Here is a 57,671-nt window from a genome sequence, read left to right as displayed (position 1 = left end):
ACCAAGTAGATCCTTCTAAAACCGGAGAACAAAATATTATCAACAGTGAATTCCGTACGTACAATTTTGATGTAATTGACGGGGTCACATATGAATACAATCTTACACAACCAGCTAAATATGACTACTCTGGTAAGACGATTAATGAAAAAGCAAGCCGTGTAGTAAACCTACAATATAACGGCAAGCCAATCGACCCGCAACAAAAATTCCTTGTAGCAACTAACAACTACCGTGCAAGCGGAAGCTTCCCTGGGGTACGTAATGCTTCAGAAGCAATTGATTACGCTTACGAAAACCGTCAAGCAATCATCGACTACATGATCGAGGTTGGAAAAATTGATCCGTCTGCTGATGGTAACTGGAAGTTCACAAAAACAGATGCCAACCTAATTTTTGAAACATCTGCAAAAGCAAAAGACTTTGTCGGTACAGGCAGCGGCATTAAATATCTAGCACCAACAGAAAACAGCTTCGCAAAATATTCATTCACACCATAAGAAAAGCGTAAGTGCCTATCCTGCCCCGACAAGCAAATGGAGGACGACGAGGAGGTACTCGGCCACCGCAGTCGGGCTACATTTGACCTCGAGGGGCAAGGCGCTGAAGCTGGACACCCAAGAAAAGCGTAAGCGCCTGTACTGCCCCGACAAACAAATGTAGGACGACGAGGAGGCACTCAGCCACCGCAGTCGGACTACATTTGACCTGGCTAGATAATATAAAAGAGGAGAAGGGCTCATGCCCTCCTCCTCTCTTTTATATGATGAATACCTCATATCCGCAATAGACTGTCAGTAAAGAAAGAGCTGCAAATACAATATCCTCTCCCTTACTCCCTGTCCTAATTGTCAACGGCAATCTAACTCTGATACTGATTGGAAAAAACAACTTAATTCCATTCTTCGTACCCATATCCAAAAGCAAGTGGCTTGCCATGCCAGCTATCAAACCGTAGATAATCGCCTCATGTGAAACAAATGCTTGCAGCAATGCCCCTATAATCATTAGAAACAACAGACTATGTGTCAAAGAACGATGCCCAAAGATCACTTGAACTATTTTGGACAAAATGGGTAGTCTTTTACCAATCCAGCTTCCCCCATGACATATATCTGGTATCAATGCACCTAACACTCCCGCACCCATCAACAAAACCGGCTCCAAACTCGTGAACTGCGCAGTCGCAAGCCCAGCTACTAGCCCACCAATAACATGCGTATTTCCAGTCATTTCTATCTCCTCTTTCCTCTAGAAACTTTACCTTATCAACGGTCTGGAATGAATAGGTTATTATACATGTTTCTAGAATAGACTTTTAGTTACCATAAACTTCTATAATGTGGATGTAGGTAAATTAGAGGTTCTTCACCATAACTTGGGGTTGATTTCCGTTTTGGCTGGACGCTTTCCTGGGGGCGCGGCTCCAACTAAATTGTTTCGGATGCTTCCGAAACAATTGGATTTTCCGCACGCGCTTATCCCCTAGGAGTCGCCAGCCGACACTTCAATCAACTTTTTCTTATATGTCATCCTACCACTTTTCAAGAAAATAGGTTTAAATTTAACTGAGACTTATTATAGGCTTTATATAAATTTATTATTTTGAAGTTACATATAAAGGGTTCGGGGAACATTATTGAAAGCTCAATGATACATTGTATGATAGCTTTTATTGACCATATCCAGCTGATTTTAACATCGTACCGCGAAAGTGCCCTAGTGGATAACCCACTACGATTTTTTTGAAGTAAGTACATTTTTCTAAAAAATAAAATAGTCCATACTATCTCGTTTGATTTTATTACAAATAATTATATGTCGGTACTTCTTTATACAACTAAGGAAGCTTAAAAGATATTTAACTATAGCAGAGAACCTGCTATGAAAATGCAGGAAAGCACTTATGATTTATAAAATCATAAGTGCTCACCAATTGTTTTGATTCATCCTTTTTACATTTCCACATCATCTGCAAACATATCTTTTTTCTTTTTCACTTCTGCAATTATACTTAAAACCAGCACAACTACAGCTAGAGTTAGAAGCGTGCCTGTTATAGGACGAGCTAATAATGAAAGGAAGTCTCCTTGAACAATCGTTAACGATTGCATCAGTGCATCTTCCATTAGCTGCCCCAGTACGAATGTTAATACAAGAGGAGCTAGAGGAATATCTGTTTTTTTAAATAGATATCCTATTATCCCGAATACCAGCATCACCCCAACATCGAACAAGCTATTTCGCAACGTGTATGTTCCAGTAATTAAAATCAGTAAGATGATTGGGAACAATAATTTAAAAGGAATTCTTGTAATATTTGCCCACAGACCCGCTAAAGGTAGATTCATAATAAGTAGTAGAAGGTTACCAATAAACATACTAGCTATTACTGCCCATACAAAGTCTGGACTTTCACTAAATAGAGTCGGTCCTGGTGTCAGACCATGCATAATAAATGCCCCAAGGAGAATCGCTATAGTTGGGGAGCTAGGAATACCTAATGTAAATAAAGGAATTAGAGCTGCTCCAGAATAAGCGTTGTTTGCCGTTTCAGGTCCCGCTACTCCCTCAATTGCACCCTTCCCAAAACGAGAAGGATCCTTTGCAAATCTTTTCTCCACCGCGTAAGAGATTAATGGAGGAATTACAGCATTTGTACCAGGAATCAGTCCAATTCCAAAGCCGATACCTGTCCCTCTCGTTATTGCAAGCATCGTAGGCTTCCACTCTTCTCTCTTAGGAAATAATCCTTGTAACTTGGGAGGCTTTTCTGCCTTCAAGCGCTGCTCTGCACTTAAAAGTATTTCCGATAATCCAAATAACCCCATCGCTATTGTTACAAAGTCAAAACCCTCCATTAAATTTATTTGACCAAATGAAAATCGTACCATCCCAGTAATCGGATCCATCCCAATAGTAGCCAGTGTAAGTCCAATAACCGCTGCAATTGCTCCTCTTAACAAGGATTTCCCCATGAGACCAATTACCATCGTCATTCCAAATAGCATTAAAGCAAAATATTCTGGCGGACCAAACTTCAAAGCAAAGTTCGCTAAAATTGGTCCAACCAACACTAGCCCTATTACCGCCACAATTCCACCTACAAAGGATCCTATTGCAGCAGTACCTAATGCTGCACCTGCTCGTCCCTGCTTAGCCATTGGATAGCCATCAAACGCAGTGACGACTGAGGCTGCTTCTCCTGGTGTATTAATTAAAACAGAGGTAATTGTCCCTCCATACATAGCTCCGTAATAGATACCCGCTAGCATAACGATAGCCGAAATTGGCTCCATCCCAAAAGTTAATGGAATCAATATAGCGGTACCTGCACTTGGACCTAAGCCAGGCAGTACCCCAACTAACATTCCCACTGTCACACCTATTAAACAGTAGAATAAGTTCCATCCTGTAGCTGCAGTCGCAAATCCTGAAATTAAATATTCAATTGTACCCATGTTTTCCCCCCTACCATCCGAATACATTCACAGGCAGCGGAACGCCTAATAATGTTTTAAAGGTTAAAAATACTGCTAATGTAGTAACTATTGAAATTCCTACTGCTGAATACCATTTCATTTCTCCTAAAAATAATAAACAGAGCACCAAAATACCCGTTACTGTAAAGCCGATATATGGAGAAAGTAAAATAAATAACACAACTGCTATTAAAATTCTGCCAACCTGCCACATTCTTTTTCCAGTAGGAAAAGCATCCTTAAAGTAAATTTTATTTTTAGTGAGAGAACTCACAATGTAAGATATAGCAAGTATTGCAAGCAATCCACTTAATATCATTGGAAATAATCCTGGTCCTGGGCCTATATCGCTATATATCTTATAAGTTGTTGATTGCCAGAAAATTAAAGCTGAAAACAGGAAAATAATAATTCCTATCCATACACCCAAGTTTTTCAATTCATCACTTCCCCTTCCTTACATAATTCCATTTAATATTATTCAGAAATATGTTAACATTCATTCTAAAAAGATAATTATAGAAGGAGCTATTATTATGAGAAATACTCTCTTATTACCATCTTTTTGGTTGGAAAATACACCATATAATTGGGATAGCCTCGAACTAGAAGGAATTATGACACAATACAAGAAAGGTGAAATTCTCTTTCTAGAAGGTGATACTATGCAAACTGTGTATCTTATTAAGCAAGGAAAAGTAAAGTTATCTATTACCAATAAGGATGGCAATGAAAAAACTGTTGGTTATCTGGGAAATAACAGTATCGTCGGGACCTCTTCCTTGTTTAATGATGCACAGTATATGTTCAATGCTACGGTAATTTCTAAAAGTAATCTCTTCAAGTTTGATCGTGATCAATTTATCCAAAAAGTATTAAAAAATGACGTACTCACTCAACAAATTTTAAAAATCATGAGCATGCGAATCAGAATGCTCACAGCTCATGTGCTTGACCTGTCCTTTCATCATTCATTTCATAGACTTGCAAAAGTCCTGATAGAAGTCAGCGATACATACGGTAAACCTTTGCCTGACGGCTCGATATTTATTGATTTCAAAATAACACAAAGAGAATTCTCTGAGATTATTGGAACCACTTTAGTTACTGTATCTAATCACTTAAAAAAGCTGATTGAGCTAGGAATAATCCAAAAACAGCAGCAACATTACATAATCTTAGATATGCCGGCACTTATTGAAATCACAAAAACGAAAAACATTTAGCTATAAAAATTTAAAATCACAGCCCTCATCAGCCTGAAGAACATTCTCTACATACATCTTTGTATAGCCCCTAGAAATAATATTCTTCAGCTTAGGAGTGGCTTGTTTTCTTAATTCCAGTTCATCTTCTGAGACATGTAGATGCAGTATACGATTATGTAAATTAAATTCAATCATGTCCCCGTCTCTTACTAAATCTAATGGTCCTCCTATGGCAGCCTCGGGAGTAACATGTAAAATTACCGTTCCAAAAGCTGTTCCACTCATTCTTCCATCAGATATCCTTACCATGTCCTTAACACCCTGCTCTAATAATTTTTTAGGGATTGGAATATATCCTGCTTCTGGCATCCCAGGTCCACCTACAGGTCCGATGTTTTTCAAAATTAATACAGTATCCTTATCTACTTCTAGATTAGAATCATCTATCCGCTTATCCATATCTTCTACATTTTGAAAAACCAGTGCCCTTCCGAGATGCTCAGTAATAGATGCACTTGAATGTTTTATAATAGCCCCTCTTGGTGCCAAGTTGCCCCTTAAGACTGCTAATCCTCCGCTTTTTGACAAGGCATCCTCTTTGTTTCGAATAATATCCTTGTATACTTCGTATTTATTTACATCGATTAAATTTTCTCGTAATGTTTTTCCTGTCACAGTTTGCTCGTCTAAAAACAAATAATCCTTTAGTTCCTTTAACAGGACCGGAACTCCACCTGCCTTATGAAAATCCTCCATTTGATATGTACCCGCTGGCCTGATATTTGCAAGTAGCGGAGTATTTTTACTGATTTCATCAAAATCGTCTAAAGAGATAGAAAACCCAAGTCTTCTAGAAATTGCAATAAGGTGAATTATTGTGTTTGTGGAGCCACCAATAGCCATTAATGCTGTAATCGCATTTCGGAGAGATTTTTCAGAAATAATATCACTAACTTTCCTTCCTTCTTCCACAAGCTTAACTATTCTCTTTCCAGATTCCAGACTATGACTTAGACGCTCATTATGTGAAGCTGGAATGGAAGCTCCTCCAGGAAGCATGATACCCATCGTTTCAGCACATACAGCAATGGAGCTGGCACTTCCCATCACCATACAATGGCCAGCTGTCGGAGCTAATTGAGCATTTATTTTCCCAAGCTCCTCTTCGTCAATTTTACTTGCACGATACTCTTGCCAAAAGAAACGACAATCCGAGCAAGCCCCTAGAGTTCTTCCCTTATACTCACCATTATTCATAGGACCACCAGTGACTAAAATCGATGGGATATTTGCACTCGCAGCACCCATTAACAAAGCAGGTGCCATTTTATCGCAGCCACCAATTAAGACCACTCCATCAATTGGCTGTGCTTGTATCATTTCTTCTGTATCCATTGCAGCTAGATTTCTATACAGCATGGTCGTTGGAAACGTATTAATCTCTCCTAATGAAATAATAGGAAATTCTAAAGGAATACCGCCTGCCATGAGCACGCCCTTTTTGATAGCCTCTACTATTGGCTTTAAGTGAGAATGACATCGGTTAATTTCACTATAGGTATTACAAATACCGATGATTGGTTTACTTTGATCCTCCAACGAAAACCCAAGATGCCTATTAAACGCTTTGCGTATAAATTTACTAAAACCAATGTCACCATAAGATGTTAGTTTATTGTTATACATATGGCTAATCCTCCCTTAACTTTTTATAAATTTACTCTTAAGGAGATTTAGCGCATCTTCATGCCCTGAATGAAACACACTTATCGCCATCTGTGAGGAAACATAATCTAAGGACTGCTTTAAGGTCATCGTCTGTGATTCCTTCACTACTCGTTTCGTCATTTGAATTACTTCCTGTGATTTTGATTGTAAGCTTCTACAAAACTCTTTTGTGTACACTTCTATTTCACTTGGTGGCACTAGATGCGTCACTAACCCTAATTGGTAAGCTTCTTCAGCATTCAATACCTTTCCAGTCCAAAATAATTCTAACGCTCGATCCATGCCTATGATTCTTGGAAGATAATATCCTCCGCCATCTCCTGGAACGATACCAGCATTAATATAGGTTTCTCCCATTTTAGCTTCTGTAGAAGCGATTCGAATATCACACATCAACGCCATATCCAAACCTGCTCCCATCGCATGCCCATTGATCAATGCAATCATTGGTTTATCAATGTCCTCCATAAGGAGCGGAATACGTTGTATATTTCTCCATAGACTATCTTTAACTGCCAGGGGAGTACTCCTGAAATCGGTTGGCCTATTGGATGATTGAGCTAAAAAGCCCTCTTTATTAATCATTGCCTTTACATCACCACCAGCACAAAAAGCGCGACCATTCCCAGTTAAAACACCACAATAAATAGAGGAATTATCTCTTATTTCCTGTAAAGCATCTATCCATAGATCTATCATTTCCTTACTAAAAGCGTTCATTTTATCAGGTCGATTAAGAGTAATATACGCCACATGATCTTCTACCTTAAACAGTAAGTCTGTCATAGGATTGAACAACTCCTTCCTCTACCATTAAATCTATTTGAGATTGACTAAAGCCTAATCTTTCTAGAATTTCAATAGAATGCTCTCCCAATAGATTAGAGTGTGCCTGAACCTTAACAACAGAACGTGAGAAATGAATTGGCACCTTAATTACCGGTACCTTACCTAGCAAGGGATGATTCGTTTCTTCAATTATTTTATGTTCTTTTATGATGTCAGAGTTAACAAGCTCTTTTATTCCCCAAACAGGTCCGTGTAGAATATTCTTCTCTTCAAAAATGTCGCACCATTCTTGTGTAGTTTTTTGAAGAAAAGTTTCATCAAGTGTCTCTCTTAAAGCCTCTCGGTGTACAACTCTTTTATGATTTGTATCAAATTTTTGTCTTAATAAATCAAGTCTATCTATGGCGTTACAGAATGGCTCCCATGCATGATCTGCCTGAGCACCAGCCATAATCCACCCGTCCTTTGTAGGGAAAGCTTGATACGGAACGACTTGGGAATGCTGATTTCCCATTGGAACAGGATTCTCTCCAGTGGCAATATATTGGCCGAATCTTGTAGACAAGTTTAGAACCATCATATCTAGGAGATTTAACTCGATTTTTTGTCCCTCTCCACTTTTTTCTCTTTCATACAATGCCGCCGCTATTGCCCCAAATCCAATAAAAGCTGTTGTATTGTCGGCAATAGGGACCCCAGGCAAAATGGGAGGTGAATTTTCGTCATTTGCAGTCATGCTCATTACTGCGCCCATTCCTTGGATAATTGGGTCCATACCTGGTCGATGCTTATATTTACCTTCTTCACCAAAGGCTGAAATACTTAAATAAATTATTCGAGGGTTTAACTCTCTTGCTTGCTCATAACCTATCCCCAGTTTTTCCATTACTCCAGGTCGATAGTTTTCAATGATTACATCTGACTCTTTTATTAATTGCTTAACCGCCTTTAAACCAGATTCGTTTTTTAAATCAATTGACAACCCTTTCTTCCCATGGTTGTAGGCTATATATAAATAACTCTCTCCCTTTTCAAAATAAGAACCTGTCTTTCTTACTTGGTCACCAGATGTAGGTTCTATCTTAATAACATCAGCTCCTAAGTCTGAAAGTATATTTCCACAATATGGAGCAGAAAGCCAATGAGTAAACTCTAAAACTTGTAATCCACTAAAAACTCCTTTATTCAAAGAAAACCTCTCCTTTAGTATCCCAATAAATCACTTAGACTTTTAACGTCTTCCTCGTCTTTCTGCATCATTTCTTTATACTCAGATGGACTTAAGTAATGAACCTGTAATCCTTGATTATTCATTTGTTCAATATGTTCTGCTTTTTCCATTGCATTCTTTAATGCATTACTCAAAATCTCCAACTTTTCTTCAGATAATCCAGAAGGTGCTGCAATACCTCTTGCAGAACTAAAAATTAAGTCCTCATAGCCTAACTCAACAGTTGTTGGAACCTCTTTTAAAAATGGAGATCTCTCTTCTGAGAAAACTGCTATCGCCTCAAGCTGCTGGTTCTCATGCAATTTAACTGCCTCACCAGTTTTTGCTACAAACAGATCTACATGTCCTCCTAATACTTGGGTAGATCCTTCAGCTGCACCTTTTGTATGAACAGGGGTAATATTTGTTCCATAATATTCATTCATTTTTAATATAGCCATGTGATCATTACTTCCATTGCCCGATGTTGTAGCTGTTAAATGATTTTTCTTTGCATATTCAATCATTTCATCGAAATTTGTAAAACGAGTTTCTCCTTTCTTAATTGCCACCACACCCGGGTCTAACACATGATTAGCGATAAATTGAAAATTAGTTAAGTCTTCTTTTCTATTATTCTGTGGATCTAAATAGCCAGTAATAATATTCGGGGAGTTTATATAACCAATTGTGTAACCATCCGGATCTGAATAAGCTAAGTCAGACCATGCAACCCACCCTGCACCGCCAGGTTTATTTTCAACATTCACAGTCACACCCAACTCTTCCTCTAAATACTTTTGTAAGATTCTAGCACCTGTATCTGTTCCTCCACCAGCTGCATACGCCACAAGTAACGTTATCGGCTTGTCCGGAAAATCTGCTGCACTATCCTCTCCAGAAACAGTATTGTTACATCCACTCACCAGAATTACCCCTAATAATAATAGTAATAGCTTTTTCATCATTCCATCCTCCTTTGAAAGTAAACGCTTTCATTCATGTGGAGAATTATACAGCGAGAAATAAATAAAAAATATAAAATATTTTATATTTTCAGTATTTATCCATAAAAATTTTAGAACGTATTGAAAAATTTTTCATTCAGGGAAAGATAGTAGTCTTTAGGGTAAAATTATTTTTAGTTCCACTAGTGAGACGGAGGAATCAGTTAGTGAACTAAATAGATAGAAACTAACACAAAAAACCACACCTTTAACAGGAACATTCATGACTGACTGTCATAACTCCTAGGTAAGGTGTGGTCTCTATTTATAATGCGCTTGGTCTTAAGTCTTTCGGTAGGGGATTTCGATAGGTATCTCCTACTTGCTTCTTTAATTCCTCTTTTGCTTGCTCAATTAATGATGGTTGCTCAAATAATTCTACCGCAGATGCTGCGATTACTTTACCTGCATACAGCATTCCTTTATGTGCAAGGGAAGTTTTACCTTGGGAGACAAGCTGCCATGTGTGAAGTGGGGTTCCTGCTACAAAGCAAGTGGTAAAGAATTGTGCCGTTGGTATAATCCAGCTGACGTCCCCTACATCGGTCGACCCTTGCATCACTTCTCTGTTTTTCATGTATGGAATAATTTCCTGGAAGAAAGGCTCTCCTTCTACATGAAAATTCTTCGAAACAGTATAGGCGGAGAGCTTTTCAGCATCGATTACAGCTGCTTCTACCTCTTCTGGTGTAATCGTTTTGGCCATCCTTGTAGCATATGCCTTTTCTTCTTCTGTATAGGTTGGCAAGCCATACTGATGAAGCTTCGCATCCACTACCTCATTCAATGTATGGTTCGGAATATAGTTAGAGCATGCTTTGTCAAAACGGATAGACATCTTTGTTCCTGTCATTAAGGCAGCGCCCTTTGCTATATCGATTACACGTTGATAGATAGACTCAACATCTGCTAGCTGTGGGGCGCGAATTAAATAAAGGACCTCTGCATCAGACTGAACCACGTTTGGAGATGCTCCCCCAGTATTGGTGATAGCATAGTGAACCTTCGCCTCTGAGATAATATGCTCACGCAGGTAATTTACCCCTACATTCATTAATTCCACTGCATCTAGCGCGCTTCGTCCAAGATGTGGGGAGTTCGCTGCATGAGCCGCCTTCCCCTCGAAAGAGAAATAGACTTGATAGTTGGCAAGCGAAGAAAAAGAGAAAATACCAGTATAAGAATTCGGATGCCAAGTGAGTGCCACATCGACTCCTTCAAATACACCATCACGGACCATATATGTTTTTCCGGAGCCGCCCTCTTCCCCTGGACAGCCGAAATACTTGATGGTCCCTTTCACTTTACCTTGCTCCATTAATTCTTTTATTGCCAGTACAGCCGCAATACCTGCTGTTCCAAGTAAATTATGTCCGCAGCCATGGCCGTTACCATTCTCTACGAGTGGTTCGCGTACATCACTTGCCGGACGCTGGCTTAAACCGGAAAGCGCATCAAATTCACCTAGTATTCCTATAACAGGCTTCCCACTTCCAAAGGTAGCAGTAAAGGCTGTTTCGATATTGCCAACTCCTGTTTCAACTGTAAATCCTTTTTCCTTCAGGAAATCACTTAATAACTTCGCAGATTCATATTCTTGAAAGCGTGTTTCTGGAATCTCCCAGATTCGGTCGCTTAAAGCGATTACTTCTGCTTCATACTTCTCTAGATAACTGTCGATTAGGTCCATTTTGCTCATCCCTCCAAATTTCTTCTAATGTTGCAAGCCATGTATGTAGAGTGATAGATAAAACGTCTTCATCAATATCGAATTCCTCATGATGGTGTCCGGCAGCAAGCGTTGTGCCAAAGACAGCATAAGTTGCAAGTCCGCCTTGTCTTTGCACCTGCTCCATCATAAAGGTTGCATCCTCGGAACCAGCAGCGAATTTTGCTTCGAGCTGCATTTCTTTCACAGTCGACACTTTTTTCCCTGCTTCATATACGATTCTTTTTAATTCATCAGAAGAAGAGCAGGTTCTTGCTTCTCCAACAACCTCGTACTCTAATGAAATACCATGCATAGAAGCAGCACCTTCTAAAATCTGGATTGCCTGCTGATGCATATATGCATGCACCTCTGCCGTTTCTCCACGAGTCTCTAGTTGAAGTGATGCATGTGCTGGGATAATATTTCTTCCATCACCCGCAACACAGGTACCTACATTTACTCTGGATGCTCCCCCACTATGACGTGGGATCGAGTGCAACCCTAAAATAGCGGATGCTGCGGCTAGCAGAGCGTTATTCCCTTGCTCCGGCTCTGCTCCTGCATGGGCGGCTTTACCTTTAAATCGTGCGTTGATTTTAGAGGTTGCAAGGAAACCATCCGTTCCTGCAATTACCGTACCAAGCGGAACGCCTGTCCCAACATGACAGCTCAAAAAGTAATCTACATCATCTACTACTCCTGCTTCCACCATAGATTTAGCGCCTCGAACACCTTCCTCGGCTGGTTGAAAGATGATTTTGATGGTTCCTTTTAGCCTGTCTTTATTGGCTGAAAGCACCGTTGCAAGTCCAAGACCTATTGCACAATGAGCATCATGTCCGCAAGCATGCATTTCTCCTTCATGCAAGGAGCCAAAGCCTTCTACGACTGGAACGTGCGAATCAATATTCGTCTCTAAAATATCCAATGCATCCATATCAAAGCGAAACGCAATGGTTGGACCAGGCTGTTCGCCTACAATCGTCCCTACGACGCCTGTATATCCACCATTCATCCGCTCCATAAATTCTATTACTCCGCCATGTTCCTTTGCTCGCTGATACGCCTTCTCCAAGCGTTCCTCACTTGGGACACCCATTCTATTTTCGGACAATACTTCCTTCCCTACTTTCACTGAAAAGCCTAGCTTTCTTAGCTCCCCAGCAAGGAGAGAGGCTGTACGGAACTCAGTCCAGCCAACCTCTGGGTGTTGATGTAGATCTCTTCTCCATTTAATCAATTGTTGATTCAACTCGACCGGCATCGTAAACATAGTCAAAGTTCTCACCTCTTACTTCCAGTATAGTCCAACTCCAGGTCCAATCGGGATTCCGAAAAACGCGAATACAAGCATTAATAGTGTCCATACGACCAACATAACAATTGTGTACGGAATCATAAGTGACATAAGTGTTCCAATTCCTGCTTTTTTATCGTAAATCTGCATGAACGCTAAAATAATCGCAAAATACGGATTTAACGGCGTCACCATATTCGTCGAGGATTCTCCGATTCGATAAGCCATCTGGATAAATGCTGGATGATACCCTAGAGCCATGAAAATAGGAATAAAAACTGGTGCAACCAACGACCAAAGAGCAGAACCACTGATGATAAAGAGACTTAAGAAGGCAGTTAATAAAACAAATAAAACAATAACAAAAATATTCGTCAAACCTATATCTCTTAATAAATCTGCAGCATGTACAGCCAACCAAATAGCGATGTTGGACCAGTTAAAGAAAGCAACAAACTGGGCGATCATGAATATGAGAACGATATATCCAGAAAAGCTTCCAATCGCCTCGGTCATAATTTTTGGTACATCAGCGGAAGTTTTGATCTTTTTCACACTAACCCCATAAACAATTCCTAGCGTTAAGAAGAATAAGAAAATAATAGGTACAATCCCTGAAAGGAATGGGGAACGTAGGATAGTACCATCTTCATTTAATAATGGCGAATTAGGAATAAGTAATCCAGTTACAACGATTGCAATAAAAACAAGCGCTGCAATTAACGTATTTCGTAAACCTTTTTTCTCTAAAGGTGTAATACCACTATTGAATTCGGGCATTTCTCCAGTATATTTTCCAAGACGTGGTTCCACATATTTTTCTGTTAGAATGGTTCCGACAAAAGCCAATATGAAGGTAGATACACTCATGAAATACCAGTTATCTAATGGTGTGACCACCGCATCTGCACTAAACCCCTTTGCTACCTCCGTAGATATTCCAGAAAGAAGAGCATCTGTCCCCGCAATCATTATATTCGCAGAAAAACCAATTCCCGTACTCGCTAGTCCGACAGCAAGTCCCGCTAATGGATGGCGTCCAACAGACAGAAACACAAGCGCTGCTAATGGCGGGATAACAACAAAGGCTGCATCCGATGCGATATTTCCTAAAATACCAATAAAGAATACAGTAAACGTAATTATTTTCTTTGGTGTATTAATAATCGCCCGTTTCATGAGCATTTCCAATAGTCCGACTTTTTCGGCTAATCCAATCCCTAACATGATAGTAAGCACTAAACCTAGGGGCGCAAAGCTAGTAAAGTTTGTAAGTGTATTGGCTAGTATGTATTGAATCCCTTCACCGGATATGATGCTTTTTACAGCTACCGTTTCTTGGGTATTTGGATGAACTACCTTCGCATTAAACAAGCTCAAAATCCACGAAACTAGCACTAACGCAATCGTTAAGTAGAAAAATAGAATGAAAGGATGAGGTAGCTTGTTACCTACTCTTTCAACAAAAGCTAGGAATCGATCCATCTTTCCAAGCTTCACAGCTCCCGTATTGTTTGACTGGCTAATAAAAATCCCTCCCTTAATTATTTAAAGACTCCTTTTTTACATGTCTTTAAACAAAGGTTAAACTATTAAATAACAGATATCAATAATTTTTTGAAAAAGGAGAAAAATATAAAAATGACAAGAGTTATCGTTTTTACGACAAAAAATTCCCTGAAATGGGCGAAAGAGGTTGATTCCCTGCCAATTGAACCATGTGAATTTATCTTTACTGTCTATGACTCTCTAATGCATCTTCAGGAAATATTTTTGGATAAAATTAAGCAGGTTGATGGGATTTTATTCAGTGGGCAGATTCCTCATTTTTTTGTTAAAAAAACGTTTCCACAGGTCGACTTACCAATGTTCCATTTTGATGTAACAAACACGGACTTCTATAGAGTGCTCTCCGAATATATGTATAAGCATCCTGGCTTTCAAATGAGTCGTTGTCTCATTGATTTTCTTTATGAGGAAAACAATTACTTAGAAATTAAGGACTGGACCAAGCCAGAAGACTTCCCCTATATCTATAGCTCTGGTATGGAAGCCTATGCTGATTTAGATATATACGACAAAATGAAAGAACTTCATCAGGAGCTTTGGAAGAAAAAAAAAGTAGACATAACGATGACACGGCTAAGTAATTTACCTGAGCTATTAGAGCCTTTTGGGGTAAACGTCATTTTGGTTGTTCCCTCTAGAAGAAGTATGCTCGAGAAAGTGGAAGAGCTTCTAAAAGAAATACGGTTGGCACGTTTAACACAAAACCAAGTAGTAATCGCCCATTTAGAATTATCTCTTACACGTGACAGCTTGAGGGAACTAGACTATCGAAAGATGTCCTTACATAAGGCAATTATGGATTTTGGAAAAAGAAATAAGATGAATTTTATTATCCACCAAAGCTCCTTATATTTCGAACTTATAACAAGCTATGCGGATTTTATTACCATCACAAATAACGCTACTAGCTGCTCCCTTGTTTCTTTCCTATCAAAGGAGCTTCCTTTTTCTGTACGGATTGGCTGGGGAGTCGGGCATACGATCCAAGGAGCCCAATTAAATGCGGAGAAAGCTGCTTCTATGGGTACAACCTCTGAATCTCAAGCCTATGTGTTAGATGACGGGGAGATGATAGGTCCGCTCGGGGATGAGCATGCTATCCAGATTAGCACAGCATTTGACAATACAATTGAGCAATTAAGTGAGAAACTGCATACCTCTCCACTTCAGATAAGGAAGATAATGGCCGTTATGAGCAAACTTCAGACAAATCTCCTATCCTCAGAGGACCTAAGTACCCATTTAGGAATTACAGAGAGGGCAGCAACGAGAATCTTAAAAAAATTAGAGGAGCATCATGCTGCGAAGGTCTCTTTCCAGCAGCAAAAGAAGCTTAGGGGAAGACCGAAAAAAGTGTATGAGATCTCATTCGAAGAGTTCTAAAGAGTATCCTCCTTATGTCTCCGGAGAAGTTCCGTCTGTTTTATTCAGACGGAACTTTTGAGCGAGATAAATAGGTATACCACAATGGATTGTCATTCCCATTGTCTATGTAAGTCATTTCCCAATTACTAAAATGGTCACTTGTTAAGCCATCATGTTTTTCCATCGGAATATAAGTAACTAGTTCTACATTAAAGTAGGAGAATTGTGCTAATAGCTTTGAAATAAAAGCTTCTTCCAGCCCTTTTAAACGCCATTCTTCATGAATATGGAGGGATTGTATCATAGCAATAAATCCATTTATCTCCTCTATCTCACAGAACCGTTCCAGTTGATTCACTGCTTGAGATAAATGGCAGGATAATATTGCTGCCTCTCCACATATATCTTCGTAAGAGCTCTTCTTCAGATTGATCAGATATATGTCAGCTTCTCCAATAACTAACGCATCGTCCAAATCAGGAACATAAATAGAGCATGTAGTGTGAGATTTAAATAGGGAGGTTCCTTCCTCCATCGTGATATGAAAATCTACATAGACATTCCAATCTTTCATCATTTATCCCTCGCATAAGCAAATTTGTATAAAATTCATTCTTAAATATCACCTTTTATCTATTATATTAGATAAATTGTACGATAAAAAGTTAAAATTTAAATATTTATTTGACAACTTTATACATATAGAATTAAAAAAAGCCTCCTACACATCAAAAATGTAGTTAGCTTTAAATATTCAAGAAATTATATACCATTACTTTCTCTATCAAAATGCATAGGATGAGAGACATTTAATAACGTATGAAGTCTTTGCTGCTGATTTATTAAAATATGCTTAGTTGAGGAAACTTGATAGGACATGCCATTGGAGAATGTAATTCTACACGTTTCCCGGTTAACCTCTTCTACATGAAACAAGTGCCCAAATATCCACACACACTCTAAATGCTTGTAGGATTTAGTAGGAAAAGCACCGAGTTGTCCAGGAGCTATAACGATAGGTGACTTATTAGAAAAACCTAGCCTTTTCTTTGTCGCTTGAATCCTTCCTTCTAGTGTAGATGCATAACGGATACAAGCTAACTCCAATAACTCTCTAACTGTCTTCGTAGAAAAATATTCACCATGGGTAGTAATAATTTTAGACCTATACCCATTTGTAAAAACAGCTTCTACCATTAAAGCTTGCTTATTTAATAAAAATGATTCACAAGATATCAAATTACAATCCTCCCCCTCTATTTTATATTTAAATTATACCTATTTTACCAGATACTTACTAGTATTGTTTTACTGAATATACAAAAATATTAGTTTTTATTTCCTATATTTTATTGATGACCTTAAATGTAATTGTCTCCAGAGAGGCGCTGTACTGGTATAAACTCTTTTCTCTAGTGGACAATAAAAATAAATAGTGGCTTTTTTCATTTTCTATAGTGAATTCTTTAAAATCCTTTAAAGCAAATCTCTTTTTTGCTCGATAATTATAGAAATTGACTCAGTCGCTTTCCTTTAGGCTATCTACTATCCTATTGATACCTAGGAATACAGAGAGTATGCATACTTTGTCAGGAAGAGCAAAATGAAATTAGAGGAAGCAATCGTACAGTTCGATCCCATGATCTCCGCCTGCATGAGAAAACTTCGTATCTATAAAAATCATGATAGCTTTCGACAAGCAGGGCTGATTGGTTTATGGATGGCATTAGAAAAGTATGACGACAGTAAAGGCGAGCTTCACTCCTATGCTTACAGGCTAATTTATGGGGCCATGTTAGATGTGCTCAAGAAGGAAACGTCAAAAGAAAGTCTCTGGGAAACACATACACTTACAAGCCTTATTGATAGTAATCAAAGGTTAACCTATCACAATGAAAAACTATGTACCGCCTTTGAGCAGCTTAAACCACATGAACAATTGCTAATAGCTTTGTTATACAAAGAGAGATACTCATTTGAAGAGATATCGAAGCAGCTGAATATAACCATTTCAGGTGCAAAAAAGCGACGAGAACGAATACTTCGTAAGTTAAGGGAAAGATTAGAACAAGATAGGATAAATTCTGATGATGTTTCATGAAGATTTATGGTGGGTATTATAATAAAAAAGAAGAGGGAGTGACTAATGATGCTAAAAAAACGAGCAATGGTTTTAGGTGGAATCGCCACCGCCGCCTTTATGTACTTATATAAGCAGGAAAACAGAGAGACAGCAAAAGTAACATTAAAAAATACGAAGACAAAGTTATCTTCTTTATTAGAAACTAAAAAAAATCCACCAACTCAAATGACAAAAGCAGGGTACTCGGATCCTGGTGACCCAGATGATAACCGAATGGTCGAAGAGGGTGCCATGACCAGTGTGATGTATTACAACGAACGCGTACAGGATAATAACAACAAAACTGATTTTCCAAAATCACAGAAGAAAACCAAGGCGCCTATAACAGAAGAATCCTTAGAAGAAGATAATAATGACTCACCAGCAAAACAGGAAAACACCAAACGAATGAATCCAGGTGAGTAATTAGATTAAAGGGTGACCCGTAAGTAGTAAACTTATGGGGCGCCCTTCTTTTTGGACAATCATCTACTGGGTAGCATTGCTCGTTTGATGATCTTCTTGAACCCCAATATTCGCTTCATTTTATAGCTCAATCACGCCAAAAATATCAATCCCATTGAGAGCTTGACCAGCGAGACGATCTGCCTCCATATTTTTTTTCCTAGAAACAAGCTCATATTCTGCTTCTATCCCAAGTTCCTCCAGCTTTCTATCTATCCGATCCGCCCAACGAGCAAGTGTATTTTCGACAACTGGCCATTCCTCTGTCATATGATTGATGACCACCTGTGAATCCCCTATAAACCGAACCGGGATGTGATGTACGTTCAAAAGCTGCAGCTCGACAATTGCCATATAGAGCGCAGCAAATTCCGCTTCATTATTGGAAACTAAATCAGAGGAAGGTGCATTCTTACGCAATCGATAGGACTTCCCGCTCTGCTCATAATAAATAGCACAGCCAAGACCAGCAGATTTACTTTGAATATCAAAGCCACCATCAAAAAACACTGTTATATTATGCGGCTCTGTTTCTATTCCCTTCACATAGCCCTTTAGCTCTTTCATTGTCCAAGAACTATCATGCTTATCGATTAACTCTAAGCGCTTGACTCTCCCAGTCTTTTCAATATCCTCTGCTATCAGCAATGCTTGAGCTGCAGGCATTTCCTCCGAGCGAAAAAACACCTCTGCTCCCTTGGGCGTCTTATAATGCCATTCCATTCGAATCTTCATTGGAAAACCTCCTTTACTAGCTAATCTTTATGTTTCCCACCCCCATCTATTTAAAACAATCATCGCAGAAAAGAAATAATTTACAAGTCCTGAATGAAAGGAGGGTTGAAATTATATCAGATCTTGCGATTTTAGTTACTTATTTTGCAGTTAACCCTGTGAAGCTTGTGATTACGCAGGAGCGGACCTGGAAATGGAAAGTCGTAAAAACTTGGGGGGAAGTCGTAAAAAAGCAGGCCAAAGTCGTAAAAATGGAATCAGGAGCGGACCTGGAAATGGAAAGTCGTAAAAAAGCAGGCCAAAGTCGTAATTAAGCTTATCCATCTTGTGGTTCTGGCGTTCTGGCCGATCTTGCGATTACGCTTATCTATCCTGCGATTATCAAAGAAAACTAAAAGAGCCGATTAATGAACCGGCTCTTTCTCTTGCAGCATATATCTACTGTATTCTTCTTCAAAGCACATAAATGAATAGCCCATCTTGTCTTTTGGGCAAAATGCTCTTCTAATTTCTAGTAAACCAGTTTGTGTAAAGAAGTAAGCATCTACACGTTTTACTTTTAACTCACTATCCTCATAACTGTACACCATAAGGACATGGGACATTTGGGTACGATTTCTTTCCATAATTAATTCGTTCAATTCTTCTATTTCATTTGGATGGGATATAGACTGGATACCTATTACATTATAAGGACAGTACTCCTTCTCCGTCTGGGAAAAAAGCTTATCAATAGTATCTATTTTCTTTGTTGACAACGACTCTCGTTCTAAATGAAGCGCTAAATAGTCATAGTGCTCCACACTTTCTCGTTGGTCATACTTCCACCAAGAAAGATCCATCGGCCGCTTTCTTCCTCTTATCTCGTCCTTTCTTCATATTTGATTTCTCTATTTGTATGCATCGTCAAATTGTGATCGGAAGAAAGATTAAAGCGTCGATAGTTTCTTACATACCCCTCGAAAAAAGGAATAAGATTTAAATGTTTTTTGCCCATGTACTTGCCTACTTTCTATTCATATAGAAACATTATACATAAACTATTTAGTGAAATTTGTCATTTTAAGTCAAGTATTGAAATATGCACTATAAGTATATTTGATTCACTAATTTTCTTTCAAATTACCTATTTTCCTTACAACCATGCGAAACTTGTTGAACGATTTTTGTATCTAAACTCCTACCTTTATTTTAAAATGAAAGCATCTATTAACAGGAATAAACTTAGGAGGATCTTATCATTGAAAGATGCACGTCAAATAGCCAAAGTAATAAGCCTTGTTTTCTTTTCAGCTTTTGCAGCCACCAACCTAATTCGATTTGTAGCAGATTTATCTTTCCTCCCTATTTTTTTAAGTCTTTCTTTCGTGATCGGCGTCGTTTTCTTTATTGGAAATAAAAGGCTACTAAATACTGGTTGGAGCTTTGCGGTCGCTGCTGAAATTGTTATTCTGCTGCATATCTATTTCGAAAAACTTTCCACTGTAGCTGGAATCACTTACTTTATCGTATTATTTTTTATGAATATGCTTTTATTAAAGCTTCAAAGGTATGCGTTGGGTGCTTCTCTTTTAAATAGTTACACAGCATTCACTATAAGTTCTACTATACTCGTACTAACGAAGGGAACAGATGATTTACTTCTTGCAGAGCTACTAGTACCAGTTGCTTGTTCAATCTTCTATATAGTTTGGAGTGGGAGATTTAGCTATGGGTTACCTATTTTAATTTCCAATACCATCATAGGTCTTACCCTATACTACGGATATACGTACTTTATAGGAGGAGAAGCTACCTTCGCTGTACTATCCCTTAGTTTTGCGTCTATCTTATGTATATCTTTTTCCTTCAATGAAAGAAATATAACGTCCTTTAAGTTTGGCTACCAACGCTTTCAACAAGAACTTGCTGGAATCAAGCAGGACATACAACGCTTGAATTGGAACATTGCGAACGAAAAACAATGTCAAAACGAAGAGCTCCTTCAAGTATGGAATCAACTTAAAGAAGTAAAAAAGGAAAATCCAGTGGACGAGCTACTAGGAAGAACTGTTCACAGATATGATTTATCTGCAAAAGAAAAACTAATGAATACCTATACTATCCTTATCACTGCCAGTTCCAGCTGTCTATATATCTCAAGTGCAATTTATATGTACTCAATCACAAAGCTATCTCCTGCCCTTTTAATAGGTAGCTTTTTACTTTACACCCTCATTATGTTTTATTTGAGTAAATTGATGATGAAAACCTGGCTTCTCCAATATATTAATCGACAAATCATCATGCCCTATAACTTAATGGTTTTTGAGAGACAAGAATTAGTTTATGCATTTCAAGCACTTCTGGAAGACAGAGGTTTACCGACTGGAACACAACGTGATTTGGAAAAGGTATACACGCCAAGAGAAAATACACTTTCGGAGCAACTAGATTTACCTTTATTTCTTACGGACCGACCTATAATGGAATAGTATAGGAAAAAGCAGAGACATTGTATATTCAACGTCTCTGCTTTCTTATTGCTAATTAATATTTGATGATGCAATATAGCCAACACGCTTTTTGCCATTTACAATCGTTTCCACTGGATACCAAACAAAATGGTTATCGGATGAGCTCTCTAGTGTATAAACAGGAGAACCTAAGATTGTCATTTTGATTCCAGCAGGAGTTGCAGTAAGCTTGGATAACGTGGTTGGCTGCTCACGAAGCCCTTTTCCTTTATGAGAAATCACGGCACCAGTTTTTAGCACCTCAGCAGAAGGTGTCGTGGTAGACAAAGCAAAGCTTTTTTTATTAAAGAGGATTGAATAATTGGTCTCCTCCCCGTATGTAAAGTCTTCCTTCGTCATCACGATTTTATCAATATTGGTTGAACGCAAGCCATTCTCCACTATCTTTTGGTATACCTTTTCTTGGTAAGCAGTTGGGTTTCTTAATCCTGTCGCTTGAAAAACCGGACTATTTACAGCCTTTGTCCCATTGTAGGCCATAACAGCAAAGTACCAGCTTTCCAGTTGCGTAGCATCATGAGCTCCTACCTTCGGTAAATCGCTTCGCTTAAAGTTTTTCGCAAGCATGTCAATACCAGTTTGTATATTGTAAACGACGTCATATTTCAGTTTCTCTACGTCATAGCCCTCTGTATTCGTGATTTGCATAATACCAATTCCACCATCACTGCTGATAATTGGTTCGCCATTTGGTTGGAAATGCGTCCACCCATTCTCTACAGCTGCCACACCTTTAACGATTTCCGGTGGGACACCAGCCTTTAACGCTTCCGTAGTAAGGAGGCAATTAACCGCTTGGCTTGTAGGATTTGTTTTAGAGCTATTATCATAGCCACAAGCATGTGCTTCCACTTTTAAGTCATCATTTAGCGCTCTCGCTAAGAAACCAGCAAAGTGAATACGAGTTACATAGTTTTGAGGACCGAATTCTTTTTCTGTATAACCCTTCGCTATACCCGCGGCAGTTACTTTTCGAATATCCGTATAAGCAGACGAGCCAACCTTCACATCCTGGAACGGTTGAGCTTCCTCTTGAAGTTTAAATGCTCTAGCTAAAAAGCTTGCCATTTGCGCTCTTGTAATATTGTCACCAGGGCGGAACGTATTGTCCTCTGGATAGCCTTTGATGATCCCTGCCTCTACAGCAGATTGAATGGCACCAGATCCATCAGTTGATTTTTTTACATCCTTGAACGATGTATCTCGAGGCGTCGTATCTAGTTTAAGCGCTTTAGCAATCATTTGAGCTGCTTGTTTGCGAGTGATATACTTCTCAGACCCGTACGTGCCGTCTCCCATTCCACTCATAATTTTATTGTCATAAAGATAGTTAACATGCTCATAGAACTGATTGCTCTTAGGAACATCCTTGAAAACCTGTGTCTCTGCCTGAGCCGGCGAAATACTAAAGCTTCCTAATAAAAGAGAAAGCCCTAACACAAAAGAAATTTTCTTCATCAATTTCCCCCTCCTTATCTATCACTCTACCATATAAAATAGGGAATTTGTAGAATATTGGTTCAGGCGGATGGGAAATATGGAGTTCTTTAGAGGAACTTTATTTCCAGTAGGCTTGGCTTTTCTGGTTTTGCTACAATGACTGCGGTTTTTGCTACAATCAACAGGCTTTTTGCTACAATGGACCTCATTTTTGCTACAATCAACTTTTCGGAGGCTTCACTCTTCTATTTTTACAACAAGCAATTCTCCGAAGGCTCATCTATAATCCAATCTCCCAGCTTTCTTCCATTATTTCCTCGGAAATAATATGATAGGATTCGCTATTTTACTGCACAGAAAAGCACCCGAGCTGAATAAACTCGAGTGCTCACTATTATTCAAAGCGTAAAGCTTTGCTTGGATTCATTCTCGCTGCCTTGAGTGCTGGATAAATACCAAATAGTGCGCCAATCCCTATAGAAGTGTATAGAGTGAGCTTAATTGCCCAAAGCGGTAGCACTAGCGAAAACAAATCTATTTGATTGTTCCATAATTCAATAAAGCCATATCCTAATCCAATCCCTATAACTCCCCCAACGATACAAAGGAGGAAGGTTTCAAAGAAAAACTGCAGCATGATTTCAAAGGTAGTAGCTCCTAAAGCCTTACGAATCCCTATTTCCCTCGTTCTTTCTCGAACAGACATCACCATGACATTCATAATGCCGGTTCCACTAATAAATAAAGCAGTAGCAGTTATTCCTAAAAGCATCACCTGTAGAATAGATGTTACCTTGCTAAGGGCACCGAGCATTTGCTCCTGCTTAATCACACTAAAATCTATTTCGGAGTGATTTTCTTTTATTGCACTAAAAACCGCCGCATCGACTTCATCTATTGTTTCTACACTATCTGCCTCTACCACTATTTTCGTGAGGTTCTTCATATCGGTCACTTCAAGTGCTGTTCCTATCGGTATAATGATATTATTGTCGGTGCTGGAGCCAAGTGCCGCATTCGGTGCTAGTACACCAATCACTTCATACTCTTCCTCATTAATCAGCACCTTTTGTCCAACTATACTGTTGGCAGCAGAAGCATTCTCTCCTAGTAGCCTCTGCAATAATCGCTCCCAAAATGGTACTGGCTTTGTTTCTCCACCGCTTCCTTCCATATCCTCAGAAGGCACATCCGTTATGCCAAGCAAAGTCTCTTGAATATTATTCCCTAGAACTACCACTCTAGCATTAGCGTCCTGCTCCTCCTCCGAAAAGAAGCGTCCCTCTGCTAACTCAGCATGCTGAATTTGCGCATAGAGGTTGGTCGTTCCCACTAAAGAAGATTGCACCCTCTTATCCTCGTACTCTACCCAGTTTATTGTCTCCAGCTGAGGCGTGACAGACTTTACATGAGGAACTGCTTCAACTGCCTCTGCATCCTCATAGGTGAGAGTGCTTGGTACACTCGTTAATCCACTTAAGAGATCCTTTTGCCCATTCGCAGTATCTAGTAACCTTCCTGGTATCACAAGAATCTGCTCCGCGCCAAGACTACCCATCTGTTTCATGAGTGTGTCCTTTACGCCAATGGCAATAGCAGTCAAAACAATGACTGCGAACATTCCTATGACAATTCCCAGCATGGCAGACAGTACACGAAATCGATTCGACCATAATCCAAGAATAGCAAGCTTTAAGGCGGTTAGTATCTTCATTGAATCACCCCGTTCTTTAAATAGAGGATTCGATCAGCCCGCTCTGCTACCTCTAAATCATGAGTAATTAAGATGATTGTCGTACCCTGCTGGTGCACACGATCGAAGAGCTGTAAGATAGATGCCGTAGTTTCTTCGTCCAAGCTGCCAGTAGGCTCATCTGCCAATATTAGACTAGGTTCATTCACTAATGCCCTCGCAATTGCTACTCGTTGCTTTTCTCCACCAGAAAGCTGCTCTGGTTTTTGCTTTCGCTTATCCAATAAACCCATTTCCTCTAGAAGGGCATATACTCTCGCCTTTTTCTTTTTTAAACGCTTCCTGCCATAGGTCAAGGGAAGCAAGACGTTTTGATACACAGTCAAATTAGGAATCAGTTGAAAATGCTGAAAGACAAAGCCAATCTCTTCATTTCTTAACCTTGTTCGTCGGTACATGCTCATCTTATGTATCGGCTTTCCAGACAACTCATAGCTTCCTTTATCAACTTGATCCAATGTTCCGAGTAGGTTTAACATCGTACTCTTCCCAGAGCCAGACTTCCCCATGATGGCTACATACTCTCCTTGCTCCACTCGCAAGTTGATTCCTCGAAGAATTTCACTTTTGCTGCTTCCAGATCGATAATATTTTCTCACATCTCGGAGCTCAATCATTTATTCTCCTCCCCTCATGTCACTATCCAAGTTTCGACAAGAAGAGCGTAAACCCTTTTAGAAAATGAAAAATATCACTATACTACTAAACCTTTCCTTTTTTCTTATGTAAAAAATACGATACGAGCAACTTGAAAACAGGAAATAGGATAGGAAAATCACGCCATGTATAAGACCTTGCTTTGCCTGGACAATTAAAAACGATAACTGGATCAGTCTAGAGAATTAAAAAAAGCAGAAATGCTGGATATCCAACATTTCTGCCTAACTTTTATTAGATATTTAAATCATACATCTTCCCTTTAATGAGATAGGCTGCACTTTCAGCTACATTCGTAATATGGTCCGCTGTGCGCTCAAGAAAACGATTAATGAATAAGAGCTGAACAAGCTGATTCGTTTCCTCTGGGTGCTCACTTAAATAGGAAGTCAGCCTCTCATAGTTTTCCCTCCTATGCTTATCCACCTGGTCATCCAGTTCTCCAACCTCTTTAGCTAGCGCAATGTCCTCCTTTACAAATGCCTCTAGTGACTTATGCAGCATTTCAAGAGAGATATCCTTCATTGGCTCTAGCTCGGTTAGATATAATAGACTTTCTCTTTCTCCAATCACAATAGTAGATTTCGCCATATTAATCGCATAATCTGCAATTCGTTCGATGTCGCTAGAGATTTTGACAATCCCTATAATTCTTCGTAAGTCTCTTGCAACAGGTTGCTCCTTTGCCATTAACCAAATGGCCATCTGATTAATTTCCTTTTCTAACTCATCGATTGTGTTATCCTTTTCGATAACCTTGATCGCTCCATCCAAGTCTTGCGTTTTAAGAGCATCATAAGCCTGTACAATCACCTCATCTGTGAGATGAACCATTTCTGCTAACTTATCTTCTAAATCCTGCATGTTTTTTTCAAAGCTCTCACGAATCATTATCCGTGCCCCCTATCATCCAAATCTGCCTGTCACATAATCTTCCGTACGAGAATCACGTGGTGTAGAAAAAATTATATTTGTTTGGTCATACTCAATCACTTCACCATTTAAGAAGAAGGCAGTTTTATCAGAAATTCTAGCTGCCTGCTGCATATTATGCGTTACGATTACAATCGTATAATCCTTCTTCATTTGAGCAATTAGCTCCTCCACTTTAAGTGTAGAAATTGGATCCAGTGCAGAGGTAGGCTCATCCATTAAGATAATCTCAGGTTTCATTGCAATGGCACGAGCAATACAAACACGTTGTTGCTGCCCACCAGAAAGTCCTAATGCAGAGGATTTCAAGCGATCCTTTACTTCATCCCAGATTGCCGCTCCTCTCAGACTTTCCTCTACAATCTCGTCCAGCATTTTTTTATTTTTAATTCCTTGCATACGAGGTCCATAGGCAACATTATCGTAAATACTCATTGGAAACAGGTTTGGCTTTTGAAATACCATCCCTACCTTTGTGCGAAGCTTAATCACATCCTGGCTCTCATAAATATCTTCATGATCAATGACAATTTTCCCGTTAATCTTCACACCATCTATCAAATCATTCATTCTATTCAGTGTACGCAAGAAGGTTGATTTCCCACATCCAGAAGGCCCTATTAATGCTGTTACTTCTCTCTCTTGTATATCTAGAGAAACATCAAACAACGCTTGCTTTTCTCCGTAGAACAGATTTAGATTGGATACCTGAATCTTCCCTTCAACCTTGGCAGTAGTCATTGTCTCTTCCGTTCTTTCCATCATGGTTATCATATGAGTTCCCTCCAATTAATAGTCAGCCTTGTTAAATTTCTTGGAAATGAAAGTAGCAGTTACATTTAGTAATAGGATAATAACAATCAACACAATACCGATTGCCGCAGCAAGCTCAATATCACCAGTTTCCTGTGTGACTAGGTAAGAATGAACGGTTAACGTTCTAGCTGAAGAGAATATGCTTTCTGGCATCGCTGCAACCGTCCCTGCAGTTAAGAAAATTGCTGCAGATTCTCCGACAATACGTCCCATCGAAAGAATAATTCCTGATAGAATACCTGGCATTGCACTTGGCAGGATAACCTTGAACAATGTTTGCAGCTTTGTAGTCCCAAGTGCCAATGAGCCCTCTCGGTAGGCATTAGGCACAGTCTTAAGCGCCTCTTCCGTTGTACGGATAATTACCGGAAGAACGATAATCGTTAACGTAAGGGATGCAGCAATGATGGACATTCCTAGCTTCAATGTCGCTACAAAGAATACTGCTCCAAATAGTCCATATATAATAGAAGGAATCCCTGTTAAACTTTCCGTCGCAAAGCGAATCATCTTAACCAGACGTCCCTGCTTCGCATATTCCTGTAAATATACAGCTGCCAAAATACCAATTGGAGTTGCAATGGCTAATGAAATAAGAATCGAATAAATCGTTGTCACGATCATCGGCCAAATTCCTCCGCCACCAGATGGGGAATAGTCACCAAAGATGAACTCAAAATTGATTAGTCGGAAGCCTTTATAAAAGATAAAGCCAACGATCACGACTAGCACCGCTACAGACAAGAAAGCAGCGCCCCAGAGCAGCCCACGAAATATATTGTCTTTTGTTTTTCTCATTAGTTGGCACCTCTAGAAGAAATTTTCGCTAAAACAAAGTTTAATATTAGAATAAAGGAGAATAACACGATACCTGTCGCAAACAGCATTCCCTGATGCGTACCTGATGCATATCCCATCTCTAACGCAATGTTCGTAGTTAATGGACGAACACTATCCGTCAGGCTAGTTGGGATAATCAAGCTATTACCTGCAACCAGAATAACTGCCATTGTCTCACCAATTGCTCGACCTAGACCTAGAACAATTGCAGCCATAATTCCAGACTTAGCAGCTGGAACAACCACCTTAAATATCGTTTCTATTTGAGAGGCACCAAGTGCTAGAGAGCCCTCACGATACGTCTTAGGCACTGCACGAATCGCTGTTTCTGCAACTGTTACAATTGTCGGTAACATCATGATTGCTAGCACGAGAATAACTGCTAGTAGACTCTGTCCTCTTGCCAGCCCTAAATTATTTTGTAGAAAAGGTACAATAATCGCTAATCCAAATACCCCGTATAACACGGATGGAATTCCTGCTAAAAGCTGAATTGCTGGAGAAACAATCTTTGCCATCCTTTTAGGTGCAATTTCTGCTAAGAAGATTGCTGTAAATAATCCAACCGGCACACCTATGATTAATGCCCCTAATGTTGCAAGTAGGGAAGCCACGATCATTGGCAGTATGCCGAATTTATTCTCACTAGGCACCCACTCTGTCCCAAAAAGGAAATCCATAAAGCTATAGCCCTCAGCGACAAATGGGTAAGACCCCTTATAAAAAACGAAGGCGATAATCAAAGCCAAGCTCACAACAGATAGGAGCGCACATCCTAGAAAAACCTTTGCAGACAAGCCTTCTAGAAAGTACTTGCGTTTATTCGCCTTCTTCATTTCCACCTTTTGTTGTTCCAATTCTGGAATAGTCGTCATGACATGTCCTCCTATTCAAGCACTGGGATGGCACCGGCTTCTGAAACAACTACTTGTCCATCCTCGCTTAAGATATAGTCAATAAATTCTTGACCGTTTTCAGATAGCTGTCCATCCTTGTAGACAAATAAGAAGGGACGAGAAAGGCTATACTGTTGATCGAGAACATTTTTAGCTGTCGGCTCCACCCCATTAATCTTCAATGGTTGGATAGATTCATCTATATACTCAAAGGAAATAAATCCAACAGCATGCTTATTCATCGCAACTGTTGTTTTAATATTACCGTTTCCACTCGCTACAATTGCATTTTGAATGAGCTCACCAGAGGAATACCCTACGATTTCCTGAAAGGCATCTCGAGACCCGGAGCCATCCTCACGAGAGACAACGACTATTTCTAAGTCCTCTCCACCTAGCTCTTTCCAGTTCGTCACTTCACCGGTAAAGATTTGCTTCACCTGTTCCAATGTAAGATCATTCACTGGATTCGATGGATGCGTCACCACGACAATTCCGTCATACGCAATAATGACTTCCTCTAACTGTGCTGCTTCCTCTTCTTTTAAATCACGGGAGCTCATCCCGATCTCCGATACCCCATTTGTGGCATTGGCGATTCCTGCAGATGAACCAATTTGGTTTACCTCTATATTCACTGAATTTGTTCCTTCATATTTCATCGCTAGCTTTTCCGCAAGCGGACCCACGGATGTAGACCCAGAAATGGAGATTGTGTTGCTACTACCACTAGCTGTTGTATCACTTGCGTTTGCCCCACACCCTGCTAACATAAGTGCTACCGTAAACGTCAGTCCCAGACCAAATCTCTTTAAAAACATGAGAACCTCCCCAACATAAAGTTTTCTATTCATCTACCTTTATCATAAAGTTCAATAGTTAATTTACTATTAATCCAATGTAAAGCTTTTGTAAACTTTTAATGAATTGTGTCTCAGACAGGGACAGACACAACTTCTCCACCGAACTGTGCCTCAAACAGGGACTCCGGACTGCCGTGCACCGAGCTCCGGAGAATGTTGTAAAAATTAGGCATAATGTTGTAATTCTAAAATTCCGCCATGAAAATGTTGTAAAAGTAAGACATAATGTTGTAAAAATCACCCGCTATGTTGTAAAAACGAAGCATAATGTTGTAATTCTGAACTCACGACCACCGAACTCTTCACCCAGAAAATCCTCACTACCCAACATAGTAAATAGCCCCGCATTGAATTGTGTCTTACACAGGGACAGACACAACAAAAAAAGCCCAGCATAAAAGCCGGGCTTTCCATCATCCAAACATTATACACTAAACACTGCGAGCGGTAGCAACGCACTCACAATATATTGGCCATCGTCTACAATCTCCGAGATTTTCAAGTCTACACATAAACTAGCTAACAGATAAGCGTCCTTCGGATCCATCTTATATGTTTCTGCAATATGGTACACCATCGCACGAACCGCATCCTTTGCAGCAATCATCAGATCCGGTCCTACCCCTGTAGTCCCATAAAAGCCTTTATGATCTACCTTTGGAGTAAGCGCGCCCTTCGTCAAAAACTGGGGAGACGGGATCTCCTTCCCTTTGATTAATCGAAACTTCAGCGTCGCAGTCATCGGACATTCAAGTGCAGTTACACAAACCTCTCCATCTCCTTGTGCTGCATGCCCATCTCCGCAGCTAAACAAAGCACCCGCCTCCTGGACAGGAAGATATAATTTCGTTCCGATTGTCAGCTGTCGAATATCCATATTGCCTCCGAAACTGCCAGGCGGCATAATACGAGCATCCTTTGCCCCCTTCGGACAAACACCCATTGTTCCTAAGAATGGCTGAATCGGTACTCGGATATCCTCTCGAAAATGTATGCACTCGCCATCTGACAGATCAAACGTCCTCAAATAGGCATCTGGAAAATCTTCTTCTAGTAAGCCATGCTCCGGGAGAATATACATCCAGCCCCAGCTTCCTGTCTTCAGCTCCACGATCTCTATCTCTAACGTATCACCCGACTCCGCACCGTTTACCGCTACTGGCCCAGCTAACGGATAAACCCGCTTTCCATCAATTAAATCAATTTCCTCTGTCTGTGAATGAATTTGAAACTGATCGTCCACCACATCTCTCGTCTCAAAAACAACTGTGTCGCCACTGTCGATAGTCAAGACTGGGCTTAAATCCTTATCCCACCTAAAATGCACCTGCTCCTTTGATAACTCATGAATCACACCCATCCCCTATTCTCCCCTCTCTTCATTATCCAAATAATAACATATTAATACCTAAAAAAGACGTCTCTTGTATCTCGTTAGTTGAAAAGATTATTCCCACATTCTTTCGACCGTCAGCAGGTTTTCCCCTAAGAAGTCCAATTTATAAATGTCTGGTTTCGAAGTGTTTTTCCAAAACTCATATCCATACTCTTGATTGAAATAATTCATTATAATGGTCATCACATTCCCGTGAGTTCCTATGACGATCGTCTTCGCCTGATACTCATTTAGAAGATGTTTGATTACAGGAATGGCTCTATTTTGTACATCTCTAATCGACTCTCCACCAGTGAAGGAAAAATCGATATCCTCATAGGAAGCCTTTATTGCCTGCTGAATCTCTTCTTCTGTCATTTCATCATCGCCTAAATGCCTTTCCCTTAACTCTTCATACACCTTTATTTCCATATCATTCGCATTCGCAATCCCTTTAATAGTTTGGATTGCTCTCTTATACGGGCTTGAAACAATTACATCGATTTTCTTATTATTCATGATGTCCGTCACTTTTTTTGCATCTATCATACCCTGTTGAGATAGGTTTCTCGAAAGCTCTTGACCAAGTATAAATGGTGACTTTGCGTGTCTTACCATATAAATGTTAGTATTCATGATTAGCAGCCTCCTACTATTTCCCCCCTGTTACCAAAAACAAAAAAGTACACCACTGAATTTTAGCGATGCACTAATGGTTGACAGGAAAGATAAGGTTCATTTCTACTAATAAAAACATACATTATCTTTCATTTTACACAGCAGCCGTCCTTCCAACTTATTTTTCATCAAAAACAGCTAGTGGTAATACCCACTCACAATATATTGTCCAGCATCTACAATTTCGGAAATCTTTAAGTCTACACATAGACTAGCAAGTAAATATGCGTCCTTTGGCTCCATCTCATATGTTTCGGAGATATGCTGAACCATGGAGCGAAGTGCATCCTGAGCTGCCTTCATTAAATTAGGTCCCACGCCAGTTGTACCATAGAAGCCCTTGTGATCGACCTTCGGAGTCAATGCTCCCTTCGTCTGAAACTGTGGAGTCGGAATCTCTTTTCCTTTAATTAAACGAAACTTTAACGTTGCAGTCATCGGGCATTCTAATGCAGATACACATACCTCTCCATCCCCCTGTGCTGCATGCGCGTCACCGCAGCTAAATAAAGCACCAGCTACCTGAACAGGAAGATATAGCTTTGTACCGATTGTCAGCTGACGGATATCCATATTTCCACCAAAGGCTCCTGGTGGCATGATTGGCTGACCATCTGCATTCTTCGGGCTAACCCCCATCGTCCCCAAAAACGGCTCGATTGGAACCTTGATATCCTCACGGAAATGAATGTACTCACCATCCGACAAATCAAAGATTCTTAAGTATGCATCTGGAAACTCCTCCGGCAACAATCCAAGCCCAGGCAAAATCGCCGTCCAGCCCCAGCTACCAGTCTCTAAATTCACAATCTCCACTTCCAATGTATCCCCTGGCTCTGCGCCTTCAATTGCCACAGGCCCAGCAAGCGGATATACCTTGTCCCAGTTCAAATTGGCAATGGACTCAGTAGTAGACTCTATAGAAAACTGATTGTCCGTAACCTCTCTTGTCTTAAAAACTACCGTGTCCCCACTCTCTATGGTTAAAATCGGCTTCGCATTCTTCTCCCAAGCATAATGCACAACATCCTCCGGAAAATAATGCACTTTCTCTGTCTCTACTGTCATCTTTATTTCCCCCTAAACAATTTCTAAATTATTAGAATAATAACATATTTTAGATAAATAAAATAGACTTACCTAGTTAAATGTTTGTGAAGGAAATTAATACCATGTAAAACAAGCAATAAAAAAGAGTTCAGCGCTATACTGAACCCAATTAAACGTTTCGCTATTCCAACTCATTCAAGAAACTCGAAACAATCTCATTAAATTTTTCACTATACTCCCAAAACATCATATGCCCACCTAGAATCTCAATTCTCGATTCAGGGGTTACTTGCTGAAGATAGCTGCTGGCAGTCTCTGCCCAATGTTCAGCCACAACTGTTAAGGAAGGGATAGTCTGACTCGCCTTCTTTGCTGTTTCTCGATAATCCGAGAACATTCCTGATGCAAACAGGTTGGTCGCAATATAATAAGGTGTTTTTAAGGCCTGCTCCACAAGCCATGCCAGTTCCTCGTTTTCAAGCTCTCTCTGTACCATAACGTTGGTAATATAATTGGTGATGAACTCTCGTTGACCACTCGAATTTCGTAGATAGCTATTATAGATACCCGCTATGTCATCCAGAGCCCCCTCTACCCAATCACCCTCGTGTACCGATAATGATTTGGGTGGCATATCCACAAGGACAATAGATTTGACCTGTTCAAGCCCATGCTCCTTCAAATACTCCCAAACAGTTAAACAGCCAAAGGACCATCCTACAAGTGTAGGATTCTTTACATCCAATGCTTGTAAAACAGCAGCTAAATCTGCACCATGGGTCACATAGTCATTCCCATGAAGTGCCTTGGTAGATCGCCCATGACTTCTCGGATCGAAAACAATTACTCTGTTTGTTTTAGAAAAAAATTCAACCTGATTAAAAAATACCTCAGTGGTAAACGTGAAGCCTGGAATAAACACAATTGGCTCCCCTTCTCCAACATCTTGTACAAATAACTCGACCCCTGAATCCACCTCTAGATATTTACCATCTACATAGGACATCATCATACCTCCTCATACGTAGTGTTATCTACGTATATTCGTGCGAGGGGTGAAAAAGACCTGCTGTAGTGGGGGGAGTAATCTGATATAGAGCTAATATTGTTAATTGGATAGCATCCGCTTGTCCAGGAGAATTGTATTCAAATCAGGGTTTCATATGGAGCTCTCTATTCAACTCAAAGGTTATTAATTTACAATACAATTAGGAGAAAAATTAACAAACACTAAGTTTGTACCATCATCCATCATCCTTTTTAATTCTATCCCTAATGAATAATTAGTATTTGGTTCTCTTTGCAATACACATATGATATTTCCCCCTTCTCCTTGTGCAAGACAAGTTAATTGTAAGAAGTCATTATTATCATATATAAAAGAAACTATGTAATCATAATAGTCTTCTTTACAATTGTTAGTTCCATAAACCCTAACTATTGATCCGCTCCAAATTGGAGTATTATCTGGAATTTCTTTTACAGGTATCCATTCACCCTTCATCATCCTACTCCCCTCTCTACTTACCTTTTATATTACGACCACCAATTCTCACGGATTGCTTTATCCAAATATTCCCAAAGGCACTTACGAATCAAGGTTTCACTTAAATTACATTATATCTCAGGTATATCAATCTCTTTATCTGAAGGCTTACTAATTAGAACCTTTAATAGTTATCTTATTCATTCATAATTTGTAGTAGCAATAAAATCAAAACCACCAGTTGAACTATTTTCATTTTTATATTCAAAATTATATATTAAAATTACTGCATTATATGATTTCTTTAGGGTTATACTTTTCTGGATTTTTGGGATGACAATTTCTTCATACGAACAGCCATCTAATAATACTGAAATATCACTACTACTATCCTTATAGACCGCTTTTTCTATAGTATCCTCATCTGTTTCATCCATATCAATATTAAAATCGATAAAGAATTGGGAAGGGACAGACTCGCCATCCTCATCATACATTAAATCAACATACTCTCCTATTGAGTGTGCACCGTTAATATTCCCTAACCAAATTGAAACCCATCCTTGTTTTTCTATTATGGTATCCTCCTATTTTAATCTTAGACCTTGTGGTAAAGACGAAGCTCCACCCTCTAATCTAATAATCAGCCCAATTGTTAAGTCGTCTCGATCTGTCAGTACAGCATATATCTCTTCCAACTCTTCGTTGGATGTCCCGGTGTCCAGCTTTTGATTGGCTACAGCTAATATTCCCGGTCCCATAAAACCAATAGCAGGAAGAATCAACCCGTCAAGTCCAAAGGGGATTGGAGATATGCCGCTTAGGAAAATCGTGAGCATGTTCGAGAGCTACTTGGCCAAGATGGTCGATTGGAACGATGACTCCCGCGTGGCTAGGTTCAATACCAGCCGACTTCTTGATGGATTGCCCTCCAATGTCCTGCCTGAAAGGATATCTCCGTCAGTCATTTTGGAAGATTCCCTCCATACTAGGTAGCTCCACCCTAAAATAAAACCTTGAAAGGCATTTAGCCAATCAAGGTTTTTCCTGTAAGTATTGCTATCAATCTTTATCATTTTTTAATTCTTTTAAGAAATCAGGGTCAATCCAAACCTCTTCAACTTTGTAATCATTTAAATCATCTTCATGGTCATATGGTTTCATAAGACTTAAAAACTCTTCAAAATTATTCGCAACTTTTAAAAGAGAATTAGTAGACAAAACATCCTCATTTATAAGTTCCGTATCATGGTCCCACAAACTTATTAAACCATTATCAATGTTTAAACAAACTATATTGCCCCCCTCTACTCTACATATAGGTATGTTCCCACTTGGTATTCGTTCTTTATAAGTTTCATATTGTGACTTTAAATCATTGATTTTCACATTATTTACTCCAAAAAAATCAGTTACAGAAAATGACTTTATTTCTTCATTTTGAAGTTCAACAATATTTATTTCAGGTATACCACCATTATTTTTTTCTAGGAATTTTTTATATTCATTTTGCAAATTAACCCCTAGTTCTTTTTCAAAGTTGTTGAAATCTCTCTCACTAAACTTTACATTGCTAGGTTTTATCTCAATCATTATTACACCTCTTCCGAATATCTTTTACACATCACGGTGCCAAGCCTTTTCTTATCAACGACGCACCACCGGTATGTCTTACAGCCTGATGTATATCTGTTGGTACTAACATTAACGTTCTTCCATCTTCTACGTGGTGCCATGTGTAACCACTAGGGGTTGATTTTAATCCCATAGCCTTGTTTGCAGCAATAAAATCACTGGATGTATTACCTTTTAGTCCATCTATCTTTACTTTAGCTTTAGAATAAGGACTAAAATCTGGAAAACCATCATTTGTAAATTTTACACCATTTGGGTACTTTTTAGCTAAATCACCACTTAGATTATATGTTTGTCCTGCATATTTCTTATTTATAATTCTAACACCATCATATCCAGTACCCTTAGTTTCAACCTTCACATCATCTATAGATTCCTTAGACTCTACCTTCCCTACATCCTTCGCTTTCAAGCCCTTTATTGCTGTTTCCCCTATCTCTATTCCATCATCAACATATTTGAGTGGTTTTACGAAAGTGAAGGCGGCTGCCAAGAGCCGTTCATCCAAGCGCGCGTCGGGACTCACGATGGTAGCGATATCCTCTGTGAAATAGTTCACGGTACCGATTGTCACCCATGCGAGACCATCTGGCGTTCCTGATCCATTGCCTCCCAGCACCTTTCGCTTTCCGGCATAGGTGATACTTTCATCGGTTGAATAAGTCCTTTCCACGTCTGAGTGATTAACTGCCAGATCTGGATATTTCTCTTTCAGTGCAGCATAGATCTCATCCAGCTCTTCTTTGGATGTTCCAGTCTCAAGCTTTTGATTCGCCGCAGCTAATATTCCCGGCCCCATAAATCCCTTGACAGGAAGAATCAACCCTCCAAGTCCAAAGGGGATTGGAGAGATGCCGCTTAGGAAGATCGTGAGCATGTTCGAGAGCTCCTTGGTCAAGGTGGTCGACTGGAATGACGATTCCCGCGTGGCTAGGTTCAACACCAGCTGATTTCTTGAGGGATTGCCCCTCCAATGTCCTGCCTGAAAGGATATCCCATTCAGTCCGTTTTGGAACAGTCCCTCCATTCCTGCGAGCCAATCCTTCATGGTCTGGAGATCCTTTTCCACTACTTGCAGTGAAGCTGTCTGCGTTGTATCAAATGCTTGGAGTTGGTCGACTGTATCATCCCTTTTTCTTTTGGACTGCAGGATCCCCTCCTGAACAGCACCATCATCGAGATGAGGTAAGGCAACAATATCACTGACCATGTCCATGACTTGATTTGCCTCGTCGGTTAAGACCTCTGTTAGTTTGCCAATAAGAGTGAGTCCCTGCTCCAGCTCACCAGCTAAAAACTCCTCTAGGATATGACCACTTACGGCTGGTTCTAGCGAATGCAGCGCATCATCCATTTGACGAAGAATCTGTTGGAAGCTACCGGTGAAAACTTGAAAGAACTGCAGGAATGGAAGGTGGCATTCTGCATAGTATTCCCTGATAGCAGTTCCCCCTTCACCCGTGAAAGATGAATCCATTTCTACCAAACCCTCGACACTCCACTGGATATCAAGCGCCTGTTTACCGAGCCTGTCCATCCACTCGATATTTCTCCGTATCCCCTGTTGCAACAAATCAACATCCAGCACCCTCATCGGAGTTGAACCCTTTTATGCGATTGCTGATAATAAAAAACCATACTACCCATCTCCCAACCAACACAATATTAGTTGTAATATTCCATTTTTGGTTGGAAAGGTAAAGTTTAAATAAGGAAATAAATAGAAAATGATTCTTTTATAATAAAGAAAGATGTCTAAAACATTACTTTATGAATAGTTTTATATAGCCAATAAATCCTAAATCTATAGTTTTCTCACTTCCTCTAGAAAAGCTGGTCGCTTCGCATAGCGGACACTTAAATCTTTTATTAGCTCCTGCTGTTTCTCGACTCCTGCAACTTGTTTATATTTTTTTAAAATCTTGCATACGACCTTGTACTGTTTTCTATTATTAGAAGATTCTGCAGCCCGTTGAATATGTGTTTCATAGATCGAAATCACTTCATCCGGAAAGCTGTCTATCAGTTTCTCCCCATATCTCTCTACAATGAGTGGGTTTTTCTTTACGTAATATAAAAGCTCGTTTACGTCATTTTCCTCTTCTATTATTTTTTCGTATACAGTATCTGCATATATTCCTCTTCCTCCTCGCATCTCCTCCATTAATCCTCGATAAAATGACTGCCAATCTTGCACTAATTCTTTCAGTTCCTGATAATATTCAAAATCACCTGAAATGAGCAGCTCTCTTGCAAGCTGTACCTGCTGTTCTTTTTGCGCTAAACCTTTATAAGCAAGATATCGGTTCTTTTTCCACTGATCCACTAAGCCCCACAATTGCTGATCTTGCTTTTCCCCTTCCAATGCTAATTCGAGAACTTTTTCGTAGTTCTTCTTTTCTAGGTTCTGGTCAATTAAAAGCTGACGGAAGAAGGAGAGATGTATATGCTGCTGAATAAAGACTTCTTTTTCCTGCTCCGCTCCATGAATCACTTTTATCCTCCACAACAGTTCCAGAATCTGACCATGATAATAACGATCCACCTCTTTATTGTCTAATAGTGCCTCTAGCTTCTCTCTAAATTGGTTCGCAAGGGTTTGATCATCTACATAAACCAAGCAAATTTCTAAGAGATCTAGCTGAAAATTCTCCCAACCGTCCAAACAAGCATGCTCACTAAATTTCATCAGCTTATTCAAAATTGTTGTCTTATCTTTTAACGCTAAATCTAGACTTTCCACGACTCTGCCTTTTATTTGAGAAAGTATCGATTTAACTAAATAACCAACATCTCCCCCGGAGTCATCTGCATACTGAAAGGCTTCCACTCCCTTCTGGAGGGCATACAACTCTAAGTCTAGTCCCTCTAAGACGTTCTTCACTTCCCTAATTTGATATAGAACCTCCATCATATCGGTTACAAAATCATTTACTTCTCGGTAGCTTAAAAAGCGGTTCCTTCTATTATAGTTTTTCACGACAGCAGTAATTTGCTTCTTTAATTCATTTTTCGTAGCCTTCGGTTTCGTTAATTGTGCAGCAAAGGTTTTATCTTTCATTGCCTGCTTATAAATAAGCTCTACTAGTTCTTCTTTTGTTAATTGGTTCAATAAATCCTTTAAAGGAGGCATTTTCTCTTTCTCCTGCGGATCCATTTCTTGAAGCTTAAAATAGGCTGCCACCTCATGCTTGCAAACCGGCCCCATCTCATAAGGACAATCACAAGTAGAATCAATAACTTCCCCATCATCACCTAACGTAACGGTCACTTCATAATCATCCGTTCCCTCCACGATGAAATGATAAGTCTGATTATCCTCTTTGAAGCACTCCCTCACATTCTCCTCCAAGTAGTAATCATAGCCCCGCTTCCAAATCTTCGGATCGATGCTCTCTTGTAGCTTGTTTATATCCATGTTTGCTCACCCACGTTCTTTTTTTTCATTATTATACCAGTTCTCTATAAGCTAGTAGGAGTAGATTATTAGTGGGGAGAAGGCTATTTTTAGGGGTATGTAGTTACTTTACCAAAGGCACTTCCATTGGGAATATTTGCGCTCTACTATTTCCAGTAAATTTCCGATAAGTGGCTAAATTAGCTGTGAAAGTGACTAACGCTGGGATGAAAGTGACTAAACTACTCGTGAAAGTGACTAATGGATCTCTGAGAGCGACTAAATCATCTCCGAAAGCGACTATTCTTAAAAAGCCATCTACTCATCGTCCAGGAGCTCGAGAATCTCCACTTTTTGCAAGCAAAAAGTGGCCCATTGCCGATGTCACTTCTATCGGCGGGAGATGCTAGAGGAGTAGCAATGCCCATTCCAGATTAAAATAGGGATCTGCTATAGCAATAGTGTTTGCTTTCTCATCATATAATTTCCAGTAAATTTCCGATAAGTGACTAAACTAGCTGCGAGGGCGACTAATGGTGAGATAAAAGCGACTAAACTAGGCGTGAAAGTGACTAATGGATCTCTGAGAGCGACTAAATCACCTCCGAAAGCGACTATTCATAAAAAGCCACCGACTAATCGGTCAGGAAATCTAGAATCTCCACTTTTTGCAAGCAAAAAGTGGCCCCATTGCCAATGTTACTTCCAGCATGGGGGATGCTAGTTAACAGTTTTGATTACTCAACAAAAAAAGAAGCTAGGTGTTCCCCAGCTCCTTCCTCATGGTTTTAATATTACTTTGATGCAGCCATCCTGCTTCGTATCAAAAATTTCATACCCTCGTTTTGCTTCTTCTAGAGGGAGGACATGCGTCACAATGTCACCTGGATCCACTTTACCTTGTTCGATTAAGCTGTAAAGGAAAGGCATGTAGTGGATTGCAGGAGCTTGTCCTGTTTTCAGGGTAACATTTCGCTGAAAGATATCTCCCAGTGGGAATGCATTGTATCTGGATGAATAGACTCCGGTAACTTGGATGGTACCGCCTTTTCGGACAGCCTGTGTAGCTAGGACAAGTCCACCCATTGCCCCTCCCTGCAGTTTCAATCCAGAAGCTAAAAATTCCATCGGTGTCATTTTGCCACTCATACCTACACAGTCAATGACAACGTCTGCCCCACCTTTTGTCATCTCCTTTAAATATTCTCCGCAGTTGTCGTGCGATTCAAAGTTCACGATTTCCACTTTGTTATGCTTCTTGGCATGCTGGAGACGATATGAAATGTAGTCAACAGCAATCACTCGCTTGGCCCCTTTTAGCCAAGCAAACTTTTGGGCCATTAAACCAACAGGACCACACCCAATGACAACCACCGTATCCCCGCTTTTCACTCCTGCATTGTCCACACTCCAGTAAGCAGTTGGCATGACATCCGCTAACAAGGTGAGTTTTTCATCGGGTACTTCAGATTCTTTCGGAATAATAAATGGAGTAAAGTTGGCGTACGGGACACGCAGATATTCGGCTTGTCCTCCAGGGAATCCACCGGCTGTATCGGAATATCCGAAATAGGCTCCCATCTCTCCGTTTTTATTAGAATGATCGCATTGACTCTCTAACTCATGCGTACAATACCAACAAGTACCGCAAGCAATATTAAACGGAATGATGACGCGGTCTCCAGCTTTGACCTTCGTGACACCCTTTCCAACTTCCTCTACAACTCCCATCGGCTCATGCCCGATAACATAGCCTTTTTCTAAGTTAGGAATCATCCCGTGGAGTAGATGCAAATCTGATCCACATATTGCAGTAGATGTAACACGTATAACGATATCATCGGCTTTCTTTATTTTCGGGTCGTCTACCTTTTTCACTTCCACGTTTTTCATTCCTTGATATGTGACTGCCTTCATGACTGTCACCTCCTTTTTTTATTTTGGTGGGCTTGGGAATAAACCTTTTCGATTCATGTTTTCAGGAAACAGGTCTAGCTTGGCGATGAAAATGGCATTTTCCGCTGAACGAAGGTCCAAAACCTTTTGACCTTCTAAATCGTACGGCTTTAACCATTCTTTTTTTACCATCAAATCGGCAATATCCGAATACAACTCAATCATGACGTTTAACTGAGCTTGAATCAGCTTTCGCATAACAGGTGAAGCTGTCTCGGTTAACGCTATGGAAAGGTTACGAATTCCTGTTTTCGTGGTAATTAAAAACTCCATCGCAACCCCCGCATCGGTCAATTCTGGCATGCCAACAGAATTCATTGGATCTAAATAATCCATGGTGCTCATACTTACTCCTCCTAATATTCAAGCTCCGTTTTCCGGTATAATTTAAGCATCGCTTCTAAAGCAGGGGTAGTCAGTTTCACATTCTTATCAAGCAATTCTCTAAGATCTTGATCAAACACAACCCCTTGGGAAAGCTTGGATTTCAATAGACTTAACGTCATAAAATTGATGACCTCGTGAAATTCCATCATTTCATGCAATGCCAGTTTCTTTTCAAACATGCGTCCACCTCCTCTATCTCATTCAAAGGCTACCCTTTCGAAAATGAAACTATTCAATTAGTGAATCCTTCTACTCGTAGATTCGTATGTATGCTAAAGGAGGAGGTTGAATGTGGATTATAGATCTACTGTTCGGAATGATAGAGGCATGGTCTGAGCGTAGGGCGAATGCAACCGAGCGTAAAATGAAACCAAAGAAAACACCAAGAGGAAAAAGAATACGGTAAACTTTGACAGAAAATAAAAATCCAGCCTTCAATAAAGGCTACTAATATGGATACTAGAGCGACTGACTGAATTGAGCTAACTTTTCCCAGTTAATTTCCGATAAGTGACTAAACTAGTTACGAAAGTGACTAATTCTAAGATGAAAGCGACTAAACTAGTCATGAAAGTGACTAACGCCTAACTGAAAGCGACTAAACCACCTCCGAGAGCGACTATTCGTAAATAGCCACCGACTAATTGTTCGGGAGCTCTAGAATCTCCACTTTATGCATGCAAAAAGTGGACCATTGCCTATGTCACTTCTTTCGGCGGGGATGCTAGAGGAGTAGCAACGCCCATTCCAATTTAAAACTGGGACTATCTCAACCTAATTTCCAGCAAATTTCCGATAAGCGACTAAACTAGTCGTGAAAGTGACTAATGTCGAACTGAAAGCGACTAAACGGACTCCGAGAGCGACTGTTCGTAAATAGCCACCGACTAATCATTCAGGAGCTCTAGAATCTCCACTTTTTGTAGGCAATCCTGCTCTACTTACTTGTAATTTCTTCATCAAAATAAAAAGCCATAGACCAAATTGTCTATAGCTTTCCACCACTCACTATTTCGAGCCAGCTTGCCGCTTCTTTGGTTAAACCGTTCCAGTCCTGTTGATTGATAAACTCTTTTTTAACCAATGCACTGCCTGCTCCGATGACGGCTGCTCCTGCCGATATATAGGAGTGAGCGGTTTCCTTGGTGATGCCCCCTGTAGTCATGATGTCGATGTAGCCTAGAGGGCCTTTGACATCTTTGATGAAACCGGGTCCCAGGCTCGATGCCGGGAAGAGCTTTACCATGCTAGCACCGACTTTACGGGCCTGTAGCATTTCGGAAGGAGTGAACACCCCTGGTATAAATTCAATCTGCTGACTGATAGCAAACGTTAAGACTTCCATATCGAGAGCGGGCGACACGAGGAACCGAGCACCAGCTTCGATTGCACGCTTGCCCTCTTCAATATTTAAAACTGTTCCTGCTCCGACAAGCAGCTTGTCAGCATATCGTTCTACCGTTTCTTGAATCATCAGCTCTGCTTGCTCCGTGTCCATTGTAATTTCAACCGCCCTAATGCCCCCTTTGTAAAGTGCGTCTATAATAGAAGCACTCTTTGAATAAGGAATTTTTCGAAGCACAGGGATAATCTTACAACTTTTTATTTCTAGCATTAACTTACCTACCTTTGAATCTGGTCATAGCCAGTTTTTATTTGGTGGGCATATGGATAACCCTCTGCATCGCCAGGGACAGTCAAGGCAAAAGCTGCAACACGATTGGCCAAGCTGACCACTTCCTCTAGGGGCATCCCTTGTAGAAGTCCAGACAGAAATCCTGCAGCGAAGCCATCTCCTGCACCAATGGGGTCGACTATGTTTTCAAGCTGCACACCTGACACATAACCGGACTCGGTAGCTGTCGCATAGTACGCGCCTGCTTTTCCTAGCTTGATGACTACGATGGAAGTCGCCCCTGTTAATAGCTGTGCAGCAATTCTTTCTGGCTCCTTCTCTCCCGTGAGCATCATCCCTTCCTCTATTCCCGGCAAGACAATGTCACTTTCCCTAGCGATATCCCTTAAAACTGGAATTGCCTCTTCCTTTGACCAGAGCTTTAACCGAATATTTGGATCAAATACTACTTTAACTCCATGCTTTTTCGCAAGGTTGATACTATGATATACAGTCTCCATGCAAGTGTCACTTAATGCTGGCATGATACCAGTCAAATGAAGATACTTTGCAGCCGCTACATATGCTTCATTGATATCTGCAGGTGATAGCTGAGAGGCAGCAGAATTTCTTCGATAATAAAATACACTTGGCTCTCCAGCTGCTTTTCGTTCCTTAAAGAATACAGCAGTCGGATGGTTCTGAAGAAATTTCACCTGAGAGGTGTCAACTCCTTCGCCGCGGACAGTGTTGCGAAGATACATACCGAAATCATCCTGCCCCAATAAGGAAATCCACCCTACCTCATGCCCCAGACGTGCAAGCGCGATTACAACATTTGTTTCAGCTCCTCCAATCGATTTCACAAATTTAGATGCATAGGTCATGGATCCAACCGACTCTGGTGTAAATAAAACCATTGACTCTCCTATTGTTACGACATCCATTGTGGCACCTCCTTATACTCCTGAATAAGCCATGAATCCGCCATCCACTGGCACGGTGATTCCTGTTACAAAGCCAGACATCTCTTCATTTACCAGCCAAAGCATCGTTCCGAGCAGATCCTCCGGTTTACCAAAGCGTCGCATCGGTGTGTGGGTAATGATTTTATGTGCTCGATCCGTGTAAGAGCCGTCTTCATTGGTGAGCAGATTTCTGTTTTGATCGGTCAGGAAAAAACCTGGCGCAATCGCATTCACTCGAATTCCTGCATCCGCAAAATGAACAGCCAGCCACTTCGTCAAATTCTCGATTCCTGCCTTTGCAGCACTATAGGCCGGAACCTTCGTCATTGGTGAAGGTGCGCTCATAGAGGACATATTAAGAATCGTTGCATGTCCTTTGCTAATCATATCCTCTGCAAATACCTGGGTTGGAAGCAAGGTTCCTAATATGTTTAAGTCAAAAACAAAGCCAAAGCCTTCCTTCGTCAGATCAAAGAAAGACTGTACCTCCGAGTCCTTCCAATCCTTCTCCTGAAACAGTTCATGTGAGGTGATTCCCATCGGATGGTTTCCACCTGCTCCATTAATTAAAATATCGCAGGCTCCAAGCTCGGCACGTACCTGTTCTCTTGCCTGAATAATAGATTCCTTATCTAAGACATCACAGGAAATAGCAATCGCTTGCCCTCCTGCTTCTTGAATTTCCTTTGCAACCGTCTCTCCTTTTTCCTTTGTACGATTTAAAATCGCAACCTTCACACCAAGGTGACCTAGCTCCTTGGCCATAGCTCCACAAAGTATGCCGCTACCTCCAGTAACCACTGCTACCTTTCCTGCTAAATGATTAAAATTCATTATTCTCACCTCTTTTATTGAAAGCGTCCCATAACCCAAACAAATACATAGCACCTAAAGCCCGGTCATAGAGCCCGTACCCTGGTCTTCCAACCTCTCCCCAAATATCTCTCCCATGATCTGGCCGCATATAGCCGGTGTAGCCAATATTGTAAAAGGCCTCCATCACACCAACCATATCAATAGAACCCGCAGACATCTTATGGGCAGTTTCAATAAAGTCTCCGTTATCGTATCTTTTCAGGTTTCGAACATGTGCAAAGTAAATACGATCTCCGTATTTGCGAATGATACCTGGTAAATCATTTGCTGGATTAGCTCCCAATGACCCGCTGCAAAATGTCAGCCCGTTTGAGGGGCTATCCACCAAGCTTAGTATCCTTCCGAGGTTCTCTTCGTTCGTTACAATTCTCGGCAATCCAAAGACAGACCAAGGTGGATCATCTGGATGTATGGCTAGCTTGATGCCGTGCTCCTCTGCCACTGGTACCACCTCTTGTAAGAAGTACTGTAAATTATCCCAAAGCTTTTCCTCATCCACTGATTGATAGGCAGCTAAAACCTCCTGCAGCTGCTCTAGTCGATCGGGTTCCCAGCCTGGAAGGGTAAAGCTTTTATTCTGAAGGACTGTCGCCACCAGTTCAGCCGGCTCCGCCCCCTCCATCATGCTCTTTTCATAGAACAGCGCAAACGAGCCGTCCTCCAGTTCCTTTTGCAAATCTGTTCGTATCCAATCAAAAACTGGCATAAAATTGTAGCAAATTACCTTTGTGCCGACCTTCGCTAGTTCTCTGATTGTTTCTTTATAGTTTTCGATATATTGCTCACGTGTTGGGTATCCTAGCTTGATATCCTCATGGATATTAACACTTTCCACTACTTCAATATGCAGCCCATGTGCTTCTACTAGCTTCTGCACATTCTGAATTTCACCTATTGGCCACTTCTCTCCAGCTGCGAGATGATGAAGTGACCAGACCACTCCCTTTACGTCGGGGATCTGTTTTATTTGCTCTAAACGTACATGATCATTACCTTCTCCAAACCACCTAAATACCATCTCCATCTCTATCACCTAACAATCCTTATATTTCTAACGATAAGTACCGCTTACTATTGAAATAGCAAATATCTTGTACGATTTCTCCCAATAAATCAAAGTCCTGTGGGAACTCCCCATTTTCTACCCAATCCCCTATCACATCACAAAGAATTCTTCTAAAATACTCATGGCGAGTATAGGATAGAAAGCTTCTTGAATCCGTCAGCATACCGACAAATCGAGCTAGAAGCCCAGTGTTCGCAAGCGCCTTTATGTGATCCACCATTCCATCCCGTTGATCATTGAACCACCAAGCAGTCCCGAACTGAAGCTTCCCTGGAATATTTCCTTGGAAATTCCCAACCATCGAGGCAATCATATAATTATCTCTTGGATTCAAATTATAGATAATAGTTTTTGGTAACTCATTCGTGTATTCCAACACATTTAACAGATTGGATAAATCAGCAGCATAAGTAAAATCATGAATCGAGTCATAGCCTGTATTTGGTCCTGCCTGTGCAAGCATCCGTTTGTTATTGTTACGAATAGCCCCAATATGAAGCTGCATTGCCCAGCCTTTAGCGGCATACATTTTTCCGAGCTCAATGAGTGTAGATGTTTTAAATTGAACAATCTCTCGCTCGGAAATCCTTGCGTTAGTGCGTCCCTTTTGGAAAATAGCTTCTACTTCCTCTAGAGTGAAAGCTTGATAAAAAGAGGAATCCAAACCATGATCGGAAAGACGGCAGCCAACCTGATTAAAATAATCTACCCGCTGACGAAGCCCTTTCAGAAAATCCTCATAGGATTCAATGCTTATACCAGATACTATAGCTAGCTCATCTGTCCACTCCGAAAAGCTATCTAGCTCAATCCCCAAGGCCCCGTCCGGTCGGAAGGTAGGAAGCACCTTCACTCGGTACCCCTCCTCCTTCAAAACTTGATGATAACGAAGGTCATCCACCGGATCGTCCGTTGTACAAATTACATGTACATGGGATCTTTCAATCAATGCTCTAGCAGTATAATCCTTTGTCTTCAGTAATTCATTGCCCTGCTCCCATATTTCCTCAGCAGTAGCGGCACTTAGTATTTTTTCTATCCCGAAATACCTTTTTAATTCAAGCGCAGTCCAATGGAATAAAGGATTGCCAAGCGTGTAAGGGACTGTAGCAGCCCACTTCTCAAACTTTTCCTTGTCACTGGCACTTCCCGTTATATAGTGTTCATCCACTCCATTTGCTCGTAACGCTCTCCATTTGTAATGATCACCAGCAAGCCATATTTCTGTGAGATTTTCAAAGGTTTTATTCTCCGCAATCTCCTTTGCAGAAAGATGGCAGTGATAATCGATAATCGGCATTTCTTTCGCATATTCCTGGTAGAGCCTTTGTGCAGTTGCTGTTTTCAATAAAAACTGTTCATCCATAAAGGGCTTCATTTACTCTTCCCCCACTTACATAAATAGATTTGGCAAGAACATTACAATGGAAGGCACAAAAGTTAAGAGAAGAACGAGCGCAAAGATTCCTAGGATAAATGGAATCGATTCTTTTACATAGTCCTCTAATGGAACCTTCATAATAGAGGTGGTCGTATACATGGTTACTCCTACTGGTGGAGTCATTCCTCCAAAGGTTACGATGGTCATCATCAGAATTCCGAAATGTACCGGGTCAATTCCTACCTGCACAACTATTGGCAAGAATATTGGCGTTAGCAATAAAACAAGCACCGTCGATTCGATAAACATACCAGCAATAACTAAGAAAATGAGAATTAAAATAACCATGAGACTTCCATTTGTCGTAATTCCAATTAGAAAATCAGCTGCGTTTTGCGGCAATCTGTCATATGTAATTAAGAATCCTAGAATAGAAGAAACAGAAATAATTAGTAGGATAGATGCATTGTCTGTAACAGACTGAGAAAGCGCCTCCTTAAAGTTCTTCCAGTTCAATTCTTTATACACGAAGAAGCCGATGATTATTGCATAAACAACGGCAAAGGCTCCCGCTTCCGAAGCAGTAAAGATTCCAAAACGAATCCCCACTACTAGAATCACTGGGAACATCAAAGCCCAAATACTTTCTAGAAAGGTTCTCATCACTTCAGAGAAGGATGCTCGCTTTTGCACGATATTACTGTCATAACCTCTTTTTCTAGCAATCACGTAAGAGATGACCATCAAAAATACCATCATAAGAAGTCCTGGGATGATTCCTGCTAAGAATAGCTTTCCAATCGACACCTGACCCACGTAGCCGTATAAGATAAGCCCAATACTAGGTGGGATTGTTGCGGTGATTAAGGAGCTAATTGCGATTACCGAAGCAGAGTAGCCTCCAGAATAGCCACGGTCGATCATTTTTTGACCTAAAATACGACTTTGCATGGCAGCATCTGCATTCGCTGAACCTGATACGCCTCCCATAATCGTACTAAGGACAATAGATACGTGGGCTAGACTTCCCTTTAAGTGACCAGTCAGTGCATTTGAAAATCGAATTAGTCTATCCGTGATTCCTGAAGCATTCATTAGGTTTCCAGCGAGAATAAAGAAAGGAACCGCTAGAAGAGGAAAGGATTGCGTACCAGCTACCATGCGCTGAGTCGTAAGCTCAATCGGCAAATCTGACCCTACTAGAAAATACATAAGACTTCCTATCCCAATCGCAAAGGCAACCGGCATATTGAGAAACAGTAAGATTAAAAATATAATAGCGACTATTAACAAGCTAATCCCTCCCTACGATTCCAGTTCATTGGGTGACTTTAATCTCCCAAATTCTTCTTTTAGTTGCGACAAAATAGTAAATATCATTAACACACTTCCCACTGGTACCGCTGATGTGATAAAAGAATAGCTAAGTGGCAAATTATTAATTTGTCTCACTGAATTTTCTATACTCAGCTGAAAGCCATATACTGTTAAAAAGATTAAGAAGCCTAGCACAAGGACCTTTGTGATGATTTCGATAATATTGCGTACACCTTGCGGCAAAACTTTCACAAATACATCTACCGTTATATGCTTACGTTCTCTCAAGGTTCTATTGGCGCCTAAAAAAATAGCCCAGACAAATAGGAGCTGAGCAAACTCAACTGACCATGAGAGGGGCATACCTGCCCATCTCATGATCGCTGCCAAGAAAACAAAGAACACGATTCCAACCAGTAAAAAGTTTGTGAGAAAGTTTTCAATTCGGATATAAATATCTGCAACCTTTTTCACCATTGTACTCACTACTTCCCTAGAATTTTGTTTACTTCGTTTCTTAACTCTGCATAGCCATCCATTTTCTCATAGACTACTTCTGTTACTTGCTTAAATGGCTCGGTATCAACCTCCACAATTTCTACACCAGCAGCTTCCATTTTTGATTCGAAGTCCGCTAGCAGCTCAATCGTATTTTGAGACGCCTCTTCTCCAGCCATCTGTGCTTCTTCATACACAATTGCTTGATATTCCTCTGGTAGATCTGCCATCCAATCTGCCCCTGCAACAACTCCTGTAATCAGTTGGAAATGACCAGTTTTCGAAATATATTTCACTACCTCATGCAGGTTTGCTCCGAAAGACGCAGGATGCTGTGCTTCTGCCCCATCAATTACCCCTTGCTGGATACCAGGATATACCTCTGAGAATGCCATTCCAGCTGGACTTGCTCCCATGGCAGAAATCGTTTCTGTCCAAACAGCAGCTCCAGGTGTTCTAATTTTTAGTCCCTTCAAGTCCTCTGGTTTTTCAATCTTTTTATTGGTAAGGAAATGACGGTCCCCTTGATACCAGTTAAAAGAGAGAATTTGTAGGTTATGCTCTGTTGCCAGCTTATCTGACCATTCCTTGAATAAATCAGACTGTGCTACCTTGTTTGCTTCATCATAGTTTTCCACGATATACGGAGCGGAGAGAATACCGATGTCTGGCACCATTTCAGCAAGACGACCTGCATCCACTAGTACAGCAACATTTGCCCCTACCTTTGCCTGTTCAAGTACGTCACTGTCATCCCCCAGTGCCCCATTTCCGTAAATCTCTATTACTACCTTGTCATCCGTTTTTTCTGCAACTCGTTCCTTGAAGGTTTCAAGCCCTTGGTAAATCGGATCCGTTGCAGCTAATGCGGTGTTGATTTTCAATGTATAAACCTTATCCGAGCTTGCTTCCATTTTGCTGTCATCTGAGCACGCAGCTAAAAGTGTACATACGATAAAAACTAAGCTTAATAAGAACCCCTTTTTCCCTTTCATTGAAAAGCCCCCTTGTTTGATTTGTGAATTAAAGCGCTTACATTTTTAATGAAAAAAAATTACTTAAAATAAGTTGGATATTCTTCTTTCAATGAATCTAATTCAAAGCGTAGCTTCCGTAAATGTTCCCCCATCGCCTCATCTGCTAGTTGAGGATTTCCTTTTTCTATCGCATCGGCTATTACAAGATGCTGTGACATGATTTGCTCCCAATTATAGTTTGCAGCTAAACTCAGCATTCGAATTCTATTCAAATGTGCATTAAAATTTTGCAACACGGACCAAATCCTCGGCTTCTCCGCACCAATTGAGATAATATAATGAAACTCCTCATCCAGCTCGAATAACTTCATATAATTCTTTTCATCAATACAAAAACGCTGTCGTTGTAAATTCTCTTTCAAGGTTACGAAATCTACCTTTTCGGGATTTTCAGCAGCTAGCTTCGCCGATGCCCTTTCCAGCAGCTCTCGTATGAAACGAACCTCCTCCACATGATCCAAGTCAATCAATGAAATAAACGTCCCGCGCTGAGGATATACCTCGAGTAACTCTTCCTGTGCCAATCGAACAAAAGCCTCTCGAACGGGGGTCCTACTGACGTTCAGTAATTCAGAGATTTCCTTTTCTGAGACACTTTGGCCGGGCTTAAGCTCCAGCTTAATAATGCTCTCCTTTAAAGTCTCATACACATGATCTCTAGCAGAAAAATTTCTACGCTTATTCAAATTATCAGTAACCAAAACTATCACTCCTTTAGCTACTGCCATATTAACATATTAGTATACTTGTATGGTAGTATATATTCTAAGTTTTTAGAAAATTAGTTATATTAGTGTGGTTGGTATTAGGTCAGATATCATTATTTTATTTTGAATAGTATTTTATTTAGTTGAATGGTAGTGGGGATTAAAGACGTAACGAGGAAGTGTAGCCTCTTTCATTAAGAAACTATTAGGTAATGGGAAATAAAATTAGTTTGAGACTTATTTGTAGGAAGCGAAGGCTTGTCTAAATTGGAGAGATCCTCGTGAAAAGAGGAAGTGAATAGCGGGTTTATAGTATCTACACTTTTTGCAGGCAAAAAGTGGCCCATTGCCTATATCACTCCTCTCGTCAGGGATGCTGGAGAAGTAGCAAGGTCACTCTAGGTAGGAAAAAGGAATTTTCTATATTTATAGGGTTATCCAACCCTTAATAATTCCCAGTAAATTTCCGATAAGTGACTAAACGAGTGGCGAACGTGACTAAATCACCTTCGAAAGCGAGTAAATGGAAGAGGAGAGCGACTAACTATCGGTTGAACGCGACTAAACTGGATGTGAGTGCGACTATTCCTCCCGAGCGACCACTTCCTACGAAAGAGGACATGAGAATCTCCACTTTTTGCAGGCAAAAAGTGGCCCATTGCCTATGCCACTCCTCTCGGCGGGGTATGCAAGAGGAGTTTATTGGTAAATTATTCATATAGTTGCGATTTACTCTCTTTTACTTGCGCGGGAGATTAGATTACTTGCGAAATGAGTTCCAAAATTACCATAATATACCATTAGGAAACTGGAAAACCCATTAAAATTCCCCTTATGGTTAGCATTCCCATCTTGGTCATTTTACAATAAGGAAAAGGCTTCGAAAGGATCGATTAATATGGAAAGATCAAAGAACAAGCAGGATATGATAAATAGCCTTATGCCCCTAGGTATGCTAGCTGGATGTACGATTGGGTCGATTGTCGGCATGTTTTTGGAACCTGGCTTTCTTGTGTATGCCATTACAATTGGTAGTGGAGTTGGTTATATTGCGGGATTAATCGCTTATGTACTTTCCGTAAAAATGAAGTAGCAGAATACACAAAGGGGTGTCCCATAACTTTTGGGTCACCTCTTCGTTCTTTGATACATATCCGCTATATAACATTGCTCCTGCGGTGGTCGCATTACAATGCCACCATCCTCGTCGCAAAGGGGCCCTCTGAGTATGACTTTTCAGAGGGCCCCTTCACTCCGTTATTCTTTTCGCTGCATCCTGCATTAATTGGATAAGCTGGTCTGCGTCGTATTCGTCCTGCCGAATATACGGGTAGGTTACCGAAATGGCTCCTAGCAGGATTTGCTGGCGAGCAATGATTGGTACGCTAATCGATAAGGCACCCTTCACTCGTTCTCCCTTTGTGATGGCATAGCCTTGCTTGCGAATCTGTGCGAGCTGCTCCAGTAGCTCTTCTTTTGATTCGACCGTAATGTCGGTTATTTTTTCGAACTGGACGGTTTCTAGGTAATCCCTTAGAAACGAGTCCGATTGATAAGCCAATAAAATCTTGGCAGATGCCCCAGCATAAAGCGGGGAAGTGTGTCCGACAAAGGTGAGTGCTGCAAGCTCATGCCGACTCGGAAGATTGTAAATGCATCTTCTTTCATTGCCCTCGATAACATTGATCGAGATATTCTCCTTCGTTAGGTCGTTCAGCTTCTCCATAATCGGGATGGCCTTGGAAAGCAATGCATCACTTTTTGCGGCGAGCTCTCCTAAAAACATGAGCTCTAATCCCAAGGAGTATTGCTTTGTTTTTTCATCCTTTTCTAGAAATCCCTCAAAGACTAGTGTGCTGACAATACGCTGTAAGCTGGAAACGGATATGCCGGTACGCTTGGATATCTCCGTGAGCGACAGCTTTGGCTGTTCTATAGAAAATGCACGCAGCACCTGGATTACTCGATGGATGGAGGACATGGAATAATTACTCTTAAAAGTATCTTGGTCCATAGGGAGCACCTCTTTCTTACCTGCTCCCTTCATATTACCTTATCCTGAACATTCGAAGAAGACTCGCCAAGTATCTCTCTCAAAATTTCTTCCGTATGCTGGCCCAACGTTGGTGGTGCGTATCTAGTCGCTACCTGTAAGCCACTATGCTTCAAGGGACTTGCCAGCAGCTTAACCGGTCCAACCGGATGCTCTACTGTTTCAATGCCTTCACGAGCGGCAATTTGTTCCTGCTCTAGCGCCTGCTGAATGGTATTTAATCGACCGACCGGCACCTTCGCCTTTGACAAAATCTCCATCCATTCAGCGGATGTCTTCGTTCGAAGCACCTCCTCAATCATCTCCACTAGCTCCGCCTCATGCTGCTTTCGGTCATTATTGGTAAGAAAACGAGGATCCGCCCCCCACTCGGTATGTTCCAAAGCCCCTACTAGCTTGCGGTACAGCCCATCGTTTCCTGCGCAAATCATAATCGGGTAGTCAGCCGTTTGGAATACCTGATAAGGTGCCACATTGTTATGCTGGTTGCCCTTCCTCTCCGACACCATTCCAGTGTTTAGAAAGGCGCTCGCCACATTCGCCATGCTCGCTACTTGGACATCCAGAAGAGAAAGATCAATCCTCTGCCCAACACCAGTCATATCTCGTTGGCGAATTGCAGCCACGACACTCAGCGCCACATATACCGAGGTGATAATATCCGCAATTGGAATACCTACCTTCGTTCCCTCTCTATCCGGATAACCAGTAACATCCATCAGGCCACTCATCGCTTGAATGACTGGGTCAAAGCCAGGCAGCGTTCCCAGCGGACCAGTCTGCCCAAACCCTGTTACGGAGCAATAAATGACTTTCGGATTCCTTTCCTTCAGCACCTCATAATCTAACCCTAGCTTCTTCATCGTACCCGTCTTGAAATTCTCAATAACAACATCCGATTTTTCTAGAAGCTCTAAAAACAGCTCTTTTCCTTCTTCCGATTTCAAATCGAGGGTGATAGACCGCTTATTTCGATTCGCACATAGATAGTAGGTGCTCTCCCCATTGATAAATGGACCCCACTCTCTCATGCTATCGGATCCTCCGGGTGGCTCTACCTTAATCACATCCGCCCCCAAATCTCCTAGTGTCATCGCCCCTGCTGGAGCCGCATATACACGAGACAAATCAAGGACACGAATGTCATGTAGTGGTTGAATCATCTCCATCACCTCTCCTTTCTAGTTAATTGCTATTGGCACCAACTGTTCCTTCTTTATTAAAAATAGGCTTTCTCTTTTCTGCTACTGCCTGCACGCCTTCCTTGAAGTTCTCTTCCTCCATCACTAATGCCATCTTAGAGGAAATGTAATCCAAGGATGACCTTAAGGACATCTCACTATTTTGATAAACTGCCCGCTTGATTAATTGAACAGAAAGTCTCGGTGCATCAGCCAACTGTCTCGCGTAAGCCTGAACCGCGCTATCAAGCTCCTCATCTGGCACGACAAACGTAACTAACCCTCGTTCCTTAGCAGCTTCAGCCGTCAATATCTCTCCTGTCCATAGCATGTGTAACGCCATATCTCGTCCAACTAATCTCGGTAGGAAATACGCACCGCCATCCCCAGGTACAAGGCCAACCTTAACATAGCTCTCGGAGAGTCTTGTCGTTTCAGCGGCGAATCGAATATCACACATCAATGCCATATCAAGACCAGCCCCAAATGCAACTCCGTGTACCTTTGCAATCACAGGCTTATCTATTTCCTCTAATAAAAGCGGGATACGCTGCACCTTCTTCCAAAGAGAATTTTTTCGATTAATCCCCTTCGAAATATTGTCTTGATCTGACTTATAGAATCCACGTCCTGCCATCATTTCTTTAATGTCCCCTCCGGAACAGAAACCCTTCCCTGCTCCCTGGACAATTAAAACTGCTATCTCCTCCGAATCTCTCACCGTCTCCAGTGCCTCAATCCATAGGTCTAACATTTCTCCGCTAAATGCGTTAAGTGCTTCTGGTCTGTTTAATGTAATTGTGGCAATATCATCTTTCACTTCAAATAGTAGATCCGACATTTGTCCCTACCCCTTTCACTTCCGTAATAGATTCCCAGATTGTTTCTTCTCTTGATAAATAGAGATCTGCCAAATAATCCGCCCAGTAGGTTTCATTTCCAGCTTCTTCTCGCCATGACCATAGCCTTCTGGTGAAATGATGCAATTCATGCTCGTAAGTCATCCCGATACCTGCGTGCAGCTGATGTGCTGCCTTTGCCACGACGTTAGCGTGACCAGAGATATCAATCTTCGCCATAGCTATCTTTTCGGAAGAGGTAGCCTTCCCATAAGCCTTTATTGTCGCCTCAAGCGTGGCAAACGCTGCCGCAACCTCTCCAGCCATTGTAGTCAAGTGGTGCTGAATAGCCTGAAAGCGATGCAGAGGACGACCGAACTGCTGACGCTCCTTGGAATAAAATACGGATAGCGCTAACACACTTTCCATTGCTCCTGTCATCATGGCTACTCTACACATGGCAAGGTACTGTTCATATTCCTTCTTCAGCTCCTCATAAGAGCCTAAAAGCATATGGACCTCCTTCTTCACAAAACTAACCGCATCTCTAGGCTCAGCTGCCAAATTTTCTCCTTGCTTCGTAATAGTAGGTTCGACTATAAAATACCTGCTTTTGGTCACCAATACGATTTCCTCAACATACCTAGCATACGGAATGTGAAGCAGCTCCTGCTTTTCATTTTCAGCAAAATGAATGACGCGCAGCTTATCCTCGACCTCACCCTCCTGCTTTGCCAAAAACTGATTAGCATACATCACTTCAGCAAGCGGGATAGGCGTTGCATATTTCCCGGCAAGTCGAAGAATTGAGAAGATATCCTCTGCGTCTCCTCCTACCCCGCCGTGCTCTTCCTCTATCCCTAACAGCGTCAAACCGGATTCCTGTACGGTGCTCCAAAGGGAAGCGCTCCATTCACCCTCTTCAAATTTCTCCCTAGTCTCCTTGGTAGAAAGATCCCTGAATATCTTCTCTGCCGTGTCTTCAATAAACCCTCTCATCTCACTCATGCAGAAATCACTCCTTTTGCTACAATTCCTCTAAGTATCTCTGTCGTTCCTCCACGCAATGTAAACCCTGGACCATGTAAGATAGATTCCGCTAGCAATCTAGCATATTGATTTTCTTCCTGTTTATTTGGCATAGTTGGAATCAAAAGACGAATGACCTCGGCTACCTGCTGCTCAAAGCTGTTCCCTAAATCCTTCACTAATGCAGCGGCAAGATTGACATCTCTACCCTCTTCTAGCATCGCTGCAATTCCCATTGACATATTACGAAGTGACCACATTCGACTAACAAGCTTTGCCGCTTGCGCTAGTCCATGACGGTCTCCTTTTTCCTTCAGTATACGAATTGCCTCATCGAGAAGTGGGAAGGTGCTGAGAATTCTCTCTGGTCCGCTTCGCTCAAAGCTGAGTTCTGTCAGCCCTTGAGCCCAACCATTCCCTTCGACACCAACAAGGCGATTATCCGGCACGAAAACGCTTTCAAGAAAAACCTCATTAAAGTGATGCTCTCCAGTTAAAAACTGAATCGGTCGAATGGTCACACCCTCGGATTTTAAGTCAATAATCAGCTGACTCATCCCGGCATGTCTATTATTTGGATCCTGCTGCGCAGTTCTGCAAAGCGTAATCATATAATGAGAATGATGAGCTCCAGAAGTCCACGTCTTCATCCCATTCACAATCCAGCCCCCATCCACCTTCGTAGCGGTTGTTTTAAGAGACGCTAAATCCGACCCAGAGTTTGGCTCCGAAAGACCAATAGAAAAATAACATTCCCCTCGCACAATCTTGGGAATAAAAAACTCCTTCTGCTCCTCCGTCCCAAACTTCAACAGCAAAGGACCGGACTGCCGATCCGCAAACCAATGAGAGGCTACTGGTGCACCAATCGCCAAAAGCTCCTCGGTAATAATATATCGATCGATGGTCGATCGCTCTTGTCCACCATATTGCTTCGGAAACGTAATACCAATCCAGCCCTTCTCCCCTAGCATTCTTGAAAACTCGGAGCTATACCCACTTAGCCAAGAATCCGCATGAGTAGAAAATGTCCCCTTTTCCTTTTCCTCCACCAAAAACTGCCTAACCTCTTGTCGAAAAGCCTTCTGCTCCTCCGTAAACTCAAACGCTGGAAGCTGTAACTGCTTCATACAAACACCCCTTTTACCGATATAGTATAAATGTTATGCATATCCAATAATTAGTATTACAATAATATACAGATTTTTATTTGTCAATTTAGAATTTACTGAAAAATATAGTGTGAGTTAACTAGACTATGTGACAGTGGAATGATTTACTATATTTAAAAATCATTAGGAGAAAACTAGGTAAGGGCCGATAATAATATATCTATATATAAACCTCAGAAATTGATTTAAAAATTAGGGAAAGTGTACTAAATAAAAAACCTGATAAAATCCTCTAGAGATTATTGTTGATTTCCATATTAATTCCAATACGTACAATTAGTTCATAGATATGTACACTTGCTATTTGCTTACTTGCGGAAGCGAAACGGTTACTTGCACTTCAGCTGGTGTTACGTGCGGTTTCGAGCTGTTTACTTGCGATTGTCAAGGGTTTGGATGGCGTCACCGACCTAAAATTAGCCAACTCTGCCTAAGCAGGACATTAGGCAATCGCCACTTTTTGCGAACAAAAAGTGGATAGCAAATACCAGCTTTCTACCAATACGTGCGGTCGGTTCATAGATACGTGCGATTGCTATTTGGTTACTTGCACTTCAGCTGGTGTT

56 protein-coding genes (1 of these 56 running past the window's edge) are annotated in these 57,671 nt (G+C 40.8%); 7 read left to right on the top strand and 49 right to left on the bottom strand.

The window, feature by feature from the left end; translation table 11 throughout:
• A protein-coding gene (locus AC1ECF_RS15200; RefSeq protein WP_480390274.1) for a bifunctional 2',3'-cyclic-nucleotide 2'-phosphodiesterase/3'-nucleotidase crosses the window boundary here: on the top strand, positions 1-500 show its 3' portion. Its footprint begins 1,849 nt before the window's first position; the window shows 500 of its 2,349 coding nt (coding positions 1,850-2,349); its start codon lies off the left edge, out of view; it ends in the stop codon at positions 498-500.
• 259 nt (positions 501-759) lie between these two features.
• Here AC1ECF_RS15200 and AC1ECF_RS15195 read toward each other — a convergent pair whose 3' ends face one another.
• The 3 genes from AC1ECF_RS15195 to AC1ECF_RS15185 all read right to left on the bottom strand — a co-directional run bounded on the left by AC1ECF_RS15195 (position 760) and on the right by AC1ECF_RS15185 (position 3,921).
• Complete coding sequence (locus AC1ECF_RS15195) at positions 760-1,233, bottom strand: metal-dependent hydrolase (RefSeq protein ID WP_480390273.1); 474 nt, start codon at positions 1,231-1,233, stop codon at positions 760-762.
• Between the two features lie 722 nt (positions 1,234-1,955).
• Positions 1,956-3,461, bottom strand: coding sequence for a tripartite tricarboxylate transporter permease (locus AC1ECF_RS15190; RefSeq protein WP_480390272.1), 1,506 nt, complete (start codon positions 3,459-3,461; stop codon positions 1,956-1,958).
• Between the two features lie 10 nt (positions 3,462-3,471).
• On the bottom strand, positions 3,472-3,921 hold the full coding sequence (locus tag AC1ECF_RS15185) for a tripartite tricarboxylate transporter TctB family protein (protein WP_480390271.1): 450 nt from the start codon (positions 3,919-3,921) through the stop codon (positions 3,472-3,474).
• Between the two features lie 97 nt (positions 3,922-4,018).
• Between AC1ECF_RS15185 and AC1ECF_RS15180 the strand changes: the two genes are divergently transcribed.
• Entirely contained in the window at positions 4,019-4,708 is a 690-nt protein-coding gene (locus tag AC1ECF_RS15180; RefSeq protein WP_480390270.1) for a Crp/Fnr family transcriptional regulator, read from the top strand.
• Here AC1ECF_RS15180 and AC1ECF_RS15175 read toward each other — a convergent pair whose 3' ends face one another.
• The 7 genes from AC1ECF_RS15175 to AC1ECF_RS15145 all read right to left on the bottom strand — a co-directional run bounded on the left by AC1ECF_RS15175 (position 4,709) and on the right by AC1ECF_RS15145 (position 13,917).
• On the bottom strand, positions 4,709-6,376 hold the full coding sequence (locus AC1ECF_RS15175) for a dihydroxy-acid dehydratase (RefSeq protein ID WP_480390269.1): 1,668 nt from the start codon (positions 6,374-6,376) through the stop codon (positions 4,709-4,711). It abuts the gene before it with no gap.
• Between the two features lie 15 nt (positions 6,377-6,391).
• On the bottom strand, positions 6,392-7,204 hold the full coding sequence (locus tag AC1ECF_RS15170; RefSeq protein ID WP_480390268.1) for an enoyl-CoA hydratase/isomerase family protein: 813 nt from the start codon (positions 7,202-7,204) through the stop codon (positions 6,392-6,394).
• Positions 7,185-8,396 (bottom strand): CaiB/BaiF CoA transferase family protein, encoded by a 1,212-nt coding sequence (locus AC1ECF_RS15165; protein ID WP_480390267.1) that lies wholly within the window; start codon positions 8,394-8,396, stop codon positions 7,185-7,187. Before AC1ECF_RS15165 ends, AC1ECF_RS15170 begins: the two co-directional genes overlap by 20 nt.
• 14 nt (positions 8,397-8,410) lie before the next feature.
• Complete coding sequence (locus tag AC1ECF_RS15160; RefSeq protein ID WP_480390266.1) at positions 8,411-9,382, bottom strand: tripartite tricarboxylate transporter substrate binding protein; 972 nt, start codon at positions 9,380-9,382, stop codon at positions 8,411-8,413.
• A gap of 307 nt (positions 9,383-9,689) precedes the next feature.
• Positions 9,690-11,123, bottom strand: coding sequence for a M20 family metallopeptidase (locus AC1ECF_RS15155; protein WP_480390265.1), 1,434 nt, complete (start codon positions 11,121-11,123; stop codon positions 9,690-9,692).
• On the bottom strand, positions 11,080-12,408 hold the full coding sequence (locus AC1ECF_RS15150) for an amidohydrolase (protein ID WP_480390287.1): 1,329 nt from the start codon (positions 12,406-12,408) through the stop codon (positions 11,080-11,082). Before AC1ECF_RS15150 ends, AC1ECF_RS15155 begins: the two co-directional genes overlap by 44 nt.
• An 18-nt stretch (positions 12,409-12,426) precedes the next feature.
• Positions 12,427-13,917: an AbgT family transporter gene (locus tag AC1ECF_RS15145; RefSeq protein ID WP_480390286.1), complete on the bottom strand. Its 1,491-nt coding sequence runs from the start codon at positions 13,915-13,917 to the stop codon at positions 12,427-12,429.
• A 156-nt stretch (positions 13,918-14,073) separates the two neighbouring features.
• Here AC1ECF_RS15145 and AC1ECF_RS15140 point away from each other — a divergent pair, with 156 nt between their 5' ends.
• Entirely contained in the window at positions 14,074-15,384 is a 1,311-nt protein-coding gene (locus AC1ECF_RS15140) for a hypothetical protein (protein WP_480390264.1), read from the top strand.
• Between the two features lie 40 nt (positions 15,385-15,424).
• Here AC1ECF_RS15140 and AC1ECF_RS15135 read toward each other — a convergent pair whose 3' ends face one another.
• Positions 15,425-15,940 carry a hypothetical protein gene (locus AC1ECF_RS15135; RefSeq protein ID WP_480390263.1) on the bottom strand — a complete coding sequence of 172 codons (516 nt, stop codon included), beginning with the start codon at positions 15,938-15,940 and terminating at the stop codon, positions 15,425-15,427.
• 188 nt (positions 15,941-16,128) lie between these two features.
• Positions 16,129-16,605 (bottom strand): competence protein ComK, encoded by a 477-nt coding sequence (locus tag AC1ECF_RS15130; RefSeq protein WP_480390262.1) that lies wholly within the window; start codon positions 16,603-16,605, stop codon positions 16,129-16,131.
• A gap of 364 nt (positions 16,606-16,969) precedes the next feature.
• On the opposite strand from AC1ECF_RS15130, the gene AC1ECF_RS15125 reads away from it, so the two are divergent.
• Together AC1ECF_RS15125 and AC1ECF_RS15120 are read left to right on the top strand one after the other, a co-directional pair.
• Positions 16,970-17,467 (top strand): sigma-70 family RNA polymerase sigma factor, encoded by a 498-nt coding sequence (locus tag AC1ECF_RS15125; protein WP_480390261.1) that lies wholly within the window; start codon positions 16,970-16,972, stop codon positions 17,465-17,467.
• Positions 17,468-17,515: 48 nt separating this feature from the next.
• Positions 17,516-17,914: a hypothetical protein gene (locus AC1ECF_RS15120; RefSeq protein ID WP_480390260.1), complete on the top strand. Its 399-nt coding sequence runs from the start codon at positions 17,516-17,518 to the stop codon at positions 17,912-17,914.
• Between the two features lie 120 nt (positions 17,915-18,034).
• Here the strand turns inward: AC1ECF_RS15120 and AC1ECF_RS15115 are convergent, their stop codons facing one another.
• Both AC1ECF_RS15115 and AC1ECF_RS15110 read right to left on the bottom strand, forming a co-directional pair.
• Positions 18,035-18,688, bottom strand: coding sequence for a reverse transcriptase-like protein (locus AC1ECF_RS15115; protein ID WP_480390259.1), 654 nt, complete (start codon positions 18,686-18,688; stop codon positions 18,035-18,037).
• A 404-nt stretch (positions 18,689-19,092) separates the two neighbouring features.
• Positions 19,093-19,530 (bottom strand): hypothetical protein, encoded by a 438-nt coding sequence (locus AC1ECF_RS15110; RefSeq protein WP_480390258.1) that lies wholly within the window; start codon positions 19,528-19,530, stop codon positions 19,093-19,095.
• Between the two features lie 399 nt (positions 19,531-19,929).
• Here AC1ECF_RS15110 and AC1ECF_RS15105 point away from each other — a divergent pair, with 399 nt between their 5' ends.
• A complete protein-coding gene (locus AC1ECF_RS15105; protein ID WP_480390257.1) occupies positions 19,930-21,162 on the top strand; it encodes a hypothetical protein in 1,233 nt (410 codons plus the stop codon).
• A gap of 51 nt (positions 21,163-21,213) precedes the next feature.
• On the opposite strand, the gene AC1ECF_RS15100 is transcribed toward AC1ECF_RS15105, so the two are convergent.
• From AC1ECF_RS15100 to AC1ECF_RS14955, 30 genes are all read right to left on the bottom strand, one after another.
• Positions 21,214-22,662, bottom strand: a complete 1,449-nt coding sequence (locus AC1ECF_RS15100; protein ID WP_480390256.1) for an S-layer homology domain-containing protein — start codon at positions 22,660-22,662, stop codon at positions 21,214-21,216.
• A gap of 376 nt (positions 22,663-23,038) precedes the next feature.
• Complete coding sequence (locus AC1ECF_RS15095) at positions 23,039-24,358, bottom strand: ABC transporter permease (protein WP_480390255.1); 1,320 nt, start codon at positions 24,356-24,358, stop codon at positions 23,039-23,041.
• The gene (locus AC1ECF_RS15090) at positions 24,355-25,014 is read right to left on the bottom strand and encodes an ABC transporter ATP-binding protein (RefSeq protein ID WP_480390254.1); all 660 of its coding nucleotides are present in this window, start codon (positions 25,012-25,014) and stop codon (positions 24,355-24,357) included. The genes AC1ECF_RS15095 and AC1ECF_RS15090 overlap by 4 nt, the downstream gene beginning before the upstream one ends.
• A gap of 274 nt (positions 25,015-25,288) precedes the next feature.
• Positions 25,289-25,945 carry a phosphate signaling complex protein PhoU gene (gene phoU, locus AC1ECF_RS15085; protein WP_480390253.1) on the bottom strand — a complete coding sequence of 219 codons (657 nt, stop codon included), beginning with the start codon at positions 25,943-25,945 and terminating at the stop codon, positions 25,289-25,291.
• A gap of 15 nt (positions 25,946-25,960) precedes the next feature.
• Positions 25,961-26,749 carry a phosphate ABC transporter ATP-binding protein PstB gene (pstB, locus tag AC1ECF_RS15080; RefSeq protein WP_480390285.1) on the bottom strand — a complete coding sequence of 263 codons (789 nt, stop codon included), beginning with the start codon at positions 26,747-26,749 and terminating at the stop codon, positions 25,961-25,963.
• A gap of 27 nt (positions 26,750-26,776) precedes the next feature.
• The gene (pstA, locus tag AC1ECF_RS15075) at positions 26,777-27,601 is read right to left on the bottom strand and encodes a phosphate ABC transporter permease PstA (protein ID WP_480390252.1); all 825 of its coding nucleotides are present in this window, start codon (positions 27,599-27,601) and stop codon (positions 26,777-26,779) included.
• Complete coding sequence (gene pstC, locus AC1ECF_RS15070) at positions 27,601-28,518, bottom strand: phosphate ABC transporter permease subunit PstC (RefSeq protein WP_480390251.1); 918 nt, start codon at positions 28,516-28,518, stop codon at positions 27,601-27,603. The genes pstA and pstC overlap by 1 nt, the downstream gene beginning before the upstream one ends.
• 11 nt (positions 28,519-28,529) lie before the next feature.
• Positions 28,530-29,360: a phosphate ABC transporter substrate-binding protein gene (locus AC1ECF_RS15065; RefSeq protein ID WP_480390250.1), complete on the bottom strand. Its 831-nt coding sequence runs from the start codon at positions 29,358-29,360 to the stop codon at positions 28,530-28,532.
• Between the two features lie 466 nt (positions 29,361-29,826).
• The gene (locus AC1ECF_RS15060) at positions 29,827-30,762 is read right to left on the bottom strand and encodes an acetamidase/formamidase family protein (protein WP_480390249.1); all 936 of its coding nucleotides are present in this window, start codon (positions 30,760-30,762) and stop codon (positions 29,827-29,829) included.
• 87 nt (positions 30,763-30,849) lie between these two features.
• Positions 30,850-31,413, bottom strand: coding sequence for a histidine phosphatase family protein (locus AC1ECF_RS15055; protein WP_480390248.1), 564 nt, complete (start codon positions 31,411-31,413; stop codon positions 30,850-30,852).
• Between the two features lie 180 nt (positions 31,414-31,593).
• The gene (locus AC1ECF_RS15050; protein ID WP_480390247.1) at positions 31,594-32,523 is read right to left on the bottom strand and encodes an acetamidase/formamidase family protein; all 930 of its coding nucleotides are present in this window, start codon (positions 32,521-32,523) and stop codon (positions 31,594-31,596) included.
• Between the two features lie 163 nt (positions 32,524-32,686).
• Positions 32,687-33,511 (bottom strand): alpha/beta fold hydrolase, encoded by an 825-nt coding sequence (locus AC1ECF_RS15045; protein ID WP_480390246.1) that lies wholly within the window; start codon positions 33,509-33,511, stop codon positions 32,687-32,689.
• 186 nt (positions 33,512-33,697) lie between these two features.
• On the bottom strand, positions 33,698-34,012 hold the full coding sequence (locus tag AC1ECF_RS15040) for a hypothetical protein (protein ID WP_480390245.1): 315 nt from the start codon (positions 34,010-34,012) through the stop codon (positions 33,698-33,700).
• 179 nt (positions 34,013-34,191) lie between these two features.
• Positions 34,192-34,542 carry an immunity 22 family protein gene (locus AC1ECF_RS15035; RefSeq protein ID WP_480390284.1) on the bottom strand — a complete coding sequence of 117 codons (351 nt, stop codon included), beginning with the start codon at positions 34,540-34,542 and terminating at the stop codon, positions 34,192-34,194.
• A gap of 36 nt (positions 34,543-34,578) precedes the next feature.
• Complete coding sequence (locus AC1ECF_RS15030) at positions 34,579-34,830, bottom strand: hypothetical protein (protein WP_480390244.1); 252 nt, start codon at positions 34,828-34,830, stop codon at positions 34,579-34,581.
• Positions 34,831-35,053: 223 nt separating this feature from the next.
• Positions 35,054-35,584, bottom strand: a complete 531-nt coding sequence (locus tag AC1ECF_RS15025; RefSeq protein WP_480390243.1) for an SMI1/KNR4 family protein — start codon at positions 35,582-35,584, stop codon at positions 35,054-35,056.
• A gap of 31 nt (positions 35,585-35,615) precedes the next feature.
• Positions 35,616-37,220, bottom strand: coding sequence for a T7SS effector LXG polymorphic toxin (locus tag AC1ECF_RS15020; RefSeq protein WP_480390242.1), 1,605 nt, complete (start codon positions 37,218-37,220; stop codon positions 35,616-35,618).
• A 210-nt stretch (positions 37,221-37,430) separates the two neighbouring features.
• A complete protein-coding gene (locus AC1ECF_RS15015) occupies positions 37,431-39,044 on the bottom strand; it encodes an SWIM zinc finger family protein (RefSeq protein WP_480390241.1) in 1,614 nt (537 codons plus the stop codon).
• A 759-nt stretch (positions 39,045-39,803) separates the two neighbouring features.
• On the bottom strand, positions 39,804-40,940 hold the full coding sequence (locus AC1ECF_RS15010) for a zinc-dependent alcohol dehydrogenase (protein ID WP_480390240.1): 1,137 nt from the start codon (positions 40,938-40,940) through the stop codon (positions 39,804-39,806).
• A gap of 18 nt (positions 40,941-40,958) precedes the next feature.
• Positions 40,959-41,324, bottom strand: a complete 366-nt coding sequence (locus AC1ECF_RS15005) for a spore coat protein (RefSeq protein WP_480390239.1) — start codon at positions 41,322-41,324, stop codon at positions 40,959-40,961.
• A gap of 11 nt (positions 41,325-41,335) precedes the next feature.
• Positions 41,336-41,545: a spore coat protein gene (locus tag AC1ECF_RS15000; protein WP_480390238.1), complete on the bottom strand. Its 210-nt coding sequence runs from the start codon at positions 41,543-41,545 to the stop codon at positions 41,336-41,338.
• 809 nt (positions 41,546-42,354) lie between these two features.
• Entirely contained in the window at positions 42,355-42,981 is a 627-nt protein-coding gene (locus AC1ECF_RS14995) for a bifunctional 4-hydroxy-2-oxoglutarate aldolase/2-dehydro-3-deoxy-phosphogluconate aldolase (protein ID WP_480390237.1), read from the bottom strand.
• Between the two features lie 8 nt (positions 42,982-42,989).
• Positions 42,990-43,928, bottom strand: coding sequence for a sugar kinase (locus AC1ECF_RS14990; RefSeq protein ID WP_480390236.1), 939 nt, complete (start codon positions 43,926-43,928; stop codon positions 42,990-42,992).
• A gap of 12 nt (positions 43,929-43,940) precedes the next feature.
• Positions 43,941-44,783: an SDR family oxidoreductase gene (locus AC1ECF_RS14985; protein ID WP_480390235.1), complete on the bottom strand. Its 843-nt coding sequence runs from the start codon at positions 44,781-44,783 to the stop codon at positions 43,941-43,943.
• A complete protein-coding gene (gene uxuA, locus AC1ECF_RS14980) occupies positions 44,773-45,849 on the bottom strand; it encodes a mannonate dehydratase (RefSeq protein WP_480390234.1) in 1,077 nt (358 codons plus the stop codon). The genes AC1ECF_RS14985 and uxuA overlap by 11 nt, the downstream gene beginning before the upstream one ends.
• Positions 45,850-45,868: 19 nt before the next feature.
• The gene (gene uxaC, locus AC1ECF_RS14975; RefSeq protein ID WP_480390233.1) at positions 45,869-47,269 is read right to left on the bottom strand and encodes a glucuronate isomerase; all 1,401 of its coding nucleotides are present in this window, start codon (positions 47,267-47,269) and stop codon (positions 45,869-45,871) included.
• A 15-nt stretch (positions 47,270-47,284) separates the two neighbouring features.
• The gene (locus tag AC1ECF_RS14970; protein ID WP_480390232.1) at positions 47,285-48,565 is read right to left on the bottom strand and encodes a TRAP transporter large permease; all 1,281 of its coding nucleotides are present in this window, start codon (positions 48,563-48,565) and stop codon (positions 47,285-47,287) included.
• 12 nt (positions 48,566-48,577) lie between these two features.
• Complete coding sequence (locus AC1ECF_RS14965; RefSeq protein ID WP_480390231.1) at positions 48,578-49,066, bottom strand: TRAP transporter small permease; 489 nt, start codon at positions 49,064-49,066, stop codon at positions 48,578-48,580.
• 8 nt (positions 49,067-49,074) lie between these two features.
• Positions 49,075-50,082: a C4-dicarboxylate TRAP transporter substrate-binding protein gene (locus AC1ECF_RS14960; protein WP_480390230.1), complete on the bottom strand. Its 1,008-nt coding sequence runs from the start codon at positions 50,080-50,082 to the stop codon at positions 49,075-49,077.
• Positions 50,083-50,141: 59 nt separating this feature from the next.
• Positions 50,142-50,825 (bottom strand): GntR family transcriptional regulator, encoded by a 684-nt coding sequence (locus AC1ECF_RS14955; protein ID WP_480390229.1) that lies wholly within the window; start codon positions 50,823-50,825, stop codon positions 50,142-50,144.
• A gap of 904 nt (positions 50,826-51,729) precedes the next feature.
• Between AC1ECF_RS14955 and AC1ECF_RS14950 the strand changes: the two genes are divergently transcribed.
• Positions 51,730-51,924 (top strand): hypothetical protein, encoded by a 195-nt coding sequence (locus tag AC1ECF_RS14950; protein ID WP_480390228.1) that lies wholly within the window; start codon positions 51,730-51,732, stop codon positions 51,922-51,924.
• Between the two features lie 156 nt (positions 51,925-52,080).
• On the opposite strand, the gene AC1ECF_RS14945 is transcribed toward AC1ECF_RS14950, so the two are convergent.
• The 5 genes from AC1ECF_RS14945 to AC1ECF_RS14925 are packed head-to-tail and all read right to left on the bottom strand — an operon-like array spanning position 52,081 to position 57,063.
• Positions 52,081-52,845, bottom strand: a complete 765-nt coding sequence (locus AC1ECF_RS14945) for an IclR family transcriptional regulator (protein WP_480390227.1) — start codon at positions 52,843-52,845, stop codon at positions 52,081-52,083.
• Between the two features lie 29 nt (positions 52,846-52,874).
• A complete protein-coding gene (locus AC1ECF_RS14940; protein ID WP_480390226.1) occupies positions 52,875-54,047 on the bottom strand; it encodes a CaiB/BaiF CoA transferase family protein in 1,173 nt (390 codons plus the stop codon).
• A gap of 22 nt (positions 54,048-54,069) precedes the next feature.
• Positions 54,070-54,906: an enoyl-CoA hydratase/isomerase family protein gene (locus tag AC1ECF_RS14935; RefSeq protein ID WP_480390225.1), complete on the bottom strand. Its 837-nt coding sequence runs from the start codon at positions 54,904-54,906 to the stop codon at positions 54,070-54,072.
• Complete coding sequence (locus AC1ECF_RS14930) at positions 54,887-55,912, bottom strand: acyl-CoA dehydrogenase family protein (protein ID WP_480390224.1); 1,026 nt, start codon at positions 55,910-55,912, stop codon at positions 54,887-54,889. The genes AC1ECF_RS14935 and AC1ECF_RS14930 overlap by 20 nt, the downstream gene beginning before the upstream one ends.
• The gene (locus tag AC1ECF_RS14925; RefSeq protein WP_480390223.1) at positions 55,909-57,063 is read right to left on the bottom strand and encodes an acyl-CoA dehydrogenase family protein; all 1,155 of its coding nucleotides are present in this window, start codon (positions 57,061-57,063) and stop codon (positions 55,909-55,911) included. Before AC1ECF_RS14925 ends, AC1ECF_RS14930 begins: the two co-directional genes overlap by 4 nt.
• Between the last annotated feature and the right edge of the window lie 608 nt (positions 57,064-57,671).

The sequence above is a fragment of the Psychrobacillus sp. Z3-81 genome, assembly GCF_056620325.1.
The sequence above is the reverse complement of the archived record's forward strand: the minus strand, read 5'-3'. Positions and strand labels throughout refer to the sequence as shown.

Excerpts from the sequence above, each read along its gene's own strand:
- AC1ECF_RS15135 (WP_480390263.1), bottom strand. The coding sequence starts at position 15,940 with ATGAAAGATTGGAATGTCTATGTAGATTTTCATATCACGATGGAGGAA.
- AC1ECF_RS15145 (WP_480390286.1), bottom strand. The coding sequence starts at position 13,917 with ATGGATCGATTCCTAGCTTTTGTTGAAAGAGTAGGTAACAAGCTACCT.
- AC1ECF_RS15065 (WP_480390250.1), bottom strand. The coding sequence starts at position 29,360 with ATGTTTTTAAAGAGATTTGGTCTGGGACTGACGTTTACGGTAGCACTT.
- AC1ECF_RS15045 (WP_480390246.1), bottom strand. The coding sequence starts at position 33,511 with ATGTCCTATGTAGATGGTAAATATCTAGAGGTGGATTCAGGGGTCGAG.
- phoU (WP_480390253.1), bottom strand. The coding sequence starts at position 25,945 with ATGATTCGTGAGAGCTTTGAAAAAAACATGCAGGATTTAGAAGATAAG.
- AC1ECF_RS15000 (WP_480390238.1), bottom strand. The coding sequence starts at position 41,545 with ATGTTTGAAAAGAAACTGGCATTGCATGAAATGATGGAATTTCACGAG.
- AC1ECF_RS14950 (WP_480390228.1), top strand. The coding sequence starts at position 51,730 with ATGGAAAGATCAAAGAACAAGCAGGATATGATAAATAGCCTTATGCCC.
- AC1ECF_RS14925 (WP_480390223.1), bottom strand. The coding sequence starts at position 57,063 with ATGAAGCAGTTACAGCTTCCAGCGTTTGAGTTTACGGAGGAGCAGAAG.
- AC1ECF_RS15115 (WP_480390259.1), bottom strand. The coding sequence starts at position 18,688 with ATGAAGATTCGAATGGAATGGCATTATAAGACGCCCAAGGGAGCAGAG.
- AC1ECF_RS15040 (WP_480390245.1), bottom strand. The coding sequence starts at position 34,012 with ATGATGAAGGGTGAATGGATACCTGTAAAAGAAATTCCAGATAATACT.
- uxaC (WP_480390233.1), bottom strand. The coding sequence starts at position 47,269 with ATGAAGCCCTTTATGGATGAACAGTTTTTATTGAAAACAGCAACTGCA.
- AC1ECF_RS14985 (WP_480390235.1), bottom strand. The coding sequence starts at position 44,783 with ATGAATTTTAATCATTTAGCAGGAAAGGTAGCAGTGGTTACTGGAGGT.
- AC1ECF_RS14930 (WP_480390224.1), bottom strand. The coding sequence starts at position 55,912 with ATGAGTGAGATGAGAGGGTTTATTGAAGACACGGCAGAGAAGATATTC.
- AC1ECF_RS15175 (WP_480390269.1), bottom strand. The coding sequence starts at position 6,376 with ATGTATAACAATAAACTAACATCTTATGGTGACATTGGTTTTAGTAAA.
- AC1ECF_RS15055 (WP_480390248.1), bottom strand. The coding sequence starts at position 31,413 with ATGAATACTAACATTTATATGGTAAGACACGCAAAGTCACCATTTATA.
- AC1ECF_RS15050 (WP_480390247.1), bottom strand. The coding sequence starts at position 32,523 with ATGACAGTAGAGACAGAGAAAGTGCATTATTTTCCGGAGGATGTTGTG.
- AC1ECF_RS15195 (WP_480390273.1), bottom strand. The coding sequence starts at position 1,233 with ATGACTGGAAATACGCATGTTATTGGTGGGCTAGTAGCTGGGCTTGCG.
- AC1ECF_RS15180 (WP_480390270.1), top strand. The coding sequence starts at position 4,019 with ATGAGAAATACTCTCTTATTACCATCTTTTTGGTTGGAAAATACACCA.
- AC1ECF_RS15060 (WP_480390249.1), bottom strand. The coding sequence starts at position 30,762 with ATGGGTGTGATTCATGAGTTATCAAAGGAGCAGGTGCATTTTAGGTGG.
- AC1ECF_RS14940 (WP_480390226.1), bottom strand. The coding sequence starts at position 54,047 with ATGATTCAACCACTACATGACATTCGTGTCCTTGATTTGTCTCGTGTA.
- AC1ECF_RS15170 (WP_480390268.1), bottom strand. The coding sequence starts at position 7,204 with ATGACAGACTTACTGTTTAAGGTAGAAGATCATGTGGCGTATATTACT.
- AC1ECF_RS15100 (WP_480390256.1), bottom strand. The coding sequence starts at position 22,662 with ATGAAGAAAATTTCTTTTGTGTTAGGGCTTTCTCTTTTATTAGGAAGC.
- pstC (WP_480390251.1), bottom strand. The coding sequence starts at position 28,518 with ATGACGACTATTCCAGAATTGGAACAACAAAAGGTGGAAATGAAGAAG.
- AC1ECF_RS14960 (WP_480390230.1), bottom strand. The coding sequence starts at position 50,082 with ATGAAAGGGAAAAAGGGGTTCTTATTAAGCTTAGTTTTTATCGTATGT.
- uxuA (WP_480390234.1), bottom strand. The coding sequence starts at position 45,849 with ATGGAGATGGTATTTAGGTGGTTTGGAGAAGGTAATGATCATGTACGT.
- AC1ECF_RS15015 (WP_480390241.1), bottom strand. The coding sequence starts at position 39,044 with ATGGATATAAACAAGCTACAAGAGAGCATCGATCCGAAGATTTGGAAG.
- AC1ECF_RS15110 (WP_480390258.1), bottom strand. The coding sequence starts at position 19,530 with ATGGATCTTTCTTGGTGGAAGTATGACCAACGAGAAAGTGTGGAGCAC.
- AC1ECF_RS15010 (WP_480390240.1), bottom strand. The coding sequence starts at position 40,940 with ATGAAGGCAGTCACATATCAAGGAATGAAAAACGTGGAAGTGAAAAAG.
- AC1ECF_RS15155 (WP_480390265.1), bottom strand. The coding sequence starts at position 11,123 with ATGAGCAAAATGGACCTAATCGACAGTTATCTAGAGAAGTATGAAGCA.
- AC1ECF_RS15190 (WP_480390272.1), bottom strand. The coding sequence starts at position 3,461 with ATGGGTACAATTGAATATTTAATTTCAGGATTTGCGACTGCAGCTACA.
- pstB (WP_480390285.1), bottom strand. The coding sequence starts at position 26,749 with ATGGAAAGAACGGAAGAGACAATGACTACTGCCAAGGTTGAAGGGAAG.
- AC1ECF_RS15120 (WP_480390260.1), top strand. The coding sequence starts at position 17,516 with ATGCTAAAAAAACGAGCAATGGTTTTAGGTGGAATCGCCACCGCCGCC.
- AC1ECF_RS15150 (WP_480390287.1), bottom strand. The coding sequence starts at position 12,408 with ATGTTTACGATGCCGGTCGAGTTGAATCAACAATTGATTAAATGGAGA.
- AC1ECF_RS15020 (WP_480390242.1), bottom strand. The coding sequence starts at position 37,220 with ATGAGGGTGCTGGATGTTGATTTGTTGCAACAGGGGATACGGAGAAAT.
- AC1ECF_RS15160 (WP_480390266.1), bottom strand. The coding sequence starts at position 9,382 with ATGAAAAAGCTATTACTATTATTATTAGGGGTAATTCTGGTGAGTGGA.
- AC1ECF_RS15030 (WP_480390244.1), bottom strand. The coding sequence starts at position 34,830 with ATGCTCACGATTTTCCTAAGCGGCATATCTCCAATCCCCTTTGGACTT.
- AC1ECF_RS14935 (WP_480390225.1), bottom strand. The coding sequence starts at position 54,906 with ATGTCGGATCTACTATTTGAAGTGAAAGATGATATTGCCACAATTACA.
- AC1ECF_RS15095 (WP_480390255.1), bottom strand. The coding sequence starts at position 24,358 with ATGAAGATACTAACCGCCTTAAAGCTTGCTATTCTTGGATTATGGTCG.
- AC1ECF_RS15025 (WP_480390243.1), bottom strand. The coding sequence starts at position 35,584 with ATGATTGAGATAAAACCTAGCAATGTAAAGTTTAGTGAGAGAGATTTC.
- AC1ECF_RS15090 (WP_480390254.1), bottom strand. The coding sequence starts at position 25,014 with ATGATTGAGCTCCGAGATGTGAGAAAATATTATCGATCTGGAAGCAGC.
- pstA (WP_480390252.1), bottom strand. The coding sequence starts at position 27,601 with ATGAGAAAAACAAAAGACAATATATTTCGTGGGCTGCTCTGGGGCGCT.
- AC1ECF_RS14995 (WP_480390237.1), bottom strand. The coding sequence starts at position 42,981 with ATGCTAGAAATAAAAAGTTGTAAGATTATCCCTGTGCTTCGAAAAATT.
- AC1ECF_RS14945 (WP_480390227.1), bottom strand. The coding sequence starts at position 52,845 with ATGGACCAAGATACTTTTAAGAGTAATTATTCCATGTCCTCCATCCAT.
- AC1ECF_RS14990 (WP_480390236.1), bottom strand. The coding sequence starts at position 43,928 with ATGGATGTCGTAACAATAGGAGAGTCAATGGTTTTATTTACACCAGAG.
- AC1ECF_RS15140 (WP_480390264.1), top strand. The coding sequence starts at position 14,074 with ATGACAAGAGTTATCGTTTTTACGACAAAAAATTCCCTGAAATGGGCG.
- AC1ECF_RS14965 (WP_480390231.1), bottom strand. The coding sequence starts at position 49,066 with ATGGTGAAAAAGGTTGCAGATATTTATATCCGAATTGAAAACTTTCTC.
- AC1ECF_RS15005 (WP_480390239.1), bottom strand. The coding sequence starts at position 41,324 with ATGAGCACCATGGATTATTTAGATCCAATGAATTCTGTTGGCATGCCA.
- AC1ECF_RS15125 (WP_480390261.1), top strand. The coding sequence starts at position 16,970 with ATGAAATTAGAGGAAGCAATCGTACAGTTCGATCCCATGATCTCCGCC.